The following is a 53,355-nucleotide window of genomic DNA, read 5'->3' on the forward strand; positions in this document are numbered from 1 at the left end:
GCCGTGCTTGTGATGTGTACGCAGGCTCGCGATCGAGGTCATCACGATGGCCGACATCGAGGTTCCCAACGCGAGGTGCACGACGCTTTCCTTCGGCATGCCCTGCGCGATGAACAGCGAGGTCAGCATGGGCACCATGATCCCGCCTCCGCCAACCCCCAGCAGGCCGGCAAAAAAACCGATAAAGGCGCCCAGCGCGAGGTAGCTCAGCCACCACACATCGAAGTTCATCGAGTCCTTCCCGAAAGCTGCGCGGAATCCCCTCCGCGGCGGTCCGGCCCGGCGCCGGCAAGAGCAAAAAAACAAAAAGAGGCGCGGACCGAAATCCGCGCCTCTCGCCATTGGCCCCCGCAGTGTCGCCTCCGCCGGCATCCTGAACCTGGGGTTCAGGGAGGTCGCTTTCCTTCCGCATCAGGCTCACCCGGCGAGGGGCGTGCACACCTGCGGTGTCCATGGTCCGCGACCATGTCTCTCGACATTGGTCCAAGGAATCTACGACTTCGACGACACAGCGGGGATTGACCTTACATACACGCCAACCCGCGCTAACCAACTGTTAGAAAAGCTTTTCCTGCTGCGCGAGCACCCCGCCGAGGCGTGCATTCACGAGACCGATTCTACGCTTCGCGGCCTGCATGTCAAACCCGCCGGAGCGCTGGAACTGCAAAAATTCGTGGGCGATATTCAGCGCGGTCATGACGGCCAGCTTCTCGCCGGAAGAGTTCGTCCGCATGGCGAGGCTGTTGAGTTTTTCGTCCAGAAACGCGACGGCGGCCAGCAGACCTTCCCGCTCTTCCGGACGGCAGGCGACGGAATATGTCTTCCCGAGCAGCGAGATGTCGAGGGTGTCCGTGGTGGGCATGTCAGGATTCCGGCAGCTGCTCGAGCAGTCGTTCGAGTCTTTCCGTCGCGAGACGGACCTTCTCGGCCAGCGTGCGGTTCTCGGCCTCCAGCCGCGCGACGCGCGTATGCAGCTCGCGCCCTTCCGCGCGGCAGGATTCGAGCAGACCGACGATCTGTTCGACCTGATGCTCCAGCTTGTTCAGTTCAGCGTCCATCGGCGGGATGGTAGAGGGCACCTGCGAGGCGGTCAAGGCAGTGGATGGCACTCATGCTGCATCCGACGGCGCCGCCGGATGCATTCCAGAAGATGCAACCGGCTCACATTCATCGTGCAAAACCGCCTGGCATCCGCGAAGGCCGCCGTTGCAGTCCCTTCGGGACCACTCGAGCGGCCACCGGCGTTTCAGCGTTGCACCTGGGAGACGTCACGCACGGCGCCGGTGTCGGCACTGGTCGTGAGCGCCGCATAGGCCTGCAGCGCGGCCGACACGACGCGCCGGCGGTTGGCGGGTTTCCACGCCTGGCTGCCCCTGGCCTCCATCGCCGCACGGCGGCGGGCGAGTTCCTCGTCGCTGACGGCCAGACGGATGCTGCGACTGGGGATGTCGATCTCGATCCTGTCGCCTTCCTCGACCAGCGCGATCGCTCCGCCGCACGCGGCTTCGGGCGAGGCATGGCCGATCGACAGGCCCGACGTGCCGCCCGAGAAACGGCCGTCGGTCAGCAGCGCGCACTCCTTGCCGAGCCCCTTGGACTTCAGGTAGCTCGTCGGGTACAGCATCTCCTGCATGCCGGGTCCGCCCTTCGGGCCTTCGTAGCGGATGATCACGACGTCGCCGGCGACGACCTTGTCGCCCAGGATGCCTTCGACCGCGTCTTCCTGGCTCTCGAACACGCGCGCCGTGCCGGTGAATGTCCAGATCGACTCGTCGACGCCGGCGGTCTTCACGATGCAGCCCTTCTCGGCGATGTTGCCGTACAGCACGGCGAGGCCGCCGTCCTCCGTGAAGGCGTTGGCGCGGTCGCGGATCACGCCCTTGGAGCGGTCCATGTCGAGCTCGTTCCAGCGGCGGTTCTGCGAGAACGCGACCTGGGTGGGCACACCGCCGGGGGCCGCCTTGTAGAACTCGAACACGGCGTTGTCATGCGCCTGCATGACGTCCCAGCGCGACAGCGCTTCGGCCATGGTCTTGCTGTGCACGGTGGGGAGTTCGGCGTGCAGCAGCCCGGCACGATTGAGTTCGCCGAGGATGCCCATGATGCCGCCGGCGCGGTGCACGTCCTCGATATGCACGTCGGGGACGGCCGGCGCGACCTTGCACAGGCAGGGCACCTTGCGCGAGATGCGGTCGATGTCGGCCATCGTGAAATTCACCTGCGCCTCGCGCGCCGCGGCCAGCAGGTGCAGCACGGTGTTGGTCGAGCCGCCCATCGCGACGTCGAGGCTGATCGCGTTCTCGAAGGCCTTGAAGCTCGCGATCGCGCGCGGCAGCACCGAGGCGTCATCCTTCTCGTAATAGCGGCGCGCCATGTCGACGATGGTGCGGCCGGCCCTGCGGAAGAGCTGCTCGCGGTCGGCGTGCGTCGCGAGCACGGTGCCGTTGCCCGGCAGCGACAGGCCCAGCGCCTCGGTGAGGCAGTTCATCGAGTTGGCCGTGAACATCCCCGAACACGAGCCGCAGGTCGGACAGGCGGAACGCTCGACCGCCTCGACCTCCTCGTCCGAGCAGTGGCTGTCGGCGGCCTTGACCATCGCATCGACGAGGTCGAGCGAGATCACCTTGGCTTCCCACTTGACCTTGCCCGCCTCCATCGGCCCGCCCGAGACGAAGATCGCCGGGATGTTGAGGCGCAGTGCGGCCATCAGCATGCCCGGGGTGATCTTGTCGCAGTTCGAGATGCACACCAGCGCGTCGGCCGTGTGGGCGTTCACCATGTATTCGACGCTGTCGGCGATCAGCTCGCGCGAGGGCAGCGAATACAGCATGCCGCCGTGGCCCATCGCGATGCCGTCATCGACGGCGATGGTGTTGAATTCCTTCGCGACGCCGCCCGCGGCCTCGATCTCGCGCGCGACGAGCTGGCCGAGATCCTTGAGGTGCACGTGGCCGGGCACGAACTGGGTGAAGCTGTTGGCGACGGCGATGATCGGCTTCTCGAAGTCGCCGTCCTTCATGCCGGTGGCGCGCCACAGGGCGCGGGCGCCCGCCATGTTGCGACCGGCAGTGGAGGTACGGGAACGGTATTGGGGCATGGGGTCCTCGGCTCAGGGTTCGGGCGCACGCTGCGTCGGCGGTGCGTCACACGGAAGTCCAATCTTGGAATTCTAACCGAAGCCAAACGGTGCTCGGCTATCATTCCCTACCCATGCCCCCTGCGTGCCATCTACGGAAACCATGACAGAGCAAAGCGTTCCCGACCCCGCGAGCGACGGCTTCGACCTCGATCCCGCCGAAATCCGCGTGCTCGGCGTCCTCATCGAGAAGGCCTTCGTGACCCCCGATGCCTATCCGATGTCCCTGAACGGCATCGTCACGGGCTGCAACCAGCTGACCGGACGCGACCCCGTCATGAACCTGGCAGATGCCGACGTACAAGCCGCGGTCGACAGCCTCATGGCGCGCAAGCTGGTGTCGCGGCGCGACCAGGCGAGCGGCCGGGTGGCGAAGTACGAGCACCTGGTGCGCCTGCGCCATTCCCTGCCCCCGGCCGAACAGGCCGTCCTCGCGGTGCTGCTGCTGCGCGGCGCCCAGACGGCGGGCGAAATCCGCCAGCGCTCGGACCGGATGCACCGGTTCGACGATATCGCAGCCGTCGAAGCCGTGCTGGAACACCTCGCCGAGAAGTACCCCCCGATGGCCGGCGCGCTGCCGCGCGCACCGGGCACCAAGGAGACGCGCTACGCGCATCTGCTGGGCGGTGCAGCGGCCTTCGAGGCGATGGGCGAAACCCTGCCGGGGGCGCAAGCAGGCAGCAGCGGACGCGGACGCACCGCCGAACTCGAAGACGAGGTGCGGCGCCTGCGCGAGGACTTCGACCGTCTGCGCGAAGAATTCGACAAGTTCCGAGCCCAATTCGACTGAGCGTCCGGCCACCATGCTGATCCATCCGCAATTCAATCCGGTCGCCCTGTCGATCGGGCCGCTGTCGGTCCGCTGGTACGGGCTGATGTACCTCGTCGCCTTCGTGCTGTTCATGCTGCTGGGGCGCGTGCACGCGCGCCGCCGCCCGGAGATGGGCTGGACGCCGCAACAGATCGACGATCTGCTCATGTACGGCATGCTCGGCGTGGTGATCGGCGGGCGGCTGGGCGAGGTGCTGTTCTTCGAGCCGGCCTACTATCTCGCACACCCGGCAGAGATCCTTGCCGTGTGGAAGGGCGGGATGAGCTTTCACGGCGGCTTCCTTGGCGTGCTGGTGGGGATGTGGCTGTACGGCAGGCGCACCGGCAAGGGATTCTGGGACGTCACCGATTTCATCGCACCGCTCGTGCCGACCGGCCTCGCCGCGGGCCGCATCGGCAACTTCATCAACGGCGAACTGTGGGGCCGGCCCGTGGACGGCGATCTGCCGTGGGCGATGATCTACCCCTGGGTGGACAACCTGCCACGCCATCCGTCGCAGCTCTACCAGGCGGCCGGCGAGGGCCTGCTGCTGTTCGTCGTGCTGTGGCTATATGCAGCGCGGCCGCGGCCGGCGATGGCGGTTTCGGCGTTGTTCCTGATCGGGTACGGGGTGCTGCGCTTTACCGCAGAATTCTTCCGCACCCCCGATCCGGGAATTTTCGGCACCCTCTCGCTGGGGCTGTCGACAGCGCAGTGGCTGTGCGTCCCGATGATCGCCGCCGGGACCTGGCTGTTCGTCACCAGCCACGGCAAGGGGAGAGCGCCTCGGTAAAGGCATCGGCTGCCGGCCGCCAGAATAATCCGATGGCATTATCGTCGCGCCGGCTCCGTGCCAAAGTTTGCATGATGACGTATTCATTTCTGGCACCATGACGCAAAGGAGAGTGCTGATGACACCAGGATTGGTATCGCGCAGTCTTTCTAAAGTCCGCGAGATCGTCGCCAGCGCAGCCGGCCGTAACGGCGAACCGACCGAGAAACAGCTCGAACGGATTCGCCGGCAGTTGCGCGAGTGCGCGGAAAGCCGTGGCGGCGAGGTGTCGACCCGCCTGCGCGCGGGGCGCCTCGCCGACACCTACCTGAAGCTGGACGAGGCCGGGCGCCACGCCTTCCTGCGCATCATCGCGCTCGAATTCGGCCCCGATCCGAAGCGCGTCGCCAAGGCGCACGAGGCCTACCAGGCGGCGGTCGGCACGCCCAGGCAATGGGATGCCGAGGCCCAGCTGCGCGCCGCGATGCGATCGTCGCGCATCCGTATCCTGACCCAGTTCAACGCGATTCCGCAGGGCGTGAAGTTCCTCGTCGACCTGCGCGCGGACCTGCTGCGCTTCCTCGAGCACGACAAGGAACTGAAATCGCTCGACCGCGAACTCGACGCGCGCCTCACGGCCTGGTTCGACGTCGGCTTCCTCGAGCTCGCGCGCGTCACCTGGAATTCGCCGGCCGCCCTGCTGGAGAAGATCGTCCAGTACGAGGCGGTGCACGAGATCCGCTCATGGAAGGATCTCAAGAACCGGCTCGGCTCGGACCGCCGCTGCTACGCTTTCTTCCATCCGCGCATGCCGCAGGAGCCGCTGATCTTCGTCGAGGTCGCCCTGCTCGACGACCTGGCCGACAACGTCCAGAAGCTGCTCGACGAGAACGCCCCGGCGGCGGACACCGAGCGCGCCGACACCGCGATCTTCTATTCGATCAGCGCCACGCAGGATGGCCTGCGCGGGGTCTCGTTCGGCAACTTCCTGCTCAAGCGCGTCGTCGATGACCTGCAGCGCGACTTCCCGCGCGTCAAGACCTTCGCGACGCTATCCCCGATTCCCGGCCTGGTGCGCTGGGCGGGGAAGAACACGAAGGAAGTCCTGGCCGCGTTCAACGAGAACGACTGGAAGCGGCTGGCCGCGGCGGGCATCGAGGGGCCGGATTCCCCCAGGCTCGCGCAGGTGTTGTCGGGCGACCCCGCGTGGGCGGAAGACGCAGCACTGGCGCGGGCGCTGCGCGACCCGCTGCTGAAGGCCACGGCCGCGTACCTGCTGGAGGCCAAGCGCGACAAGCTGCCACTCGATTCCGTCGCACGCTTCCATCTCGGCAACGGCGCACGCGTCGAGCGGCTCAACTGGCTCGCCGACTCGTCGGAGAAGGGGCTCGGCCAGTCCTGGGGGGTGATGGTGAACTACCTGTACGACCCCGACCGCATCGTCGACAACGTCGAAGCCTTCGTCGACTCGGGCAGCATCGACGCCGCAGCGGGCGTCAAGCGCCTCGCGCGACGATAACGGCGCCTTCCGGCACAGATGGTGAAGCTCTCGCTCCGGCTCAGCTCCATCCGCATGCGCCTGCTGCTTGCCAGCACGGTGGTGCAGATCGTCCTGCTGACCCTGCTGCTTGCCAACAGCGTCCGCCTGATGAACCAGGCCACCAACGCGAGCCTCAACACCCTCGTCAGCCAGAACGCCACCATGCTCCATGCGATGGCGGTCGCCTACGGCGACATGGGCGAGCTGCACACGCTGCAGGACGTGCTCGGCGAACTGCTGAGCGAGTCGGACGAAGGCCTGGTCTACGTGCGCATCGTCGCACCCGATGGGCACGTGCTGGTCAGCGCGGGCTTGCCCGACATGCGGGAGCTGCCCGACATCGACGAGGCGCGCGCGCGCGGCGGGACCGCCGGCGGCGTCGTGCACGTGCGCCGCCCGCTGCTGCTCGACCGCAACGAAGTCGGGTTCCTGCAGTTCGGGGTCTCCGTCGCGATGCTCGCAGCGGCGCGCAAGGCGATCACCGAGCAGGGCACGGCGATCGCCCTGGCCGAACTGCTGATGACCTTCGGCCTGCTTTCGGGCATCGGTTACCTGCTGACGCGCAACCTCAGCCGCCTGCTGGCCGGCAGCGAGGCGATCGCGGCGGGCAAGCTCGATCACCGCCTGCCGGAAAGCGGTCATGACGAGCTCGCCCGGCTCGCGCGGCGCTTCAACGTGATGGCGGCGAACCTTCAGGACCGCATCGGCGAACTGCAGGAATCGGCCGAGCGGCTGAAGGCGAGCGAACAGCGCTACGAGCTGGCGATCCACGGCGCCAACGACGGCCTGTGGGACTGGGAGATCGCCGACGGGCAGGTCTACTGCTCGCCGCGTTACTGCGAGGTCGCCGGACTGACGGCCGGCCGCACGTACTACAGCCCCTGGGAGGTCGTCACCGGCATTCATCCGGACGACGCGCCCGGCTACCGGGCGAAGATGATCGAGCACCTGAAGGGCTTCAGCACCCAGTTCAAGTGCGAGTATCGCGCGCGGCAGCAGGACGGCAGCTACCGCTGGGTGATGACGCGCGGCGTCGCGGTGCGCGGCGAGGACGACCGCGCGGTGCGCATGGCCGGTTCGATCAGCGACGTGCATGAGCACAAGCTGGTCCAGATGCGCCTGCAACATGACGCCCTGCACGACGGCCTGACCCAGCTTCCGAACCGCGCGCTGTTCCTCGAACATGTGAGCAGCGCACTCGGCCAGCAGCGCCGCACGGGCGGTCAGGACTTCGCGGTGCTCGCGATCAACCTGCAGCGTTTCCGCCTCGTGAATGACAGCTTCGGGCACGAAGCCGGCGATGCGCTGCTGTGCCACGTGGCACGCACGATCCAGGAGACGCTGCGTTACGGCGACATCGCCGCGCGGGTGGGCGGCGACCAGTTCGCGCTGCTGCTGAACCGCATCGAGAACCCCGCCGAAGCCCTGCGGCTCGCCGGAACCCTGCGCGAGCGGCTGGCCAAGCCGACCAGCATCGCCGGGCAGATCCTGTACCCCAAGTTCCGCATCGGCATGTCGCTGAGCATCGATTACCGCGACAGCGAGAACGGCGACACGATGCTGCGCGACGCCGACAACGCGCTGCAGCGCACCCGCGAGCGCGGCGACGACTCGGTCGCGATCTTCCACGCGTCGATGCACGAGCAGGCGCTGCAGAGCCTGCAGCTCGAAGGCGACCTGCGCGACGCATTGGGCAGCGACGAGCTCATCGTGCATTTCCAGCCCATCGTCGCGCTCGACAACGGGTCGATCACGAGCTTCGAGGCCCTCGTGCGCTGGCGCCACCCCGTCCGCGGGATGCTGCCGCCCAACCTCTTCGTGCCGCTGGCCGAGACGCTGGGCCTCATCCACGAACTCGACATGCTGGTGCTGCGGCGCGCCTGCGAGCGCCTTGCGCAGTGGCGGCGGCTCGCAGCGAGCGATGCCGCGGTGCCCAGGGTCAGCGTCAACCTCTCGGCAACGCAGTTCGCACGCCCCGATCTCGCCGGCGAGATCATCGCCGAGGTGGACCGCCACGCCCTGCCGCGCGAGATGCTGCGCTTCGAGGTCACCGAAAGCGTGCTCGCCCAACCCGAAGGCCCCGCTGCCGAGATCCTGCAGAAGCTGCGCACCGCCGGCATGTCGGTGCTGATCGACGACTTCGGCACCGGCTATTCGGCGCTGAGCTACCTGCACACGATTCCCTGCGATCTCGTGAAGCTCGACGGCTCCTTCGTGCGCTCGCTGGAAAACGACGCACGCCTGCGCACGATCGTCGCGCGCAGCATCGAACTCGCCCACGACCTCGGCATGCGCGTCGTCGCCGAATGCATCGAAACGACCCGCCAGGCGGAGCTGCTGCTCGGCATGGGCTGCGACTACGGGCAGGGCTACCTGTTCGCGCGCCCGCTCGACGTCGATGCCGTCGAGGAGCTGCTGTTTGGCAAACAACTCGCCGGGGAGGCCCGCGCATGAGGACGAAGGGCCTGCTGTACCAAGGCGTCGCGGCGGCTCTTCTCGCTTGCGCCGCCGTCCCGGCACATGCCGACAGCGATGAAGCAGCCGGGCCATCGCGCTTCGAGTTTTCGGGCTTCGGCACTCTCGGCGCGGTCACGACCAACAGGAAGGACGTGTGGTTTACCCGCTACGGGGTGAATTTCCCGGGAGACTCGGACCCCGACTTCAGCCCCGACAGCCTGCTTGGCCTGCAGGCCAGCATGCGCCTCACCGATCGCAACGACATCACCGTGCAGGTCGTGGCACGGGAGGACGGCAGCGAGCATCAGGATCCGCGCGTCACGCTGGCCTTCTTCCGCCAGACCCTCGCCCCCGGGCTGTCGGTGCGCGCCGGGCGGGTGCGCGTCCCCTTCTTCATGCTGTCGGATTCGCTGCACGTGAATTACGCGAATCCGTGGGTGCGCCCGCCGGTCGAAGTGTACGGCCTCAATCCTTTCAACGACCTCGACGGCATCGATCTCATCTATCACAAGCGCCTCGACCGGCTCGACATCGAAATCCACCCCTACTATGGCGGCGGTCGCATCCCCTTCCCCCAAGGCCGGGCACGCCTGAAGGAGACGCGCGGCCTCAATGTCGTGCTGAGCCAGGGCGAATACTCCCTGCACCTGGGCCACGGCGAGGGCACGTTCACGCTGGAACGCGGCGACCGGCAGTTCCTCGACATGGCGCGCATCCTTCGCGCCACCGGCCAGGGCGGGGTGATTGCGGACCTGTCCGGCACGCAGGGCCGCACGCGCTTCGATTCGGTCGGGGTGCAGTGGGACGACGGCGAGTGGCAGCTGATCGGCGAGTATGCGCGGCGCGAGACGAATCGCTATGTCGTCAGCGCGCACGGCTGGTACCTGAGCCTCGGGCACCGTTTCGGTCCCCTCATGCCCTACGCGGTCGTCGCGCGCCAGACACTGGACAAGCAGTTCGCCGAGGCCACACTGCCGGCGGGCCCGCCGGCGCAACTGTGGGACCTGTTCCTGACCTCGCGCAACAACGCGCAACGCAGCGTCACGCTTGGCGCGCGCTGGGATTTCGCCGCGCATGCGGCGCTGAAGACCGAATGGACGCGCGCGCGCCCGGACGAGAATTCGTGGGGCTCCTATTTCCCGCGCGGCAACCCCCTGACGACGCGCATCGGCGGGCGTACGTTCGACACGTTCAGCCTGTCGCTCGACGTGAGCTTCTGAGGGTGCGCCGGTGATTCGCATCGCTCGCGCCAGTTTCCTTGCCCTGGCACTGCTGACCCCGTCCTGCGCCCTGGCGCAGATCGTCATCGTCGCCGGCGCTCAAAGCCCTTTGCCCATGCTGACGGCGGCACAGGTGGAGCAGTTCTACCTCGGGCGCGCCCACACGCTGGCCGACGGCGTCGTCGTGACACTCGCCGACCTTCCGGCCGGGCCGGTCCGCGACGAGTTCTACCAGCTGCTGACGCGCAAGAATCCCAGCCAGATCCGGGCGTACTGGTCGCGCATGGTGTTCACCGGACGCGCCCTGCCGCCGCAGGAGGCCGACAACGTGGCCCAGTTGCGCCTGTGGCTGGCGTCGCAGCCGAACCTCGTCGGCTACATGCCCGCCGCCGAGGCGGATGCGCGCGTGCGGGTCCTGTTGCGGCTGCCCTGAGGGGCCGCGCAACGCTCAGCGTGGCGCGACGACCTCGAGGTCGAGTTCGCCGACCCCAGCGACTACGCCGTGCAGCCGGTCGCCGACGGCCACCGGCCCCACGCCTTCCGGCGTGCCGGTGAAGATCAGGTCGCCCGCCTCCAGGCGGTAATAGCGCGAGAAGAACGCGATGATCTCGGGGATCGACCAGATCATGTCCGAGAGGTCGCCGCGCTGGCGCGTTTCGCCGTTGACCTCGAGGCGGATCTCGCCGGATTCGGGCACCCGCCCCGTGGCGGGCACGATCTGCGAGATCGGTGCCGCGGCGTCGAACGCCTTGCCGATGTCCCACGGCCGGCCCTTGGCCTTGGCTTCGGCCTGCAGGTCGCGCCGCGTCATGTCGAGGCCCACCGCGTAGCCCCAGATGCACGCCCGCGCAGCCGCGGGCGAAAGGTCGCTGCCGCCCGCGCCGAGCGCGACGACCAGTTCGAGTTCGTGATGCACGTCACGGCTTGCCGGCGGATAGGGGAACTGCCCGCAGGTGCCCACCCCGACCGGCAGGACGGCGTCGGCCGGCTTGGTGAAGAAGAAAGGCGCCTCGCGGCTCGGGTCCCCACCCATTTCCCGCGCATGCGCCGCGTAGTTGCGGGCGATGCAGTAGATGCGCCGCACCGGAAACAGGCCGCCTCCGGCGACGGGAACAACGGGACGCGGGGCGGGTGCGATCACGAAAGTTTCGGACATCTGGGCTTCTCCGGAAGCTGCTGCCACAGCACAGGACAAAACAGGGCTCGCCACACGCGAATCGCCATCGAGGCGCGATCAAAGCACAGGGGGTATTGACCCGGCAAGCGGCCAATGCTGTAATGAGAATCGTTCCTAATTGATTTTTATCGATCACATCATGCAGGCACAGGACTATCCACATAACCCCACCACCCGGTCCGCGGACGCAGCGCCGGGCGGGCAACCTGCCCGCCCGGCGGGTGCGGCGGTCATCCCGAGCGAGCGGCTGCTTCTGGGGCAACCCTGCGTGACGATCGATCACGACGGAACGCATTACGTGCTGCGCGCCACGCGGGCCGGAAAGCTGATCCTGACGAAGTAATCCGTACAGACCACCACGACAAACGGAACAACGAGGCTAGACTATGTATGTCTGCATCTGCAACGCAGTGACCGAACGCCACATCGACGAAGCAGTCAGCGAAGGGGTGTCCACCTTGCGCGAATTGCGGACCCGACTCGGCGTCGCGGGGGAGTGCGGTCGCTGCGCGAGTTGCGCACGCGACTGCCTGCGTGCGGCTATGGCAGAGCAGACGACGAACGCGAATGCGGCGATGGCCGTGTTCGCGCCCTCGTATTCCCTTGCCGTGGAGGCCGTATGAAAGGCGATAAGAAAGTTCTCCAATACCTCAACAAACAACTGACGACAGAACTCACCGCAATCAACCAGTACTTCCTGCATGCACGCATGTACAAGAACTGGGGCCTCGGGAAGCTCGGGCACCATGAGTACGAGGAATCGATCGAGGAAATGAAGCATGCCGACAAGCTCATCGAGCGCGTGCTGTTCCTCGAGGGGTTGCCGAACCTGCAGAATCTCAACAAGCTCCTGATCGGCGAGAACGTCCCGGAATGCATCCAGGGCGACCTGAAGCTGGAACAGAGCGGACGCACCGAGCTGATCGAGGCGATCGCCTACTGTGAGTCCTGTAAGGACTATGTTTCGCGCGAGATCTTCGAGGAGATCCTCGAGGACACCGAGGAACATATCGATTATCTGGAAACGCAACTCGAACTGATCGACAAGGTCGGGCTGCAGAACTACCTGCAATCGCAGATGGGCGGCGCGAGCTGACGCACGACCGACCGCCGTTCGCGCCGGCAGGACCGGCGCACACCCACCGCAAGCCAGTTCTCCCGCAGAACGAGCCAGCGTCATCGAATCCAACGGAGAACTGGCATGCATACCCGACGCCCGGATGTACTGAACGACCCGTCACTGCGGCAAGGCCCGGCCTTCGCCGCACACCGCCTCGCCCTCTACGTGGCATTCGCTGCGCTTCTGATCGACCAGTTTATCCGCTGAACACCGCGTAGCGCCTGATGGCCGAGCTTCACTCCCACGCCCTTCCCGCCGCCTCCTTCACGCCGCCGCCACGCAATGCAGCGGGGCGCCCGCCGCTGAGCTTCGCACCACCGCGCGAGTCCTTTCCCGAGCAAACGCCCGGCCTGCGGCGCCCGCGCCCGCCGTGCGGCGAGCGTGCATTGCTGCTCGCGCTGGTGACGGCCGCACACGTCGCGGCACTCGCGGCCTTGGCGCATCTCGCACAACACCCCGCGGCGGTGCCCGAAACGCCGATCTCGGTGGCACTGATCGAACTGCCCGTGCCGCTGCCGACCGTCGCGCCGGCACTGCCCGCGCCGCCCAGGCCCGTCGTCGAGCCGCCGCCCAAGCCGGCGCCGCACCCGCCGGTGCGCGCACCGAGGCCCGCGCCGAAGACTGCCGAATCGCCGACCGCGATCCGCACGGAGACGCCGCCGCCCCCGCAGGCGGCCCCGGAACCCGTACGCGAGGCCGCGCCGACGCCGCCGGCACCTCCCGCCTCCGCCCCCCCGGCGCCGCGCGCCGCGCCCGAAGCGCCGCCGGCCGTCGTCGCGGCGCGTTTCGACGCGGCCTACCTGAACAATCCCGCACCGGCCTATCCGCCCCTGTCGCGCCGCCTGCGCGAGGAAGGCAAGGTGATGCTGCGCGTGCAGGTGACCGCCGAGGGCTTGCCCGCACAGGTCGACCTGGCGGAAAGTTCCGGCTCCGCGCGCCTCGACAGCGCCGCCCGCGAGGCGGTGCAGCGCTGGCGCTTCGTGCCCGCGAAGCAGGGCGGACAGGCGGTCGCCGCCGCCGTCATCGTCCCGATCGTATTCAAACTCGAAGGAAACTGAACATGCCCACCGACACCTTCGGCCTGACTCACCTGTGGGTCCAGTCGGACCTCATCATCAAGCTCGTCGCCTTCACCCTCGTGGTGATGTCGGTCGCCAGCTGGTACCTGATCGCCGTGCGCACGACACGTCAGCTCCGTGCGCGGCGCATCGATGGCGCCGTGGAAGGTTTCTGGCACGCAGCCAGCCTGGAAGAAGGCCTCGCGCGCTTGTCGCAGGACGCGCCCGACTCCCCGTTCGAGGCGCTCGCCCGCCAGGGCGCCGCCGCGGCCGAACACTTGCGCCGCCACACCACCGCCGAGACCCTGGGCGGCAAGCTGGATGCCGACGAGTTCGTGACGCGCGCGCTGCGCAAGTCGATCGCGCTATCCACTGCGCAACTCGAATCGGGCCTGACCGTGCTTGCCTCGATCGGCTCCACCGCCCCCTTCGTCGGCCTGTTCGGCACCGTGTGGGGCATCTACCACGCGCTGATCGGCATCAGCACCTCGGGCGTCGCGACGCTCGACAAGGTCGCCGGCCCGGTCGGCGAGGCGCTGATCATGACGGCTTTCGGCCTCTTCGTCGCGATTCCCGCAGTGCTCGCGTACAACACCTTCACCCGCGCCAACCGCCTCGAGCTCTCCGAACTGGATGCCTTCGCGCACGACCTGCACGCGTGGTTTGCCACCGGCACGCGGCTCGCGAGTGCGCCGGTCGCCGGCCAGCCGGCGAAGGCCGGCAGCGACGCCGCGCGCAAGATCGGCCTCACCGGCGCCGGAGCCGCGTGATGGCGTTCGGGGGCTTCAACCAGGAAGGCGGCTCGGCGCCGATGAGCGAGATCAACATGGTCCCGCTCATCGACGTGATGCTGGTGCTGCTGATCGTGTTCATGATCACCGCGCCGCTGCTGACGCACTCGGTCAAGATCGACCTGCCGACGGCGGCAAGCCAGGCGAACAACGAAAAACCCGACACCGTGACCTTGTCCGTGGACGGCGCCGGGACACTGTTCTGGAACGACCAGAAGATCGCCGAGGACGAGCTGCCGGCCCGCCTCGCCGCTGCTGCGGCACAGCCGGTGCAACCCGAACTGCATCTGCGCGCCGACCGCGAGACGCGCTACCAGAAGCTCGCGGAGATCATGTCGGCGGCACGCACCGCGGGCATCCAGAAGATGGGCTTCATCACCGTTCCCGCGCATTGAACGACCGGGGCCGGACGGCCCCGTCGGCGCAGACCGCCTTTCCCCGCCTGCCCCACCTTCGGCAGCCTGCCTGCCGCCTGCAGCAGCTCGCGCTGCAGGAACCCCCGCGCTGCAATACGATACAAAGCTGAAGTGCGCATTCGCTATCCTTGCGCTGCGTTTCACTGCCCCGGAGCGAAACGCCCGCGCGGCAGGGTGTCCGTTGCCCACCTGCGCCGCCTTCCGACAACTTGCCGAACGACGACATGACTGCATTTTCAGCGTCCAAGCCGCGCCGCCTGCGCCGCGCCGTAATCGCCCTGGCCATCCTCGGCACGCTGGCCGCGGCGGGGGGGCTCGCGTGGAAGACGTTTTTCGCGAAACCCGACGAGCACGCGCGCTACCAGTACGCGACCGTGACGCGCGGAGACATCGAGGACGTCGTGACCGCGACGGGCACGCTGCAGCCGCGCGACTACGTGGACGTCGGCGCGCAGGTGTCCGGCCAGCTGAAGAAGATCCACGTCGAGATCGGTTCCGAAGTGAAGGCCGGCGACCTCCTCGCCGAGATCGACCCCGTTGTGCTGCAGAGCCGCGTCGACGCGACCCGCGCCCAGTTGCGCAACCTGCGCGCTCAGCTGATGGACCGCGAGGCGAGCCGCACGCTCGCCGACGCGCAGTTGAAGCGCCAGCGCAACCTGATGAGCGAAGACGCCACCACGCGCGAGACGCTGCAGAACGCCGAGGCTGCCCTGCAGTCGGCGCAGGCGCAGGTGGAGGCCATCAAGGCGCAGATCGACCAGACCGACTCCAACCTGCGCGCCGACGAGGCCAACCTCAACTACGCGCGCATCTACGCGCCGATGTCGGGCACGGTGGTGTCGATCACCGCGCGCCAGGGCCAGACCCTGATCGCGAGCCAGCAGGCGCCGGTGATCCTGCGCGTCGCGGACCAGACGACGATGACCGTGCAGACGCAGGTGTCGGAGGCGGACGTGAGCCGCCTGCGCCTCGGCATGGACGCGTACTTCACGACCCTGGGCGGCGACAACCGTCGCTGGGAAGGCAAGCTGAGCAAGATCGAGCCAACACCGGTGGTGCAAAACAACGTGGTGCTCTACAACGCGCTGTTCGATGTCGCCAACCCCAACCAGGCGCTGATGACACAGATGACGGCACAGGTGTTCTTCGTCGTCGCTTCGGCCAGGGACACCCTGCTGGTGCCGATGTCGGCGCTCACAGCCGGGCGCAGCGCGCGCGCCGAACGCATGAAGGCCGCGGGCAGCGATGCGCGACCGCCCGCAGGAGCCGGCGCGGGCGCCCCGGCGGTTGATGCCGCCAAGGCGCCGGAAGCGAAAAAGGGAGCGCCGCGCACGGTCACGGTCAAGGTCGCGCCACCTCAGGGCCCGCTGGAGGACCGCCAGATCGAGATCGGCGTGCGCAGCCGCATCCAGGCCCAGGTGCTGTCGGGCCTCGAGGAAGGCGAACGCATCGTCTCCGGCATGGCCGCCGCCGACAAGGGCCCCGGCGGCGCGCCACGCCGCACGCCGCGCATATGAAAGCCGAACCGCTGATCGCCGGGCTGGACCAGGATTCGCCGCTGCGGCAGGTGTCGGGCGAACCGCTGATCGCGCTGTCGGGCATCACCAAGACCTTCCGCACCGGCGAGCTCGCCGTCGAGGTCCTGCACGGCATCGACCTGACGATCCATCCCGGCGAATTCGTCGCCATCGTCGGCAGCTCGGGTTCGGGCAAGTCGACGCTGATGAACATCCTCGGCTGCCTCGATCGACCCACCACCGGCACCTACCGCTTCATGGGGCGCGACGTGGCGGGATTCGACCGCGACGAGCTCGCGCGGCTGCGGCGCGAAACCTTCGGCTTCGTATTCCAGAGCTACAACCTCATCGGCGGCGCGAGCGCGCGCGAGAACGTCGAGGTGCCGGCCGTCTATTCGGGCATGCCGCCGGCGGAGCGCCACGCACGCGCAAACGAGCTCCTCGGATCGCTGGGCCTCGCCGAGCGCACCGGCCACCGCCCCAACCAGCTTTCCGGCGGCCAGCAGCAGCGCGTGTCGATCGCGCGCGCGCTGATGAACGGCGGCCGCGTGATCCTCGCCGACGAGCCCACCGGCGCCCTCGACAGCAAGAGCGGCGCGGAGGTGATGCAGCTTCTGCGCGGGCTCTCGGCGGCGGGGCACACGATCATCCTGATCACGCACGAGCGCGAGGTCGCCGAGCAGGCGCAGCGCATCATCGAGATCCGCGACGGCAATATCGTCTCGGACCCCGGCCCGCGCCCGCCGACCGGCCCCGAGCCGGATTTCGCGCCGCACATCGACCGCACTTCGCATCTCTCGGACCTCGTCGAGGCGACGCGCACGGCCCTGCGGGCGCTGCGCGCCAACGTCTTCCGCGCCGCGCTGACGCTGCTCGGCATCGTCATCGGCGTCGCCGCGGTGATCGCGATGCTGGCGATCGGCGACGGCGCCAAGCAGGACGTGATCGACCGCATCAGCTCGATGGGCACGAACCTGCTCACCGTGCGGCCGGGCGCGCCGAACCAGCGCGGCCGCGACACGACCGCCACGCTGGTGCCGGACGACGTCATGGCGATCGGCGAGCTGCCGAACGTGCTCGCGGCCGTGCCCGAGCAGAGCACCGGCGTGACGGTGCGCTACGGCACCTCCGACTACCGCTCGTCGGCAACCGCCACGGGCGCCGACTACACGATCGCGCGCGACTGGCCGGTTGCACGCGGCACCTTCTTCAGCGCGGACGAAGAGCGCCGCTATGCGACGGTGACGGCGATCGGCCAGACGGTCGCGAAAGCGCTGTTCGGCGACGAGGATCCGGTCGGCAAGTACGTGCTCGTGAATAACCTCGTGTTCCAGGTCGTCGGCGTGATGGGGCCGATGGGCGCGACCCCCTGGGGCACCGACCAGGACGACGTGATCTTCGTGCCATTCACGACCGGCAGCCTGCGCCTCACGGGCCAGCGCTTCCTGCGCAGCGCGATCGTCGCCGTCAAGGACGCCGCGCAGATCGACGACACGCAGGAAGCCGTGCGCACGCTGCTGCAGGCGCGCCACTCGGGCATCGAGGACTTCCAGATCCGCAACATGGCGCAGATCATCGAGAACGTGTCGGAAACGCAGAACACGCTGACCGTGCTGCTCGGCACCGTGGCGGCGATCTCGCTGCTGGTGGGCGGCATCGGCGTGATGAACATCATGCTGGTGTCGGTCACCGAGCGCACGCGCGAGATCGGCATCCGCATGGCGACCGGCGCGCGCATGAAGAACATCCTGCTGCAGTTCCTGATCGAGGCGCTGGTCGTCTCGGCGCTGGGCGGGCTGATCGGGGTTGCCGTCGGCCTCGGCGCCGCGGCGGTCATCGAAGCCTTCGACAAACCCGTCGTGTATTCCCTGTTCCCCGTGCTGCTCGCGTTCGGTTGCGCGTTCGCCACCGGCCTCATATTCGGCTACCTGCCCGCGCGCAAGGCCGCCCGGCTCGACCCGGTCGTCGCGCTTGCGTCGGAGTGACCCCAGCGATGAATTCCCCCCTCCCGCACCGGCTCGCACCGCTTTTCGCCGCCACTCTCCTGCTTGCCCTCTCTGCGTGCGCGGTCACCGAACCGGTGACGCGGGCGGACGTCGCCGTGCCCGGCGGCTGGATCGAACCCGCCGCGACCGGCGCCGTCCCGGCCGACCCGCAGTGGTGGCGCGGCTTCGCCTCGGGCCGGCTGGAATCCCTGATTTCCGCTGCGGTCGCGGACAACCCGGACTTCCGCGCCGCCGTCGAACGCGTCCGCCAGGCGGAGATCGCACTGCATGTGGCCGGCACCTCGCTGCTGCCCTCGGCCAACATCGGCGGCGACACGGCATGGCGGCGCACCGACCCGGGCAAGGGCGCGGGCGCGCTCGATAGCAACTCCTCGGGCGCCAACCTGTCGATCAGCTACGAGGTCGACCTGTGGGGCCGGCTCGCGGCGGGCGTGCGCGGCGCCGAGGCGACTTTCGCCGCCAGCCGCCACGATCACGACGCCGCACGCCTGACGCTCGTTTCCAGCGTCGCCACGACCTATTTCCAGTTGCTCACCGCGCGCGAGCGGCTCGTCATCGCGCACGACAACCTCGCGATCGCGGAACGCGTGTTCGCCATCGTCGAGGCGCGCTACCGCGACGGCGCCGCCTCCGCGCTCGACGTCAGCCGCCAGCGCAGCACGGTGCTCGCGCAGCGCGCCGCGCTGCTTCCGCTCGAAACGCTCGAACGCCAGACGCGCAGCGCACTAGCGCTCCTTGTCGGGCAGACGCCGCAGCACTTCAGCCTCGACGTCGAACCCTTCGCGATCCTGGCGGTGCCGCCGGTCGCCCCCGGCCTGCCGGCAGAGCTGCTCGTGCGCCGCCCGGACCTCGCCGCCGGCGAAGCGCAACTCGCTGCGGCTGACGCCGATGTCGCGGCCGCCCGCGCGGCGCTGCTGCCGCGTATCCAGCTGTCGGGCTCGGCGGGGCTCGCGAGCACGGCGCTGCTGTCGCTCGCCAATCCCGCCAGCACCCTGGGCCTCGGCGCCAACCTCACGCACACGCTGTTCGACGGCGGACGCCTGCGCGACGGCGTCGAAACTGCGCGCTCGCGCCGGCGCGCGCTGGTCGAGAACTACCGCTCCGCCGTGCACGTTGCGCTGAAGGAAGTCGAGGACGCGCTCGGCAATGCCGACCGCGACCGCCGCCTCGAGGACAGCCAGCAGGAGATCCGCAGCGAGGCCGCACGCAGCCTGCGCCTGGCGGAACTGCGCTACCGCGAGGGCTCCGACCAATTGCTCACGGTCCTCGACGCCCAGCGCACGCTGTTCCAGGCGCAGGACCAGCTCGCCCAGTTGCGACTCGCGCGGCTCAACGACGCGGTAACGCTGTACAAGGCGCTCGGCGGGGGCTGGACGAACCCCGCCGCGCCCGGCTGACGCCGCGCTTCTCCTCCCGCTTCTTCCCCGCTGCTGCCTCCGGCGGAACGCTGCGACGCCTGCCCCGCCGCGATCCGCCCTGTTTCCGCGCCGGCACGACGCAGGCATGGGCTTGCTTTGTCGCCATATGCTAACATCACTTGCGAGTGATTCGCATTATCTTTAATATATGTACCTGAACAGTCAGTCCGGACGGACGGCGGTCCGCCGGCCTCGTACATACCTAACCAGACAAGGAACATTCTTCATGTCCCGTTTCCCCCTCCGCGCGTTTTCGGTTGCCGCCCTCGCCTCCCTGTCATTCGCCGCCAACGCCCTCGAATATCCGATCGGCAACCCGCAGCAGCGCAACGGCATGGAGATCTCCGCGGTCTACCTGCAGCCGATCGAGATGGAGCCGGAAGGCATGATGAAGAAGGCGTCCGAGACCGACATCCACATCGAGGCCGACGTCCGCGCGCTGGCGAACAACCCGAACGGCTTCGAGGAAGGCAGCTGGATTCCCTACCTGACCGTGAAGTTCGAGATCACCAAGGCAGGCAGCGACTGGAAGCTCAGCGGCGACTTCATGCCGATGGTGGCGAACGACGGCCCCCACTACGGCGACAACGTGAAGCTCGCCGGCCCGGGCAAGTACAAGGTGAAGTACACGATCCTGCCGCCGGGCGCGGACCACGCCAGCCACTTCGGCCGCCACACGGACCGCCAGACCGGCGTGCGCCCGTGGTTCAAGCCCTTCGAGATCGAGAACGAATTCACGTTCGCCGGCATCGGCAAGAAGGGCGGCTACTGATGCGGGCCGCATGCTTTGCGCGCACGGCGATCGCGGTCGCCGTGGCGGGCCTTTCGTGCGCGAGCCAGGCTGCGCCGACGGCACAGGACAAGCTGCTGGCCGAACTGAAGCGGCTCGCCGAGCGCGTCGAAAAGCTCGAAAAACGCAACACCGAGCTCGAAGCCCGGCTCGCGACGGGCACTGCCACGCCGGCGCCCGAATTGGCGCAGCGCGTACAGGCGCTGGAGCAGGCGAACCACGACCTGAGCGCTAGCCTCGAAAGCAACCGCATCAGCGAACGCGAACCCGAAATCGCCATCCGCCTCAAATCGATCGAGGGGCGCACGAACAGCATGGGGGCGCCCACCAAGCTGGCAAGCGCGCTCGAGGGGATCAAGATCGAAGGCAGCGCTGCAACGGTGGCCCAGCGCATCAACGGCGGCGCGCGCACCGACGGCAAGGCCGAGTCGCAGCTGTCGTGGCGCGGCGATCTCGGCATCACGGTGCCGGCCGGCAAGATCGGCCGCGGCAAGGGCGAGTTCTTCACCCAGCTGCGCATGGGCCAGGGCGAACGCTCGAGCTTCACGGACCTGAAGCCGACCTTCACGGGAGCCTTCAACAGTCTCGCGTTCAAGGGCGACGAAGATTCCGCCAAGACCTTCGCGATCGTCGCCCAGGCCTGGTACCAGCTCACGACGCCGCTCGGCGACACCCTGAGATCGCTGCACAGCCTGCAATTCACGGTCGGCAAGATGGATCCCTTCGTGTTCTTCGACCAGAACGCGATCGCCGACAACGAGGCGGGGAAGTTCCTCAACAATGTCTTCGTGCATAACCCGATGCTCGACTCGGGCCATGCGGTGGGCGCCGATGAGTTCGGCTTCACGCCCGGCGTGCGCCTCGCCTACCGCAACGAGATGAGCAAGCCGGACTGGTGGCAGATCTCGCTCGCCGCTTTCGGCGCCGGCAATGGCGCGGCCTTCGGCCGCAGCTTCGACAAGCCCTTCGTGATCGGCCAGCTCGAGTACGGTCGCAAGAACTACGGCTTCGACGGCACCTATCGCCTGTATGCCTGGCGCAACCCGCAGTACGAGGGCTTCGACGGTTCGCGCGACGCGACCACCGGCTGGGGCGCAAGCGTCGACCAGCGCGTGCATGAGGACGTGACGCTGTTCGCCCGCTACGGCCAGTCGAGCTCGGGCAAGGCGGCCTTCGACCGCGCCGTCACGGTCGGGGCCGAACTGACCGGCAACGCCTGGGGCCGCGGCGCCGACGGCATCGGCCTCGCCTGGGCCTGGCTGCGCGCGAGCGACGATTTCCGCAAGACCACCGTGGACGTGTCGGACAAGGATGGCAACTTCCTCTTCGGCTACACGCCAAGCGGCGCCGAGCAGGTGGCCGAGCTGTACTACCGCTGGCACCTGAACCACCAGCTGTCGCTGACGCCCGACCTGCAGTACGTGCGCCGCGCGGCCGCGAACCGCGACGCGAAGGACATGACCGCGTTCGGGGTCCGCGCCTTGTATGCGTTCTGAGCGCCAATGCTCCTCCCGCCCTGCCCGGCCTCGCGCCGGGTGGGGTTTTTGCGTTTTTTCGGTGAGATTCCGCCAGCCATGATTCCTGCCAGCCCGATGATTCCCGCCACCGCCCTTGCGGCGGCATTTGCCTTCGGCGCCCTTGCCGCACCCGCCGTGGCGCGCGCCGACGAGATGCCCACCTTTGAGGTCGTCGCCGAAAACGGCCGCTTCATGCCCGAGACGATCGAAGTCCCCGCCAACACCCGCTTCCGCCTGCAGCTGACGAACCGCAACGCCGGACCGGAGGAATTCGAGACCTCCGCCCCGTTCAAGGAACTGGTCGTCGGGCCGGGCGTCACGCGCAGCACGATCTTTCCGCCGCTGAAACCGGGCACCTACCCCTTCTTCGGCGAATTTCATCACGACACGGCGAAGGGCCGCTTCGTCGCGAAGTAAGGCATTTCCGGAGACACGCATCATGGGCAACGCATTCTTCATCGTGTGGCGCGAGAGCGTCGAGGCGATCCTGATCATCAGCATCCTGCTGGCGTGGATCCGCACGCGCGGCGACACGCGGATCGGCGTTCATCACCTGTGGGTGGGGGTCGCCGGCGGGCTCGCGCTGGCCGGTTTCCTCGCGCTGGCGATGCTGGGCATGCATGGCTGGCTCGCGGCCGGTGCGCTGGAGATGTTCCAGACGGCGATCATGTTCGTCGCGGCCGGCCTCATCACCCACATGGTGCTGTGGATGCGCACCCACGGCCGCCACCTGAAGCGCGAACTCGAATCGGGCCTCTCGAATGCGGCGCAGTCCGCCGGCGGCGCCTCGGTCGCCATGCTCGCGGCGATCGCGGTGGGGCGCGAAGGGGCGGAAACAGTGCTCTTCCTGTACGGCCTGGCGATGGAGCAGTCGGGCGACACGCTCGCGCGCCTTTTCGCCGGGGCGGGCATCGGCTTCGTGCTGGCGCTCGCGACCGCGTGGGTGATCCTGTCGGGCGCGCGCTGGCTGCCCAGCCGCCTGTTCTTCCGCACGAGCGAGATCGTGCTCCTGCTGCTCGCCGCGGCGCTGCTGGTGTCGGGCGTCGAACGCCTGATCGACATGGAGTGGCTGCCGCCGCTCATGGAGCCGGTGTGGGACAGCTCCGCGCTGCTCGACGACGGCAGCACCGCGGGCGGCATCGCCGCGGCCTTCGCCGGCTATCGCGCCCAGCCCTCGCTGATGGTGCTGATCGCGTGGCTCGGCTACTGGGGCGTGGTCACGCTGCTCGGACGCCTGCAACGGAGGTCGGCGGCATGAACACCTGCACCTCGATCGCCGCACCGGCCTCCCCGCGCCTTGCGCGCGTCGGGGAGCTGATGCGCCGCCACCGCGGCTGGATCCTCGGCGCGCAGTGGGCGATCCTCGCCGCCTACCTGTTCCTCGTCGTCACGCCCGCGTTCCTGCCGCTGCCCGAATCCGGCGCGCACCTGTGGAACAACCTGACGCTGTTCGCGCAGTTCGCCTTCTGGGGCATCTGGTGGCCCTTCGTGCTGGTGTCGATGATGCTGATGGGGCGCATATGGTGCGGCGTGATGTGCCCGGAAGGCTTCGTCTCCGAGCAGGTGTCGCGCTTCGGCCTCGGGCGCCCGGTGCCGCGCTGGATCAAGTGGGGCGGCTGGCCCTTTGTCGCCTTCCTCGGCACGACCATCTACGGCCAGCTCGTGAGCGTGTACGAGTACCCCAAGGCGGCGCTGCTGGTGCTCGGCGGTTCGACCGTCGCCGCGATTGCGGTGGGCCTCGTCTACGGCCGCAACAAGCGCGTGTGGTGCCGCCACCTGTGCCCGGTGAATGGCGTCTTCGGCCTGCTCGCGCGGCTCGCGCCGGTGCATTTCCGCACCGACCGCGAGGCGTGGGAGTCGTACGGCGCGAAGAAGACGATCCCGATCAACTGCGCGCCGCTGGTCGACATCCGCCGCATGGAAAGCGCCGCCGGCTGCCACATGTGCGGGCGCTGCGCCGGCCATCGCGACGCGGTGAACCTTGCCGCGCGCGTGCCCGGCAGCGAAGTCGCGCAGCTCGATGCGCAGGACGCGGACCGCTGGGAAGTGCGCCTGCTGGTCTTCGGCATCATCGGCACGGCGATCGGCGCCTTCCAGTGGTCGGCCTCGCCGTGGTTCGTGCGCGCCAAACTCGCCGCCGCGGAGTGGCTCGTCGAACGCGACGCTTTCGCGCTGCTCGGGGACGACATCCCCTGGTGGCTGCTGACGCATTACCCGGAAGCGAACGACGTGTTCACGTGGCTCGACGGCCTGATGATCCTCGCCTACATCGGCACGACCGCGCTGCTGCTCGGCGGCTGGATCACGCTGTGGCTGCGCGTTGCCGCGGGCCTGCTGGGCGAGGCGGCGCAACACCGGCGCCTTGCCTACGCGCTGATCCCGCTCGGCGGCGCCGGCGTCTTCCTCGGGCTCTCCGGCCTCACGGTGACGCTGCTCAGTGCCGAGGGTGTGATCCTCGCGATGCTCCCCGAGGCGCGCGGCACCCTGCTGACCGCAGCAGCGCTCGCGAGCCTCGTCCTGGCGTCCCTGCACCTTCGCCGCACGCCAGCCCGGCTCGCGCGCCGGCTGGCCGCGTTCTTCGCCTTCGCGACGGCCGCAGCGGCGGCAGTCGTGCCGTGGGTGCTGATGTTCTACGTCTGGTAGGGCCTTACGCGCGGGTCGATCTCGCTGCACAAATCATCTAACCTGATGGACACGGGGTACCCGGCACGAGACCGGGGCCTCCCCAACAGGAGATTGCAGATGACCCGCTTCACCCTCAACGGTCAGAAGGTCGATACCGCCATGCCCGACGACACCCCGCTGCTGTGGGTGCTGCGCGACGGGCTGGAGTTCACGGGCACCAAGTTCGGCTGCGGCATGGGGCTGTGCGGCGCGTGCACGGTGCATGTCGACGGCGTCGCAGTGCGGTCCTGCTCGACGCCGGTGTCAACGGTCGCCGGCAAGCACGTCACGACCATCGAACAGATCGGCAAGGATCGCGTCGGCGCGGCGGTGCAAGCAGCGTGGCAGAAGCTCGATGTCGTGCAATGCGGCTACTGCCAGTCCGGCCAGATCATGTCCGCGACCGCGCTGCTGGCGAAGACGCCACGGCCGAGCGATGCCGACATCGACGCCGCGATGGCGGGCAATGTGTGCCGCTGTGCGACCTACGTGCGCATCCGCGCCGCGATCCACGAAGCCGCGAAGGCCCTCGCGGGGAGGGGCGCAGCATGAACGCCCGCATCGAGAACGTCTCGCGCCGCGACTTCCTCAAGGCGAGCGCCGGCCTCACGCTGGGGCTGATGCTGCCGGGCGTCGATTCACTCGCCGCCGCAACGGGTTCCAAGGGCGCCGCAGCCGATGCCGCACCGGCCTTCGCCCCCAACGCCTTCGTGCGCATCGGCACCGACAACCGGGTGACGGTGGTCGCAAAGCACCTGGAGATGGGCCAGGGCACTTACACCGGCCTCGCGACCCTGGTCGCCGAGGAGCTCGATGCCGACTGGGCGCAGGTCGTCGTCGAAGGCGCCCCCGCCGATGCCAAGCGCTACAACAACCTGCTGTGGGGGCCGTCGCAGGGCACGGGCGGCAGCACCGCGATCGCCAACTCCTTCGATCAGCTGCGCCAGGCGGGCGCGAGCGCACGCGCGATGCTGGTGCAGGCCGCAGCCCAACGCTGGAAGGTCCCCGCGGGCGAGATCCGCGTCAAGGCGGGCATCGTCAGCCACGCGAGCAGCCGCAAGGCGAGCTTCGGCGAACTGGCGGAGGCGGCGGCGACGCAGGCGGTGCCGCAGGAAGTGCGCCTGAAGGATCCAAAGGACTTCGTGCTGATCGGGCGCCACGTGCCGCGCAAGGACAGCGTCGCGAAGACCACCGGCCGCGCGCAGTTCACGCAGGACGTGAAGCTCCCCGGCATGCTCGTCGCCGTGGTCGCGCACCCGCCGCGCTTCGGCGCCACCGTGCGTACCGTCGATGAACAGGCCGCACGCGCGATACCGGGCGTGGTGCGCGTGGTAAGCATCCCGCGCGGCGTCGCGGTGCTGGCGCACGACTACTGGACCGCGAAGAAGGGCCGCGACGCGCTGAAGATCGACTGGGACGACAGCGCCGCCTATCGCGGCAGCTCCGATCAGATCCTCGCCGACTACCGCAAGCTCGCCGCAACGCCCGGACTGGTCGCACGCCGTGACGGCAATGCCGACAAGGCCCTGGGCGGCAGCGCCAAGGTGCTGGAGGCCGAGTTCGATTTTCCGTATCTCGCGCACGCCCCGATGGAGCCGCTCAACTGCGTGATGCGCGTCGATGCGCAGGGTTGCGAAGTGTGGAACGGCGAACAGTTCCATACCGGCGACCAGGTCGCGCTGGCCACCTTCTTCGGGCTGAAGCCGGAGCAGGTAAAGGTCCACATGCTGTTCGCCGGCGGCAGTTTCGGCCGGCGCGCGAACCCCAACTCCGACTACCTGCTGGAGACGGCGCAGATCGTGAAGGCGGTCGGCGGCGAAACTCCGGTGAAGCTCGTATGGTCGCGCGAGGACGACATGCGCGCCGGCTACTACCGGCCGGTGTATGTGCATCGCCTGCGCGCCGCGCTCGACGCGCAGGGCAAGCCGCTCGCGTGGTCGCAGCGCATCGTCGGCCAGTCGATCCTCGCCGGCACGCCCTTCGAGGGCGTTGCGATCAAGGACGGCATCGACGGATCGTCCGTCGAGGGTGCCGCGAACCTGCCCTACGCGATCCCCAACCTGCAGGTCGAACTGCACACGACCAACAAGGACGTGAAGGTGCCGGTACAGTGGTGGCGCTCGGTCGGTTCCACCCACACCGCCTTCGCGACCGAGGTCTTCCTCGACGAACTGGCCACGGCCGCGGGCGCCGACCCGGTGGCCTACCGGCTCGCCCTTCTTGCTGCCCACCCGCGCCACGCGGGCGTGCTCAAGCTCGCCACGGACAAGGCCGGCTGGAGCAAGCCGCTGGCCGCGGCGAAATCGGGCAAGCGCGCACGCGGCGTCGCGGTGCACGAATCCTTCAACACCTACGTCGCGCAGGTCGTCGAAGTCACGGTCGCGCCGGACGGCAGCTTCAAGGTCGATCGCGTCGTGTGCGCCGTCGACTGCGGCATCGCCGTCAATCCGGACGTGATCCGCGCCCAGATGGAAGGCGGCATCGGCTTCGGGCTCGGCGCCGCACTCAGCGGTGCGATCACGCTCAAGGACGGCGTCGTCGAGCAGTCGAACTTTCACGACTACACGGTGCTGCGCATCGACCAGATGCCCAGGGTCGAGGTGCATATCGTGCCGTCGTCCGAAAAGCCGACCGGGGTCGGCGAACCCGGCGTGCCGCCGATCGCGCCGGCGTTGGTGAACGCGCTCTTCGCCGCGACCGGCAAGCGCATCCGGACGTTGCCGATCGGTGAGCAACTGAAGGCCTGACGGAAAGGGCAGTCTGCCGTCGACCGCCCTCTTCCACCCCGAGATCGGAACACCGTCAGCGACGGGCTGCAAGTTGCATAAACGCAACGCGTAGCAATTGCGATTGATTCGCATTCCTGCAACGAAATACAATTCGCGAAACCAAGACCAGCCAGCCATTCCGCCGCTCCCGCGCCGGATCGCCAGCCAGCAACGTCCCCGACTGGAGTTCCGATGCGCCCCACCACCCTCGCCGTGGCGATCGCCGCTGCGCTGCCCGCCCTCGCCACCGCCCAGGCCACCCTGCCGGCCGTCACCGTCACCGCGTCCGAGGGCGCCGCCGCGGCACCCTACAACCCGCTGGTCTCGTCCTCGGCGACCAAGGGCACCGCGCCGCTGCGCGATATCCCGCAGACCGTGAACGTCGTCGGCCCCGAGCTGATCGCCGACCAGGGCGCACGCTCGCTCGCCGAGGCGCTGCAGAGCGTCCCCGGCGTCACGCTCAACATGGGCGACGGCCAGCGCGACCAGTTCGTGATCCGCGGCTTCACCGCCATCGGCGACAACTTCCTCGACGGCGTGCGCGACGACGCGCTGTATTTCCGCGACCTGTCGAACGTCGAGCGCATCGAGGTCCTGAAAGGCCCCGCCGCCGTGCTGTACGGCCGCGGCTCGTCGGGCGGCATCATCAACCGCGTCAGCAAGCTGCCGACGACGCAGACTCTGCGCGAAGTCACCGTGCAGTTCGACACCGAAGGCGAGAAGCGCATCAGCTTCGACGCCGCCGGCGCGCTCGGCACGGGTGGCCACAGCTTCCGCGTGACCGGCGCCTTCGAGGACTCGACCGGTTTCCGCGACGAATCCTTCCTCAAGCGCGAAGCCTTCGCGCCGTCCGTCGACCTGAAACTCGGGCAGGACACCAGCCTGCTGCTGCAGCTCGCACACAACCGCGACCGCCGCCCGACCGACTTCGGCATCCCCGACAACAACGGCCGCCCGCTCAACGTCGACCACAAGACCTACTACGGCTCGGGCGACGCCGAACGCGACGACATGAACTCGGCGACGATGAACACCGCGACCGCGACCCTGTCGCACCGCCTCAACGCCGACTGGTCGCTGCGCAACGTGCTGCGTTACTACGACTTCAAGCTCGACCGCAACAACACGCTGTACCGCACCGGCACCGCCTACACGCAGCGCAACGGCCGGCTCTTCATGCAGCGCACCCATGGCCAGGTCGTGCGCGACGAGGAAGGCTGGTTCGACCAGCTCGAACTCACGCAGCTGGCGACCCTTGCCGGCATGCAGCACACGCTGCTCTACGGCGTCGAAGTCGGCAGCCAGGACAAGGGCCTCGACATCACCAACTGGGTCGGCATCGACCGCGTGCCGCTCCTCAACCCCGGCGGCGCGGTCCCGCCGTTCAGGACGACGGTGCCAAATTCGCTCACCATCGACAACCGCACCACGCTCGAGAACGCGTCCCTCTACGTGCAGGACCAGATCGCACTGGGCGAGCACTGGAAAGCGTTGATCGGCGTCCGCTACGACGACTACCGGCAGAAGACCACCGAACCGGGCAAGCCGGACTTCGAACGCACCGACCGCGAATGGAGCCCGCGTGCGGGCATCGTGTGGCAGCCGGACGCGATGCAGTCCTACTACGCCTCGGTGTCGCGCTCCTTCCAGCCTTCCGGTGAACAGTTCCAGCTCTCCGCCAGCAACGTCGACGCCGATCCCGAGATCACGACCAACCACGAGATCGGCGCGAAGTGGGACTTCCTCGGCGGCGCGCTGTCGGCCGGCGCCTCGATCTTCCGCCTCGTGCGCACCGACATGAAGATCACCGATCCGGTGACGCGCCAGACCATCAACGCTGGCGAGCAGCGTACCGACGGCCTCGAACTGTCGCTCGTCGGCCGTCCCGCCGTCGGTTGGCAGGTCTCCGCCGGCTACGCCTGGCTCGACAGCGAGACCGTGAAGTCGACGGCGACGGGCGGCGCGAACTTCGGCACCCGGCGCATCAACGTCTCGTTCGAAGGCAAGGAAGCGGCACTGACGCCGCGCCACAGCGGCTCGCTGTGGGTGACGCGCGAGCTCGGCCAGGGCTGGAGCGTCGGCGGCGGCGCGCATGCGCAAATCCACCAGTTCGCCTCGCCCGACAACCTCGTGCGCCTGCCCGGCTTCGTCGTGTTCGACGCAGCGCTGCTCTATCGCAGCAAAGCATACGATCTCACGTTCAACCTCAAGAACGTGTTCGACCGCGAGTACTGGGCGAGCGCACATGGCAGCTCCAACGGCCTGAACCAGCCGGGCGCGCCGCGCACGCTGCAGGCGACCGCGAGCTTCCGCTTCTGATCGGCACTCCGCAGGACAGCCTTCCGGGTCGAGCATGATCACCCTTCACCCCCGTCCCGCGCCCCAGCGCGGGAATTCGCAGAAATGGCTGCGCCGCATCCACGCGTGGTTCGGCGTCGGCCTTTCGGCGATGCTGCTGCTCTTCGCGACGACGGGCTTCCTGCTCAACCACCGCGCCGTCCTGAAGATCCCCGCGCTCGACCGCAAGGAGGTAACGCAGCTGGTGCCGCTCGAGGCACCGCCGCCCGACCCGCAGGCGCTCGCCGCCGCCCTCGCACCCGCGCTGGGCCTCGACGCGGCGGCACTCAAGCCGAAAGTCGAACCTGCGCGCGCGGTGCCGTGGGGCGAACGCGAGCTGGTCCAGCCCGAACGCTGGACGCTGCGCACCGACACGCCGTCCGAGTCGGTGCAGATCGACTACTGGAAGGGCAGCCGCCAGGCCGAGGTCAAGCGCACCCTGCCCAACCTGTGGCTCTACCTCGCGCGCCTGCACATGTCGGTCGGCGCCACCCCGGCCTGGGTGCTGCTCGCCGACACGCTAGCGCTGGGCCTCGCCTTCCTCGGGCTCTCGGGCTTCTGGCTGTGGGGCCGCCTGCACGGCTCGGCGCGCCGCCTCGCGCTGCTCGCGGGCGGCGGCCTCGCGCTGGCGGGCGCGCTGGCGTGGATCGGGGGCTGAGGCAGCCGCCCTATACAAGCACATGTTAATATGACGACTTCACGATAAGCGGGCAGCCCCAGCGGCGCTTGCATGCGCCCGCCAGCTCCCGGAGTTCGTCATGTCCGTCGCCGTTTCCGTCCTGCGCCGCCACGTTTTCCTCACCGCGGCGGCGGCAATCCTGCTACCGCTCGGCCCCGCCTTCGCCCAGCAAGGCGCCGTACCCGAGATCAGCCCTGCCGAGGCGCGGGCGCAGCTCGAGGCGGGCCGGATCACGCTGATCGACGTGCGCACACCCGAGGAAGGGCGCGAGACCGGCGTCGCCTCGGGGGCCGTGCCGATCAACCTGTACAACCCGGATGGGCCGGCCGGGTTCGTGAAGGAAGTGGTGGCCCGCGTCGGCGCCGAGCGCGACGCCCCGGTCGCCTTCATCTGCCGCAGCGGCAGGCGAAGTGCTCACGCACAACGCCTGCTCGCCGCACAGGGGTATACGAACGTGTACAGCGTCCGGGAAGGCATGAGCGGCAGCAGCGCCGGCCCGGGCTGGATCCGGATCGGCCTGCCGGTCGAAGCTTGCAGGACCTGCTGAGCCCGTCCGCGGCAACGACCGGCCGGCGCCCGGACCTCGCCTACCAGCCCAACCCCTTGCGCAGCACGAGCAGCACGCCCATGCCGGCGATGAAGGGCAGCCAGGGATTGCGCGAGCGCAGCGCCGCGAGCGCGACGACGATCCCGGCTGCGAGCTTGGGATTCGCGGGGTCGAACGCGCCTGCATCGAGGAGCAGGTCCGGCATGATCAGCGCGGACAGCGCCGCGGCCGGCGCGTAGCGCAGCGCCCGCTGCAGTGCCGGCGGCAGGCGCGCGCCTTCGCCGCCGATCACGAAGCTGCCGCGCGTGAGGATGGTCGTCGAGCCGATCGCCAGCAGCGTCAGCCACAGCCAGATGCCGTCTACCATGCCCGTCTCCGCTTCTCCGTCCAGTGTTCGGCCAGGAAGCCGGCCGCGATGCCCAGCGCGACTCCGGCGATGACGCCGAGCCGGAGCGGCAACCCGCGCAGCAGGACGGCCCCCAGGCCGCCGACGAGCGCCGCGACGAGCATCGCGCGCTGCCGCACCATCGGCACCAGCATCACCATCAGCGCGATCGTCGTCATGAACTCGAGCGACCAGTCCTTCGGGAACACCTCCGCTCCGAGCACGCCGGCGAGTCCGCCGAGCTGCCACACGCTCCAGCACAGCGCCGCCGGCGCAATGTAGAACCCCCAGCGCCAGTGCGGATCGTCGCTACGCTGCAGCCGGTCCGCGCACAGCACGAACAGGACATCGACGAGCAGATAGCCCGACAGCACGCGCTGCGACCATGAGGCACCGTGGAACGCCGGCGCCAGCGCCGCGCTGAAGATCACGAAGCGCAGGTTGAGCACCAGCGCGGTGACGAAGATCAGCCACAGCGGCGCGCCGGCGGCGATCAGCGGCAGCGTGCCAAGCTGGGCCGTGCCCGCATAGACGATCAGGTTCATGCCCAGCGACTCGACCGCCGACAGGCCCGTCGAGCGCATCGCCACCCCCGTGACGATCGCCCACGGCAGGAGGCCGACCGACATCGGCAGCATCAGGCGGAAACCCTCGCGGGCGCCGCGCTTGAAGGATTCGTTCATGAGGACGCTTTGACCTGAAGCGGAAAAAGCGCCCTAGCATACCAGCACGATCACCGTGCCGGCATGCGGTTCTCCCCTCAGCGCCTCATCCGGCGCCCCGGCTCTCCGGGGCGCCCTCGTCGCGGGTGCTCAATGGCTGGCGAAGACCTTGGTCTTGCCGTCCGCGGTGAAGCTCACGACGTCGTAGCGATCGGCCGGGAACGGACCTTCCATTCCCGGCGATCCCTGCGGCATGCCGGGCGCCGAGATGCCGGCGACCTTGGGCTTCTCCGCCAGCAGGCGCTTCACGTCGGCGGCCGGCACGTGGCCCTCGATGACATAACCGCCGACCTTGGCCGTGTGGCACGAACCCAGCGCCTGCGGCACACCTGCCGCGCGCTTCACCGCGCCCATGTCGGGGTCCCTGATCTCCTTCACGACGAAACCCGCCGAGCGCATGTGTTCGGCCCACTTGCCGCAGCAGCCGCAGTTGGGATCCTTGTGCATGACGACCTCCTCGCCGGCCGCAAGCGCGGGCGCGGCGAAAGCGGCAGCGAGCGCCAGCGTGGCGATCATCGCGAAGGGACGACGGGAGGGGGAGTGCGGCTTCATGGTTTTCCTCGGACTTCAGACGGTTGTGGACGTTTGGCCGGCGGCCGGCGGTTGAGGTTCCGCGCGCCCCGGGCCGGGGGTTGCCGCTCGCGCGTCGGCGGATGCGAGCGGCAGGTAGAGCGTGAAAGTGGTGAGGCCGCCGGCCGACTCGACGCCGACGCGGCCGCCGTGCGCTTCGGCGATGGAGCGCGTGATCGCGAGCCCGAGGCCGGCGCCGTCACCCTGGCGGGTGCGCGCCGGGCTGACGCGGTGGAAGCGGTCGAAGATGCGCGCGAGATGCTCGGGCGGGATCGTCTCTCCCGGGTTGCTCACCGCGAGGCGCGCCTCGCCCGCGGCCGTGTCGATCGCTATGCGCACGACGCCGCCCGCGGCGGAGTGGCGCAGCGCGTTCGACAGCAGGTTGGACACCGCGCGCCGCAGCATGAGCCGGTCGCCCCGCACCGCTGCGTCGCCGCCCACTTCGAGCCGCAGGCCCTTCTCTTCCGCCAACGCCTCGTAGAACTCCGCGAGCGCACGCGCCTCGCCGGCGAGCGACAGCGTCTCGGCCGGGCGCGGCAGCAGGCCGTTGTCCGCCTGTGCGAGGAAGAGCATGTCGGCGATCATGCGCGCGAGCCGCTCGTATTCCTCCAGGTTCGACAGCAGGATCTCGCGGTACTCGTCGGCATTGCGCGCGCGCCCGAGCGCGACCTCGGTCTGCGTCATCAGGTTGCTCACCGGCGTACGCAGTTCGTGCGCGATGTCCGACGAGAACTCGCTCAGCCGGCGAAAACCGTCCTCCAGACGCGCCATCATCGCGTTGAGCTCGCCCGCCAGCGATTCGAGCTCGACCGGCAGGCTGCGCGTATCGATGCGCGCCGTGAGGCGCTGCGCCGACACGCCGCGCGCGACCTCCGCCATCTTGCGCAGCGGCGCGAGTCCGCCACGCGCGGCAAACGCGCCGAGCAGCCCGGTCGCGACGATCGCGAGCGCCACCGCGAGCCACAGCGAGCGCTCGAAGTCGCGCATGAAGGCGCGGTGATGATCGATGTCCATCGACACGACGACCCGCGCCGGCGGTGCTCCCGCGATGCCCGTCGCGGCGTTCGCCACCACGCCGCGGTAGATGCGCCCGCCCTGCTCCCAGGTGCGCGCCGGCGGAAAATCGCCGGAACCGGCAGGCGCCTCCTCCACGATCGGCGCCGGGTAACCGGCCCCCGACGACGCGAAGAGGATCTCGCCCCGTCCCGCGTCGCGCACCACCGCGATCGACAGGCTGTGATGGCCGACGAGCGCCGTGTCGAGCTGCTGCGCGACGTTCGCGAAGTCCTCCTCGTCGCGCACCTGCGCGAGCACCGCACGTGCGAGCTCCAGCTTGCCGTGCAGTTCGACGACATCGCCCTCCTCGAAATGGCGCTCGACCGACGCCAGGATATAGGCGCCGAGCCCCAGCAGCACCGCCGCAAAGAGCGCGGCAAAGAGCAGCGTGAGCCGCAGCGTGAGCGACAGTCTCGGCATCAGGGCGCCTCGAGCACGTAACCCATGCCGCGCACGGTGCGGATCAGCTTGGGCTCGAAGGGCTCATCGACCTTGGCGCGCAGGCGCCGCACCGCGACCTCGATCACGTTGGTGTCGCTGTCGAAGTTCATGTCCCAGACCTGGGAGGCGATCAGCGAGCGCGGCAGCACCTCGCCCTGACGGCGCAGCAGCAGTTCCAGCAGCCCGAACTCCTTGGCGGTCAGGTCGATGCGCAGGCCCGCCCGCGTCACGCGCCGGCGCAGCAGGTCGAGTTCCAGGTCGGCCGCATGCAGCAGCTCCGGCTCCTTGGTCTTGCCCCGCCTGAGCAGCGTGCGCACGCGCGCCAGCAGTTCGGAGAAGGCGAAGGGCTTCACGAGGTAGTCGTCCGCGCCCAGCTCCAGCCCGCGCACGCGGTCCTCGACCTGATCGCGCGCGGTCAGGAACAGCACCGGCATCTCGCGTCCCGCACGGCGCACCGTCTGCAGCACGCTCCAGCCGTCGAGGCCCGGCAGCATCACGTCGAGGATGACGAGATCGTAGTCGCCGGTCAGCGCGAGGTGCAGGCCGTCCATCCCGTCGCGCGCGAGGTCGACGACGAAGCCCGCCTCGGCCAGCCCCTGGCGGAGATAGTCGCCCGTCTTGATCTCGTCCTCGACGATCAGGATCTTCACTTCCGGCTCCTTCCGTTCCTGCACTTGCGGCGCATTGTGCCTCCCCGCCCCGGCCCCGCGCTCATGATTACAAAGATGTAATCTTCGCGTCAGCCTCGCGTCGCCGAAGCCTCCCCATCATCTCGACAAACACACCATCCCGGACCCGTGATGCCGACACCCCGCTTTCTCGCCCCCTTGACCGGACTGCTGCTCGCCGCGGCGACCGCCACGCTGCCGCTCACTGCCGGCGCCCATGGAACCGCCACGCACGCGGCGAAGACCGACGAATCCGCCGTGCGCGAGCAGCAGGACTGGGGTATCGCCGGCCTGCGCCGCGACGCTGCACGCACGATCACGATCCGCATGGACGACCGCATGCGCTTCACGCCGGACCGCATCGAGGTGCGCGAAGGCGAAACGGTGCGCGTGGTCGCGCACAACGACGGCGCGACGCTGCACGAACTGGTGCTGGGCACGCGCAAGACCCTGGTCGAGCACGCCGAACTGATGAAGAAGTTTCCCGACATGGAGCACGACGCCCCCTGGATGGCGCACGTGCCGCCCGGCGGCACGGCCGAGATCGTGTGGACCTTCAACCGCCCCGGCCCGTTCGAGTTCGCCTGCCTGATCGCCGGCCATTTCGATGCCGGCATGGTCGGCACGGTCGACGTCAAGCCCGTCGCCCGCGCCCAACGCGCGAAGAACCACGCCAAAGCCGGCTGACGCTCCCGCCCCACGAACCACGCACGAGAACGACATCATGACCCTCAAGCCCTTCCTGATCGCTGCCGCCCTCCTCGCCGCGCCGACGGTTTTCGCACAGAACACGCACGATGCACACGGTAGCCACGGCATGCCCATGATGGCCGACGCCTCGACGAAACCGGCCGCGCCGACGGAAGGCACGGTGCGCAAGGTCGACAAGGCCGCCGGCAAGATCACCATCGCTCACGGCCCGCTCGAAAACCTGGGCATGCCCGGCATGACGATGGCCTTCCGTGCGGGCGACCCGGCGATGCTGGACCAGGTCAAGGCCGGCGACAAGATCCGCTTCGTCGCCGAGCGCGCCGACGGCGCGTTCAGCGTCAAGCGGCTGGAAGTGCTGAAGTGAGCCCCGGCCTCGCGGACACCGGCGTTCGCGAGGCCGCCCGCTGTCCCCGGCTTCCACGCGAACCGATGCCGGCAAAAACAACACCCCTTTAGCGGAGTCCAGATGATGACTTCGTCCTTGACGAGGACCGGACCGCGGCACCTGTGCGCCACCGTCCTCACTGCGGCGCTCACCTTTTCAGGCGCCACCGCCCGCGCACAGGACGCCCCCGGGCCGCTGCCCCGGAGTTTCCCCATCGCAACCCCTGCGGCGACCTCCGCGCCCGCCCTCGGCGCCGACATCGCCGGCCTGCTCGAACACGCCCGCGCCAGCAACCCCGGCCTCGCCGCCCAGCGCGCCGAAACCGCGGCCGCACGCGAACGCACGGACTCCGCCGGCGCCCTGCCCGACCCGAACGTCCAGGTCGAGCTGATGGACTTCACCAACCAGAGGCGCGGCGGCGGCACCACGCTCGTCCCGGGACGCGTCGGCGAGACCCGCTACCGCATCATTCAGCAGCTCCCCGGCTGGGGCAAGCGCGACCTGCAGACGCGCACCGCGGCCGCCAAGGCCGAGCAGGCCGCCGCCGGGCTGGATGCGGCCTGGCTCGACCTCGCCTCGGCGGTCAAGAACGCGTGGCTGCGCTACTACGCCGCCGACCGCGAAGCCGCGCTCGCACGCGAATCCCTCGCGCTCCTCGGCGGACTCGAGGACGCGACCCTCGCGCGCTACCGCCAGGGCCTCGTCCCGCAGCAGGCGGTGCTGCGCGCCCAGCGCGAGATCACCAGCCAGCGCATCGCGCAGGTCGGCATCGAACAGCGCCGGCGCGGCGCCGCGGCCGCCCTCAACGGCATCCTCGCGCGCTCGCCCGACGCCCCGCTCGCCGCGCCGGCCGAGCCCGCCGCGCTGCCCTCGGCGCTCGACCTCCCGGCGCTGATCGCCCGCGCCCGCGCCGCGAATCCCGGGATCGCGGCCGACGAACGCGGCATCGAAGCCGCACGGCTCGAACGTGAGCGCACCTTCGCCGACCGCTACCCCGACTACTCGGTCGGCCTGACGAACAACCGCCAGCGCGGCGAGAACCAGACCTGGGACGTGATGTTCGAGGTCATGATCCCGCTGCAGCAATCGGCACGGCGCGCGCGCGAGCGCGAGGCGACGCAGATGCTCGCCGCCGCCGACGCCCGCCGCGAGGCGACCGCCTCGCGCCTCGACGGCGAGCTCGGCAGCGCCTGGGCGACCTTCACCAGCGCGCAGGAAAGCCGGCGCCTGATCCGCGGCACGCTGCTGCCGCAGGCGCAAGCCGCGCGCGACGCCACCCGCGCCGCCTTCGAGACCGGCCGCGTCGACTTCGACGCCGTGCTCGAAGCCGAGCGCCAGCTCGTCGACGCCCGCACGAGCCTGCTGCAGGCCGAGATCGAAGCCCGCACGGCCCTGTTCGAAATCGAGAAACTGGTCGGAGACGCCCCGTGACCACCGCCACACGCCTCACCCTCACCACGCTCGCGGTCGCCGTCGCGCTTGCCGCCGGCTACTTCGCCGGCACCCGCAACGCGGACCACGCCGCCCCCGCCGCCTCCGGCGCCCCCGCCGAAGCGAGCCCCGCCGCCGCCCCGGGCGGCAAGAAGATCCTCTACTACCGCAACCCGATGGGCCTGCCCGACACCTCGCCGGTGCCGAAGAAAGACTCGATGGGCATGGACTACCTCCCGGTGTACGACGGCGAGGACGCCGGCCCGGACGATACCGGCGCCGTCACGGTGAGCCCCGCGCGCCTGCAGACGCTGGGCGTGCGCACCGCCGCCGCCGAGCTGCGCACGCTCGACGAGCCGGTGCGCGCGGTCGGGCGCGTCGCCATCAACGAACGCAGCATCGTCGACGTGGCGCCGCGCTTCGAAGGCTGGATCGAGCGCCTGCATGTGAACGCCAGCGGCGACCCGGTGCGCCGCGGCCAGGCGCTATTCACCGTGTATAGCCCGGAACTCGTCTCCGCCGGCTCCGAACTTCGCATCGCCGAACGCCTGCAGCAGGACGCAAGCAGCGACCCGTCCGCCGCGGAATCCGCCAAGCGCCTCGCCGACGCCACCCGCGCGCGCGTGTCGAACTGGCAGATGAAGCTGCCCGAAGGCGCGAAATCCGGCAGCGGTCGGCTCACCTTCACCGCGCCCGCCAACGGCGTCGTGATGGAGAAAAAGGCCGTCGAAGGCATGCGCTTCATGCCCGGCGACGCACTCTACCGCATCGCCGACCTCTCCACCGTGTGGATCCTCGCGGACGTCTACGAACGCGACCTCGCGCGCGTGAAACCCGGGCAGCATGCGGTCGTCACGCTCGACGCCTTTCCCGGCCGCAGCTTCGACGCCAAGGTCGCCTACCTCTACCCGACCCTCGACGCCGCGACGCGCACGACGCCGATCCGCCTCGAACTGGCGAACCCCGACGGCCTGCTGCGCCCCGGCCTCTTCGCCCACGCCGACGTGAACACCGGCGCAGCCGCACCGACGCTGACCGTGCCGACCTCGGCGCTGATCGACAGCGGCGAGCGCCAGGTCGTGCTCGTCGCGCAGGACGAAGGCCGTTTCCTGCCCAAGGCCGTCAAGGTCGGCCGGCGCGGCAGCGAGCACATCGAGATCCTCGACGGCGTCACCGCGGGTGAGCGCGTCGTCGTCTCGGCAAACTTCCTGATCGACGCCGAAAGCAACCTGCGCGCAGCGCTCGCGAGCTTTACCGCCGGCAAGGACGCTCCCGCCGGCGCCGCGGCGAACTACGCCGCCGAAGGCACGCTCGACGCCATCGACCTCTCCGCCGGCTCGGTCAGCATCACGCACGGCGCCATCCCCGCGCTGAAGTGGCCGCCTATGACGATGGAGTTCGCCCTCGCGTCGCCCGAGGTCGGCAAGCACATCGCCCCCGGCAGCGCGATCCGCTTCCAGTTCGAACAGCGCGCGCCGGGCGAATTCGCGGTCACGCGCATCGAAGCCGCCGCGCCCACCGGCCACACCGGGCACTGAGGGGGGCACGGGCATGTTGAATCGCCTCATCGACTGGTCCGCGCGCAACGTCTTCCTCGTGCTGCTCGCGACGCTGTTCGTCAGCGCCGCGGGCGCCTATGCGCTGAAGCACACCCCGGTCGACGCGCTGCCCGACCTCTCCGACGTGCAGGTGATCGTCTACGCCGACTACCCCGGCCAGGCGCCGCAGGTCGTCGAGGACCAGGTCACCTACCCGCTCACGACCGCGCTGCTGGCCGTGCCCAAGGCCAAGGTCGTGCGCGGCTTCTCGATGTTCGGCGCGTCCTACGTGTACGTGATCTTCGAGGACGGCACCGACATCTACTGGGCGCGCTCGCGCGTGCTCGAATACCTCTCGTCGGCAGCGGGGCGGATGCCCGCCGGCGTCGCGCCGCAGATCGGCCCGGACGCGACCGGCGTCGGCTGGGTGTACCAATATGCGCTGACCGGCAAGGACCGCTCGCTCGCCGACCTGCGCAGCCTGCAGGACTGGTACGTGCGCTACCAGCTCACCAAGGCCCACGGCGTCGCCGAAGTCGCGAGCCTGGGCGGTTTCGTGCGCGAATACCAGGTCACGGTCGACCCGCACCGGCTCGCGAGCTACGGCATCCCGCTCGACCGCGTCGCGCAGGTCATCCGCGCGTCGAACCGCGACGTCGGCGGGCGCGTCGTCGAACTGGCCGAGACCGAATACATGGTGCGCGGCCGCGGCTACCTGCGCAACGCCGAAGACATCGCCCGGCTCGTGCTGAAGAGTGAAGGCGGCACCCCGGTGCTCGTGCGCGACGTCGCGCGCGTCGAGATGGTCCCCGCCGAGCGCCGCGGCATCGCCGAGCTCAACGGCGAAGGCGAAGTCGCCTCCGGCATCGTCATGGCGCGCTTCGGCCAGAACGCGCTCGACGTCATCGCCAACGTCAAGGCCAAGATGGCCGAGATCGCCTCCGGCCTGCCCGAAGCTACCTCCATCGTCCCCGTCTACGACCGCTCCGCGCTGATCGAACGCGCGATCGAGACGCTCAAGGGCACGCTGCTCGAGGAAAGCCTGATCGTCGCCGCGGTTTGCGTCATCTTCCTGATGCACGTGCGCAGCGCCCTGGTCGCGATCATCACGCTGCCGATCGGCATCCTCGTCGCCTTCATCGCGATGCGCGCGCTCGGGCTCGGCTCCAACATCATGAGCCTGGGCGGCATCGCGATCGCCATCGGCGCGATGGTCGACGCCGCCATCGTGATGATCGAGAACGTCCACAAGCGCCTCGAACACCTCCCCGGCGACGCCCCGCAGTCCGCACGCGCCGAGACGATGATCCGCGCGTGCAAGGAAGTCGGCCCGGCGCTGTTCTTCTCGCTCCTGATCATCACCGTCTCCTTCCTGCCCGTATTCACGCTCGAAGGCCAGGAAGGCCGCATGTTCTCGCCGCTCGCCTTCACCAAGACCTTCGCGATGGCAGGCGCGGCACTCTTGTCGGTGACGCTGGTGCCGGTGCTGATGATGCTCTTCATCCGCGGCCGCATCATGCCCGAGGCGAAGAACCCGGTGAACCGCGTGCTGATCTGGCTCTACCGCCCGATCATCGCGTGGGTCATGCGCCACCGCTGGCTCACGCTGATCGCCGCCGCCGTCTCGATGGCGATCACCCTCTACCCGGCAAGCCGCATCGGCTCCGAGTTCATGCCCACGCTCAACGAAGGCACGCTGCTCTACATGCCGGCATCCCTCCCCGGCATGTCGGTGACCAAGGCCGGCGAACTCCTGCAGACCACCGACCGCATCATCAAGACCTTCCCCGAGGTCGAATCGGTCTACGGCAAGGCCGGCCGCGCCAACAGCGCCACCGACCCCGCGCCGCTCGAGATGTTCGAGACCGTCGTCAACCTCAAGCCCGAGTCCGAATGGCGCCCCGGCATGACCACCCACAAGCTCATCGCCGAGATGGACGCCGCGCTCAAGTTCCCCGGCGTCGCCAACTCCTGGACCATGCCGATCAAGGCGCGCCTCGACATGCTCTCGACCGGCATCCGCACGCCCATCGGCGTCAAGGTCTTCGGCAAGGACCTCGCCACCATCGAGCGCCTCGCGCGCGAAGTCGAAGCGGTCGTGCGCGACGTCCCCGGCACCACCAGCGCCTACGCCGAGCGCGTCACCGGCGGCTTCTACCTCGACATCACCCCCGACCGCAGCCAGCTCGCGCGCTACGGCATCACCGTCGACGACTTCCAGATGGTCGTCGCCACCGCGCTCGGTGGCGACCCGGTGACGACCACCGTCGAAGGCCTCGAGCGCTACACCGTCGCCGTGCGCTACCCGCGCGACCTGCGCGACGACCCGCGCCGCATCGCCGCAGAAGTCTTCGTGCCGCTGCCCGGCGGCGGCGGCAACCTGCCGCTCGGCCAGCTCGCCAAGGTCACGCTCGCCAAGGGCGCCCCCGCGATCCGCACCGAAAACGCGCTGCTGACGGCCTATGTATATGTAGACATCCGCGACCGCGACATCGGCTCCTACGTCGCCGACGCCCGCCGCGCCGTCGCCGCGAAGGTCGACTTCCCGCCCGGCTACTACGCCACCTGGAGCGGCCAGTTCGAGTTCATGGAACGCGCCAAGGAAAAGCTCGCCGTCGTCGTCCCCCTCACGCTCGCGATCATCTTCGTGCTGCTCTACCTCAACTTCCGCCGCCTCACCGAAACGCTGATCGTCATGCTCTCGGTCCCCTTCGCGCTCGTCGGCGGCATCTGGCTGATGTGGTGGCTCGGCTACAACATGAGCGTCGCCGTCGGCGTCGGCTTCATCGCGCTCGCCGGCGTCGCCGCCGAAACCGGCGTCGTCATGCTGATCTACCTCGACCACGCCTGGGAAGCCATCCGCGCCCGGCGCCTCGCCGAAGGCCGCCAGCCCGACGCCGCCGACCTCTACCACGCCATCATGGAAGGCGCCGTCGAACGCGTGCGCCCCAAGATGATGACGGTAGTCGCCATCATCGCCGGCCTGCTCCCCATCATGTGGGGCAGCGGCACCGGCAGCGAAGTCATGAGCCGCATTGCCGCGCCGATGGTCGGGGGCATGCTGTCATCGACGGTGCTGACGCTGGGCGTGATTCCGGCGATCTATGCGCTGGTGAAGGAATGGCGGCTGAAGCGGGGGTTGGAAATCGGGGGCTGACTCCATTTCCCCGCCTATTATTCACTTGAGTCAATCATTTTGAATCACTATGATTTCATCGGATATGAACCATCGGCTTTGATTACCAACATCTCAGGAGATGTGTCATGGCACAGACAGAAACCAAAGTTCTAACCGCCCATGTGCCGCGCCCTCTTGCCGAGAAGGTCGACCTGATGGCCGCGCGCCTTGAACGCTCACGCGGCTGGATCATGAAGCAGGCGCTGGCTGCGTGGATTGATCAGGAAGAAGAACGCAGCCGCCTGACCCGCGAGGCCCTGGCGGACGTTGATGGCGCGTGCGTCATCGACCACCAGGCCGTGCAGGCATGGGCCGACAGCCTGGAAACCGACACCCCGTTACCGTTGCCGCGCTGATGGAACTGAAATGGACGAACAAGGCGCTGTCGGATCTGGCGCGGCTGTACGAGTTTCTCGCGCCGGTTAATCGAACCGCCGCGGCGCGTACCATCCAGTCGCTCACGTCTGCACCGGCCAGCCTCGTGGCGAACCCGCGCATCGGCGAACGGCTCGACGAATTCGCACCGCGCGAAGTCCGCCGCATCCTTGTCGGGCACTACGAAATGCGCTACGAGATCCGGGAAGCCACGCTTTACGTGCTGCGGCTCTGGCATACGCGCGAAGACCGGTAGGTAGCAAGCAGGGCGCAGGAAAACACAGGCAAAAGCGGCAGGACCGCTCGCGCCTCTGATCAGCGCTTGTCCGCGGCCCGATGAACCGCATACCGGCCCCGCTTTCCGATCGCGATGACAAGGATGATCAAGTCGCTACAAGATAAAGCTTCGCAGCATCGGTTGTCGCCTCGTCCACGAGGTGCACGACACGCATACCTTACCTTCAATGCACATCCAAACCAATATAAGAACAAGCATTCAGGATGGAGGTTTTCATGCTCAAAATCCCCCCCACCAACATCAGGCACACCGCGCAAGCCCGCAAACGTTTCACTCCCGGAAGCACTGCTAGCCGAGGCCCTGCGCATCAACGTTTCCCACGCGGCCGAAGCGGGCCCCCATTTCAACACGAACCCGGCCAGCGGGTCCGCACCTTGTCCTGAAAGCCGGTCCAGATCTGCAGCGCACGCTGCGCCGACGCGATGGCAAGTTGCAGGCGCGCAAAACGCTCGTCAACGGTTGACGGATAGTCATGGGCGAACTCGTTCCGCACACGCCTAAGATCGGACCACTCCTCAGCCGAGGGAAGCCAACCCAACTGCTCCAGCCTCGCAAAACGATCGAACGCCGCCATCGACGCAACCTCCTCACCCAGCGCACGCAGCACCGCCGGCATCAGTCGCGCGCCCATGTCATCCTGCAGCCGCAAATAGCGATAGGCGAACTGATCGAGGAGGCGGCGATCGTCCTTTCCGAGCGATGCAAGATCGGCAGCGCACAACGCACGCAAGGCCAGATCATCCAGCGCATCGCGCAAGCCCGTCTCATGCAGTCGACAATTGTCGAGAGTCTGCTGAAGAGCCAACAACTCGGGGGACAGAGTCATAACCGGACTCCGGTTTGATGCGCAATCCGGACAATCGGACGTGTATCGCCCGGCGCCTCGATAACGACATCAACCTTGCGCTCGCCAAGGCGCCGCTCGAGGCGCGAAAGAAAGCGGATCTTGCACAGTAACTGTTGCTGCGCGTCCAGCCTCACCGGCGACAACAGCAGATCGATATCCCCGCCTCTCTTGCTGTCGTCCACACGCGAACCGAACAACCATACGTCCACCTCGTCGCCGAAGACCTCGGCGGCCGTCTGCCGGATCACCGTCGCTTGCTCCGTGCTGAGTCTCATGGGGTTCGCCCTGTGGAAACCTGTCCCGCTTCATTCTATATGGCGTCGGGTCTCCTGCCTCGACGGGAGTCGGAGTCCGCCCCCATTTTTCTCATTCGGCACCAGCGCAAGGGCCGCGGCGAATTGTTCCGGACAGGCGCGGCGGGCGCGGGCGATCGAAATAGGGGTCTGACCCCATTTCCTGCGCCATTTTCTGCGTTTAGCCTGTTCGGCTCAGGGCCACATCAGAAACGCAGCAGGCGTCACAATATCGACACCGTGAAACGGGTGCAGCGCAAGCAAGTCGCCGTCGCCGGTGATGATCGCGCGCGCGCCGCCACTCAGAGCGACGTCGAGAAACTTGTCGTCCTTCGGGTCCCGGCAGGCCTGAATCCGCCGCGCGACCGGAATCCTGCGCGCAACCCCTCCCAGCAGGGCGACGAAACGCTGCCTGTCTTCGCGGGACACATAGGCGTCGAACTTGGGACGGCTCAATACCGCGGCGAGTTCACCCAGGGTGTCGTCCGATACCAGCAGGATGCCCCGCGCAAGGGCATGATCCACCGCCTGCGCAGCCACACCGCGCGGCGCGAGCAGACGGCCGATCAGGACATTCGTGTCGACGACCCACAACTCTCCCTCAATCATCGGCCAGCAGCTCGGCGAGCTTCTCCTCGCTTAACCCCGCCGCCTGCGCCGAAGCCCCCACTGCATCGCAGAATCGCTGAAACTCGGCAACATTAAGTCGGACCAGCCGCTCGTATTCCCGCATCGACATCACCACCGCGACATCCCGCTTCTGCCGGCGGATGACAACCGGCTCGCTCGCAGCCATCTCGATCACGCCTGCCAATCCCTGCTTCGCCTCACTCGCCGTCACCGTCCGCATCACAGCCTCCTGAACGTACAATTTGTATTTATTGTACAATTTTTGGCACGCCTTTGGCGCACCAATTTCGTCTGTCGTCGACGATGCTGACGCTGGGTTGATTTCGGCGATCTATGTGCTAGTGAAGCAGCGGGAGCTGCGGCGCGGGCTGGAAGCGGGCGCCCTACCTCACTCAGCCCTCAGTTGACACCTGCGTGTGATCCCTTCCCGCTCGCTGCTAAACTGTTCCGATTCCGTGGATTTATTCGGGAGCAAGCTGCACCAGCTTATCGAAACGCATCGCGAAGAATTGCGAGCTCTCGCACGCCGGTACGGACTCCGGTCCATCAAAGTCTTCGGGTCGATGGCGCGAGATGATGCGGACGACGACAGCGATGTGGATCTGCTCGTCGAACCCGGCCCCGAAACCTCGGGTTTCGCGTTGGGAGCACTATTGATGGACGCTCAGGATTTGCTCCATCGCCGCGTCGACGTCGTCACTCAGGGCGCACTGCACCCGGCCATGCGCGCGCGGGTGCTGCAAGAGGCGCGCTCGCCGTGAAGAGCGGAAAATGAAATCCGGCGCCGAGGCGGACAGGGTCTACCTGACCCATATGCTCGAATGCATTTCGCGCATTACGGAGTATGTCGGGCGACGAAGCCTTGTTTCGTTCGTCGCGCCTCGTGCAGGACGCCGTGGTCCGAAATCTCCAGACGCTCGCGGAGTCGAGCCAACGCATGCGGCCGCGGCGAGCAAATTCACAGCACGCGATAGATATCTCGCCGGTGCCCGATCTTGACCACTTCGACCACCACCGCTCCATCATCGATGGAATAGACGATACGGTAGCTTCCCTGCCGCACGCGGTATAACTCGTGGCCCGAAAGCTTTTCACTGTCCGGCGGGCGGGGGTTCTCGCGAAGGAGTTCGGCGCGCGCCAGGATGCGGCTGACGTCCTCACGCGGAATTCCCCGCAAGTCCTTCGCTACCGAGCGCTTGAAGCGAAGCTCAAAGCGTTCCATCCGCCTTCAACTGCGCCAGAAACGTCTCATAAGAAAGCGTTGGTTCGCCGACGCGTTGCGCAACTGCGGAAAGGTCTTCCTCATCCTCGCGCAGCGATTCGCGCACCGCATCGGCAACGATGTCCGAGATCGAACGATGCGTGGCAGCCGCCTTCAGGCGCAGTGCCCTGTGCAATGCAGCATCCATGTATATCGTAGCGCGTGCTTGTTCCGAAGCCATATCCACCACTCCTGACAGATTTTCGCATCTTAACGCCAAAACGTTTTAGCTACAAACAAACGGCAGCACCCGGAGCACGCATCCCCGACGAGCGCACGACATTGTCAATGTCTTGACGTTCAGCCGCCGGCACGTGTCGCAGCCCGACGAGGCGATATCGGGGTCTGCCCCCATTTTCCCCTGCCATCCGTCAAACCTTGATGACCGTATCGCTGTAGAGCGCCACGAGCGGATCGTGAGTCATCAACCGCATCGGCTCCACCAGGGCCTGCGCCACCAGGATGCGGTCAAAGGGGTCCTGGTGATGCGCGGGCAAGTCCTCGACCGCAACCGCGTGCTCTGCGTCGATGGCAAGGATGCCGTACCCGGATTCCTGGAAATACCGCAGCGCGTCCCGCCCCGACACCAGCATATCGCCGCGACCCAGCGCATGTTTGATTGCAATCTCCCATACGCTTGCGGCACTCACCCATATCGTCGTCCTGGGCGACACGATCATGTCACGCGCCTTCTGCGGCAGTTTCGGACTGTCCGTGATCGCCCACAGGGCGACGTGCGTATCGAGCAGCAGGTTCAAGGCTGCACTCCGCCCACGAACAATCGCGCCACCTCATCGTTGTGAGTGTCGATACTGTCCGGCACCTCGAACACGCCTTTCGCCACGCCGATGCGTTTGCCTGCCGGCGCCGCATCGATCGGCACCAGCCGGGCAGCGGGGCGCCCATTGCGGGCGATCACGATTTCGCGCTCCCGCCCTTGCTCGATAGCGTCCACCAGGCGGGATAGCGTGGACTTGGCTTGCAGCATGTTCACGGCTTGCATGGAATCCTCCGTTACGGCGACATCTAGTCTAGTCTGGCTAACATCGAAATGCAATGCGATCAGGGGAACCGTTCAAGCGTTTGCGTGACATTGTCAAACCTTGACAGCGGCGTTCGCGCCCCCTGTCGCGGCTTGACGCAAATTGTGACAATTTTCACGGAAGCGGCCAGCGGAGACGTCAGGCCCGCGAGGCCGGCGACGGTGATATCCCTTTGTGTTTGCGGGTGTTTCGCGATCTTCGCGCCCGGCATGCGCGCTTTTCCAGAAAGCTGGCACAGCGGTTGCATTGGGGATACCAAGCGGATTTTCCGTGGTTTCCTTCAAGGAGCGCATCATGAAAAAGGTTCAACAAGGCTTTACCCTGATCGAACTGATGATCGTTGTGGCGATTATCGGTATTTTGGCGGCGGTGGCGCTGCCGGCATACCAGAACTATCTGAAAAAGGCGAAATTTTCTGAAGTCGTAATTGGTACATCCGGCATTAAGACCGCGGTCGAGATGTGCGCGCAGAATCTAGCTACAGTGGTCGGCTGCACGGGCGGAACTAACGAGATCGTTAACGTCGCTGCTGCCGGAAATATTTCCTCTATTACCACGACCGATGGCGTTATTACCGCGACTGCCGTGGGAGCAGCGGGTGCTCCTGTAAATGGACTTTTGGGAGAAACGTACATTCTCACTCCGACCCTCGCAGCGGGTAAGGTCACTTGGGCGAAAACCGGTACTTGTGTAGCCGCCAACATCTGCTGATTTGACTAGCGTTAGGGAGGAAGAGCGAATCGCCTCCCGCCGCATGAAAGAAGGGATCGCCTCGGCGGTCCCTTCTGCCTTTCCGACGAAACAAGGGAACACCCACCTTCCGGACAGAGAAAGCCAAGCGCCCCTCCAAACAAAGGGACACCCACTTTGTTTTGCCCTCCGTTATATGCTCTCGACATACACGGAGGAGCATCTCTCTTGACTTGCCCGCGCAGAAACAAAGGGACACCCACTTTGTGCCTATCGCTTCACACGACTATGTTAGACTTAGTCATGTAACTTAGTTTAAGCGAGCATGAGATGAGCGTTGTCGTAAACGTCCACGAAGCCAAGACACACTTTTCCCGCCTGCTTGAACAGGCGCACGCTGGGCAGGAGATCATTCTCGCCAAAGCGGGAAAGCCGTACGCACGCCTGATGCCCCTGGCCCCGGCTACGACGGTGCGGCGACCGGGGCGCCTGGCCGGGCGAATCGGCGACGCGTTCTTCGAACCATTGCCGGACGCCGAGCTTGACGCCTGGGACGGGCGATGAGGGTCCTTCTCGACACGCACGCGCTGCTGTGGTGGTTCACCGATGACCCACGGTTGTCGCACGTCGCGCGCAGTACGATTGCGGACGAAGCCAACGCGATAGTCGTCAGCGCCGCAAGCGCCTGGGAAATTGCCACGAAGCATCGACTCGGGAAGCTGGACGAGGCAGCCGATGCGGTACACCGCTTTGACGAGCTGGTGGCGGCGGACGGCTTCGAGCATCTGCCGATCACGCATTTCCACAGCCTGAAAGCCGGCAGTTACATGGCCGAACATCGCGATCCGTTCGATCGCATGCTTGCGGCGCAAAGCGAACTTGAATCCCTGCCACTCGTGACATGCGACCCGGCACTCGCGTTGTTCGGCATTCGACGGATCTGGTAGCCCCTACTCCATCCCCCACTTCTGCAGCCGGTAACGCAACTGCCTGAGCGTCATCCCCAGGCGCCGCGCGGCTTCCGAGCGGTTCCAGCGTGTGTCGTCGAGCATGCGCAGCAAGAAAACAAAGGAGAAAACAAAGGAGAAAACAAAGGGACACCCACTTTGATGGGAAGTGGTCTGTCTTGGTGCGGAAAAAAACAAAGGGACACCCACTTTGATGGGGAAGTGGTCTGTCTTGGTGCGGAAGGGGTGAGGTTCCCTGTCTGGAGCTTGAATGTTCCTAGAGGTATTGGCAAACTATGCCAACCCTCTTATTGGAGCCCCCATGCCAACCCGGAATGTCGTCCTGACCGAGCCCCAAGCCCAGTTTGTCGAACAGTTGGTTTCGTCCGGTCGCTACCAGAACGCCAGCGAAGTGCTGCGGGAAGGGCTGCGCATGATCCAGCAGCGTGAGCAGGAGCAGGCTACACGACTGCAAGCCTTGCGCGAGGCGGTCGCCATCGGCGTGGCCGATATCGAGGCCGGGCGTTATACGACCGTCACCGAGGCCGACTCGCTGCGAGCGCATATCGTGGCGATTTGTAAGAAAGCCACCTCTTCGCACTGATGGCGGGATGGACGGTCCGTCTTGCGCGTCAGGCCGAGCAGGATATTGCGGCCATTTTGGCTTGGACGGCGGAGCACTTCAGCCCCCAGCAGGCAGAAATCTACGGTGAAACCCTGTCTCTGGCGTTAGAAGCATTGCTCAATGGTCCCGATGTACTCGGGGCCCAACAGCGCGAAGACATTCTGCCGGGCATCCGTGTGCTGCATGTGACACGTCAGGGCCGACGCGGCCGGCACCTCATCGTATTCCGCATTCCCGAGGATCATTACATCGATGTGCTGCGCGTGTTGCACGACAGCATGGACTGGGTTCGCCATGTCAAATAGCTAGCGCATCACCACACTCCCTGTCTGAGCGTCCGTTGCTCCAGCCACTTCTGCCAGGCACAATCTGACCGGTTTAACTGACCAGTCAATGCAACCAGGATGATGAGCCGGCAATTGAATCGCCCCGCTTGCACGCATCAAAACGCATGCACTATGATGAAACCCCTCCGCCGGAAATTTCATCATGCCTTCCCTTCAGATCCGCAACGTGCCTGACGACATCTATCAGGCGATCGCATTCCGGGCGGAACGGGCTCACCGCAGCCTAGCGCAGCAAGCGGTGATCGAGCTACGCAGCGTGATCGGCGAAAATCGTCAGACGCGGCGCGCCCAGATCCTCGCGCGCATCCGGCAGACTCTTGCTGAAACAGGCGTTGCGAACACGCTTACCGCACCGGAAACCATGATCCGCGACGACCGTGAGCGCTAGACGTATGCGTGTCGTCCTGGACGCATCCGCAGCCGTCAACCTGGTCATGCGCACGGAGCGGGCAGCCGCGATCATCGAGCATCTGGAGCGCAGCTCTCTGGTGCTGGCGCCAAGCCTGTTCCACAGCGAGGTCGGCAATACCCTGTGGAAGTATGTGCGCGCCGGAGCCCTGGACCGGCACGCCGCGACGGAACGCTACGAAGAGGCTGCCGGTCTGGTCGACAGCTTTCTTCCCGACGAGGAGCTCGTGACCGAGGCCCTGTCTGCAGCCGTTCGCCATGGTCATCCACTCTACGATCTGCTCTACGTCATCCTGGCACGACGACACGACTGCAAGCTGATCACCGAAGACAGGAAACTTGCGGCGCTCGCCAGCGAGATCGATAAAGACCTGCTCCCCTGAACAGGGAGAAACGAAACCGAAACAAAGCGAAGTAACGAAACAAAGGGTCACCCACTTTGTTTTGCCGCCAGCGAAACGGGGTAAACCGTGAGGTTTGTCCCGTTTTCATTTCTATCCGACTAGTAGCTTATAAGCTATAATAGCATTCGTGATCGAACTTCTCCGCTATCTGAAACGGAGGCAAACATGAGCAAACTCAAAGGCGCGGTGTCGCACCACGACGCGGAAGTCGCCGAACTGCGCGCCGATCGCGAACTGGCGGTGGAATACCTGAAAGCGGCGATGGAATCGCTCGATGATCCCGATGATCGGGCCGCTGGCCTGCTGGCACTGCGAACCGTCGCCGAAGCCTATGGCGGCCTCGGCGCGGTGGCGGCGGAAGCCGGCATCAGCCGGGAATCCCTCTATCGCACCCTATCGCCCAAGGGCAATCCGACGCTCAAGACCTTGCTCGCGGTCCTCAAGACGGTTGGTTTGCGCCTGTCTGTCGAACCGGAAAAGCACGCGCATGCTTGATGGGAAATAGGGAACCAGAATTTTCCTCCCTCCCCTCCGGGGAAAACAAAGGCAAGGGAAAACAAAGGGACACCCACTTTGTTTTGCCCTCCGTGATATGCTTTCAACATACACGGAGGAGTATCTCTCTTGACTCGCCCGCGCACCACTCTCATCTGCCTTGCCGATACGCCCTGGTATCACATCGTCTCACGCTGCGTGCGGCGCGCGTTCCTGTGCGGCAAGGACCATTACACCGGTCGATGCTTCGAGCATCGCCGCGGCTGGATCGTTGATCGAATCAGGCAGCTGTCCGCAGTCTTCGCCATCGATGTCGCCGCGTATGCGGTCATGAGCAATCATTTCCATCTCGTCGTCCGCGTCGACGCTGAACGCGCGACCAACTGGTCCCGCGACGAGGTGCTGCGGCGCTGGACGCAGCTCTTCGACGGTCCGCCTGCAGTGCGAGACTTTCTGGCAGCCCGCAGCGGCACACCGGCCGCAACCACCTTGCATGTCATCGACCAACTCGTCGAAAAATACCGGTCGAGGCTGAAGGATCTGTCGTGGTTCATGCGGGTGCTCAATGAATCCATCGCGCGACAGGCCAACGCCGAAGACAACGTCACGGGGCGGTTCTGGGAAGGACGCTTCAAGAGTCAAGCGCTGCTGGACGAGCAAGCCATCCTGTCGGCGATGGCCTATGTCGACCTGAATCCCATTCGCGCACAAATGGCCGATACGCCGGAACGTTCGGCGTTCACGTCCGTCGCGGAACGCATCGCTGAACTTACGCGCGCCCCCTCCGCCGGCTTCCCGACAACCGTCCGGCCGTCTGCCTCCCCCTCCTCGCCCGAATCCGCTGCCGACGCTTCCGATTCAGTGGATGTGCCACACAGCGAGACAAGACCGGCCTCGCTCCCGAAACGGCCCTTGATGCCATTCGATGCCACGGCCCGACTGTCCGCGGCGATCCCATTTGCGTTTGACGATTACCTGGAAGTTATCGAGACCGCAGGCCGTTGCATTCGTCCGGACAAGCGCGGCGCGATCCCGAGGCACACGCCCAGGCTGCTGGAGCGACTCGGCATCGCGCCGGATCAGTTCATCACCTGCGCGACGAGCTTGATGCGGCAGTTCGGCAGTGCAGTGGGCGCACCGGGAAACCTCACGCAGTTATGTGCAGCGCGCCAAGTCAAGTACCTCAGGGGAATGGCTGCAGCAAAAGGAATGTTTGAACGCAAGGCAGCGTAACCGCATCAAGAGGCAGGACTTTAACCCCCGCCGGGGTTCAGCGTCCGTTGACCCGGACACTTCCGCCGCCCATAATCTAGCCAGTTAAACAGACCAGATAGGCGGCCTATGATGAACCGGCAATGGCGGCTGCAGGATGCCAAGACCCACTTGAGCCAAGTGGTCGAGGGCGCATTGCACGGTACTCCGCAGCACATCACGCGCCGCGGCAAGGCGGCCGTGGTCGTACTTTCCGAAGGTGAATATGCGCGATTGATACGCAATGCGCAAACCAGCGCACCGGGGTTTGTTGCGCATCTGCTGGCGATACCCCAGGAGGCGGATACATTCGAGCACGGCGATGTGGCGCTCAGGGATGTCGATTTCGAATGATTTTGCTCGATACCGTTATCTTGTCGGAACTGCGCAAGCGCACGCCCTCCGCCGCAGTCGTGAATTGGCTGAAAGCGCACAAGGATGACGAATTGTTCATCAGCGTCGTAAGTATCGGCGAGATCGAACGAGGGATCGAAAAGCGACGCCGTGCGGATCCGGCATTTGCTGAAACGCTCACAACCTGGCTCGAAGACCTCCTGCGCTATTACACCGATCGCGTATTACCGATCACTCCCGGGATTGCCCGCCGATGGGGTGCGCTGTCCGCGAGAATCGGCAACGAAAGCGCGGACTTGCTGATTGCGGCGACGGCCCTGTATCACGGACTCACAGTCGCCACCCGCAACGTTCGCCATTTCACGCCGACCGGCGTAGCGACGATGAATCCGTTTGACGATTGACGCCGGGTCAGGTCTTGCCTTTACTTCCCGCGCCGAGCCTACCGGCGAATCGCCGACACCATAAAAATTTGTTACCCCACGTGCAATGAAGCTTTGATTTTTCGGATGATATTGCACTAGGAAATCATCGGAATCCCTCTCGGCAGGCCCGTTTGCGGGCCGGACGATCAATCGTCGGCCGGAGGCCTCTTAATCCCGCCGAGCTCGGCAAATGCAAAGGAGAAGCACCATGATGTTTCGTCTCAAGCGGCATGCACTTTCGGCGCTCATGATCGTGGCCCTAGGCGGCTCAACGACTGTCGCGCTGGCACAGTCTGCCTCGAACGACCTCAATCAGGCGGCGGTCACTTTCGACCGGACCGCCAGTGCGGCACCGACGCGCGCTGCCGAGAGCATGGCGAAGGATTTTTCCCCGCTCGTGGGCAGCCAGACCGACGCGTTGGCCCTGATCCAGGGCCTGCACACCGGCACCGCGGTCGTTCTGCAGCCGGGGAGCACCGCAACGCCCGAGAGCAGGCCCGTTACCGTAACGCCGACGGCACCGATGGGCTACGGTAACGTGTTCATCACGTTGGCGCTCGCGCAGGCAAGTCTCACCCAGGCCGGCATCACCAAGCCGACCTCCGCGGAGCTTGCGGCCGCCCTCACGGGCGGAACGATCGTGGTCAACGGGCAGGCAACCAATTTTCAGGGAATCCTGACCATGCGCGCTGCCGGCATGGGCTGGGGGAAGATCGCGCAGGAAAACGGCTTCAAGCTGGGCCGCGTCATCAGCGCGATAAAGTCGGGTAACGAGCGCGTGGCGCAGTCGATCAGGAGCGACGCACGTGCCGAACACCGCGCGAGCCAGGCGGAGA

Annotated in this window: 64 protein-coding genes and 1 pseudogene (2 of these 65 only partly in view); 46 read left to right on the forward strand and 19 right to left on the reverse strand. The window is 67.1% G+C overall.

The genetic code is table 11. The features are described 5' to 3' along the window. The 4 genes from CDA09_RS18905 to ilvD all read right to left on the reverse strand — a co-directional run. On the reverse strand, positions 1-231 hold the 5' end (the start) of the coding sequence (locus CDA09_RS18905; protein ID WP_121430061.1) for a sulfite exporter TauE/SafE family protein. The gene continues 576 nt to the left of window position 1, outside the view; 231 of the gene's 807 nt are visible here — the first part of the coding sequence; it begins with the start codon at positions 229-231; its stop codon lies beyond the left edge, outside the window. A 325-nt stretch (positions 232-556) separates the two neighbouring features. Further along, positions 557-862: a cell division protein ZapA gene (locus CDA09_RS18910; RefSeq protein ID WP_121430062.1), complete on the reverse strand. Its 306-nt coding sequence runs from the start codon at positions 860-862 to the stop codon at positions 557-559. Between the two features lies 1 nt (position 863). After that, entirely contained in the window at positions 864-1,058 is a 195-nt protein-coding gene (locus CDA09_RS18915; protein WP_121430063.1) for a hypothetical protein, read from the reverse strand. Between the two features lie 188 nt (positions 1,059-1,246). Further along, a complete protein-coding gene (gene ilvD / locus CDA09_RS18920) occupies positions 1,247-3,097 on the reverse strand; it encodes a dihydroxy-acid dehydratase (RefSeq protein ID WP_121430064.1) in 1,851 nt (616 codons plus the stop codon). 142 nt (positions 3,098-3,239) lie between these two features. Between ilvD and CDA09_RS18925 the strand changes: the two genes are divergently transcribed. From CDA09_RS18925 to CDA09_RS18950, 6 genes are all read left to right on the forward strand, one after another. Beyond that, positions 3,240-3,926, forward strand: coding sequence for a YceH family protein (locus tag CDA09_RS18925; protein WP_121430065.1), 687 nt, complete (start codon positions 3,240-3,242; stop codon positions 3,924-3,926). A 13-nt stretch (positions 3,927-3,939) separates the two neighbouring features. Beyond that, positions 3,940-4,740 (forward strand): prolipoprotein diacylglyceryl transferase, encoded by an 801-nt coding sequence (lgt, locus tag CDA09_RS18930; protein WP_121430066.1) that lies wholly within the window; start codon positions 3,940-3,942, stop codon positions 4,738-4,740. Between the two features lie 118 nt (positions 4,741-4,858). Then, positions 4,859-6,238, forward strand: a complete 1,380-nt coding sequence (locus CDA09_RS18935) for a malonyl-CoA decarboxylase (protein WP_174718462.1) — start codon at positions 4,859-4,861, stop codon at positions 6,236-6,238. A gap of 18 nt (positions 6,239-6,256) precedes the next feature. Then, complete coding sequence (locus CDA09_RS18940; protein WP_121430067.1) at positions 6,257-8,713, forward strand: EAL domain-containing protein; 2,457 nt, start codon at positions 6,257-6,259, stop codon at positions 8,711-8,713. After that, positions 8,710-9,936, forward strand: a complete 1,227-nt coding sequence (locus CDA09_RS18945; RefSeq protein WP_121430068.1) for a hypothetical protein — start codon at positions 8,710-8,712, stop codon at positions 9,934-9,936. Before CDA09_RS18940 ends, CDA09_RS18945 begins: the two co-directional genes overlap by 4 nt. A gap of 10 nt (positions 9,937-9,946) precedes the next feature. After that, positions 9,947-10,369: a hypothetical protein gene (locus tag CDA09_RS18950; RefSeq protein ID WP_121430069.1), complete on the forward strand. Its 423-nt coding sequence runs from the start codon at positions 9,947-9,949 to the stop codon at positions 10,367-10,369. A gap of 15 nt (positions 10,370-10,384) precedes the next feature. On the opposite strand, the gene CDA09_RS18955 is transcribed toward CDA09_RS18950, so the two are convergent. Further along, on the reverse strand, positions 10,385-11,092 hold the full coding sequence (locus CDA09_RS18955) for a fumarylacetoacetate hydrolase family protein (RefSeq protein ID WP_121430070.1): 708 nt from the start codon (positions 11,090-11,092) through the stop codon (positions 10,385-10,387). A 160-nt stretch (positions 11,093-11,252) separates the two neighbouring features. Between CDA09_RS18955 and CDA09_RS18960 the strand changes: the two genes are divergently transcribed. The 20 genes from CDA09_RS18960 (at position 11,253) to CDA09_RS19050 (ending at position 30,741) form a co-directional block, all read left to right on the forward strand. After that, positions 11,253-11,456 carry a hemin uptake protein HemP gene (locus CDA09_RS18960; RefSeq protein ID WP_121430940.1) on the forward strand — a complete coding sequence of 68 codons (204 nt, stop codon included), beginning with the start codon at positions 11,253-11,255 and terminating at the stop codon, positions 11,454-11,456. Between the two features lie 43 nt (positions 11,457-11,499). After that, positions 11,500-11,736, forward strand: a complete 237-nt coding sequence (locus tag CDA09_RS18965) for a (2Fe-2S)-binding protein (protein ID WP_121430071.1) — start codon at positions 11,500-11,502, stop codon at positions 11,734-11,736. Then, positions 11,733-12,209, forward strand: coding sequence for a bacterioferritin (bfr, locus tag CDA09_RS18970; RefSeq protein WP_121430072.1), 477 nt, complete (start codon positions 11,733-11,735; stop codon positions 12,207-12,209). The genes CDA09_RS18965 and bfr overlap by 4 nt, the downstream gene beginning before the upstream one ends. A 105-nt stretch (positions 12,210-12,314) precedes the next feature. Beyond that, a complete protein-coding gene (locus CDA09_RS23715; protein WP_286164244.1) occupies positions 12,315-12,440 on the forward strand; it encodes a hypothetical protein in 126 nt (41 codons plus the stop codon). Positions 12,441-12,457: 17 nt separating this feature from the next. After that, entirely contained in the window at positions 12,458-13,291 is an 834-nt protein-coding gene (locus CDA09_RS18975) for an energy transducer TonB (RefSeq protein WP_121430073.1), read from the forward strand. A 2-nt stretch (positions 13,292-13,293) separates the two neighbouring features. Continuing rightward, a complete protein-coding gene (locus CDA09_RS18980) occupies positions 13,294-14,061 on the forward strand; it encodes a MotA/TolQ/ExbB proton channel family protein (RefSeq protein ID WP_121430074.1) in 768 nt (255 codons plus the stop codon). Continuing rightward, positions 14,061-14,477 (forward strand): ExbD/TolR family protein, encoded by a 417-nt coding sequence (locus CDA09_RS18985; protein WP_121430075.1) that lies wholly within the window; start codon positions 14,061-14,063, stop codon positions 14,475-14,477. The genes CDA09_RS18980 and CDA09_RS18985 overlap by 1 nt, the downstream gene beginning before the upstream one ends. A 245-nt stretch (positions 14,478-14,722) precedes the next feature. After that, complete coding sequence (locus tag CDA09_RS18990) at positions 14,723-16,015, forward strand: efflux RND transporter periplasmic adaptor subunit (RefSeq protein WP_121430076.1); 1,293 nt, start codon at positions 14,723-14,725, stop codon at positions 16,013-16,015. After that, on the forward strand, positions 16,012-18,000 hold the full coding sequence (locus CDA09_RS18995; RefSeq protein WP_286164245.1) for a MacB family efflux pump subunit: 1,989 nt from the start codon (positions 16,012-16,014) through the stop codon (positions 17,998-18,000). Before CDA09_RS18990 ends, CDA09_RS18995 begins: the two co-directional genes overlap by 4 nt. 8 nt (positions 18,001-18,008) lie before the next feature. Continuing rightward, positions 18,009-19,418 (forward strand): efflux transporter outer membrane subunit, encoded by a 1,410-nt coding sequence (locus CDA09_RS19000; protein ID WP_121430077.1) that lies wholly within the window; start codon positions 18,009-18,011, stop codon positions 19,416-19,418. Positions 19,419-19,665: 247 nt separating this feature from the next. Continuing rightward, positions 19,666-20,211: an iron transporter gene (locus CDA09_RS19005; protein WP_121430078.1), complete on the forward strand. Its 546-nt coding sequence runs from the start codon at positions 19,666-19,668 to the stop codon at positions 20,209-20,211. After that, positions 20,211-21,725, forward strand: a complete 1,515-nt coding sequence (locus tag CDA09_RS19010) for a carbohydrate porin (RefSeq protein WP_121430079.1) — start codon at positions 20,211-20,213, stop codon at positions 21,723-21,725. The genes CDA09_RS19005 and CDA09_RS19010 overlap by 1 nt, the downstream gene beginning before the upstream one ends. 78 nt (positions 21,726-21,803) lie before the next feature. After that, entirely contained in the window at positions 21,804-22,163 is a 360-nt protein-coding gene (locus CDA09_RS19015; protein ID WP_121430080.1) for a cupredoxin domain-containing protein, read from the forward strand. 22 nt (positions 22,164-22,185) lie between these two features. Continuing rightward, positions 22,186-23,004, forward strand: a complete 819-nt coding sequence (locus tag CDA09_RS19020) for an FTR1 family iron permease (protein WP_121430081.1) — start codon at positions 22,186-22,188, stop codon at positions 23,002-23,004. Then, positions 23,001-24,389, forward strand: a complete 1,389-nt coding sequence (locus CDA09_RS19025) for a 4Fe-4S binding protein (protein ID WP_121430082.1) — start codon at positions 23,001-23,003, stop codon at positions 24,387-24,389. Before CDA09_RS19020 ends, CDA09_RS19025 begins: the two co-directional genes overlap by 4 nt. Before the next feature lie 99 nt (positions 24,390-24,488). After that, positions 24,489-24,962: a (2Fe-2S)-binding protein gene (locus tag CDA09_RS19030; protein ID WP_121430083.1), complete on the forward strand. Its 474-nt coding sequence runs from the start codon at positions 24,489-24,491 to the stop codon at positions 24,960-24,962. Next, positions 24,959-27,157, forward strand: a complete 2,199-nt coding sequence (locus CDA09_RS19035; RefSeq protein WP_121430084.1) for a xanthine dehydrogenase family protein molybdopterin-binding subunit — start codon at positions 24,959-24,961, stop codon at positions 27,155-27,157. Before CDA09_RS19030 ends, CDA09_RS19035 begins: the two co-directional genes overlap by 4 nt. Before the next feature lie 213 nt (positions 27,158-27,370). Continuing rightward, positions 27,371-29,497, forward strand: a complete 2,127-nt coding sequence (locus CDA09_RS19040) for a TonB-dependent receptor (RefSeq protein WP_121430085.1) — start codon at positions 27,371-27,373, stop codon at positions 29,495-29,497. Positions 29,498-29,531: 34 nt separating this feature from the next. Then, positions 29,532-30,173, forward strand: a complete 642-nt coding sequence (locus tag CDA09_RS19045; RefSeq protein ID WP_121430086.1) for a PepSY-associated TM helix domain-containing protein — start codon at positions 29,532-29,534, stop codon at positions 30,171-30,173. Between the two features lie 100 nt (positions 30,174-30,273). Further along, positions 30,274-30,741 (forward strand): rhodanese-like domain-containing protein, encoded by a 468-nt coding sequence (locus CDA09_RS19050; protein WP_121430087.1) that lies wholly within the window; start codon positions 30,274-30,276, stop codon positions 30,739-30,741. A gap of 40 nt (positions 30,742-30,781) precedes the next feature. On the opposite strand, the gene CDA09_RS19055 is transcribed toward CDA09_RS19050, so the two are convergent. The 5 genes from CDA09_RS19055 to CDA09_RS19075 all read right to left on the reverse strand — a co-directional run bounded on the left by CDA09_RS19055 (position 30,782) and on the right by CDA09_RS19075 (position 34,565). Then, positions 30,782-31,108 carry an AzlD domain-containing protein gene (locus CDA09_RS19055; RefSeq protein WP_121430088.1) on the reverse strand — a complete coding sequence of 109 codons (327 nt, stop codon included), beginning with the start codon at positions 31,106-31,108 and terminating at the stop codon, positions 30,782-30,784. After that, positions 31,102-31,809: an AzlC family ABC transporter permease gene (locus tag CDA09_RS19060; RefSeq protein ID WP_121430089.1), complete on the reverse strand. Its 708-nt coding sequence runs from the start codon at positions 31,807-31,809 to the stop codon at positions 31,102-31,104. The genes CDA09_RS19055 and CDA09_RS19060 overlap by 7 nt, the downstream gene beginning before the upstream one ends. A 129-nt stretch (positions 31,810-31,938) precedes the next feature. Then, the gene (locus tag CDA09_RS19065; RefSeq protein ID WP_121430090.1) at positions 31,939-32,400 is read right to left on the reverse strand and encodes a DUF411 domain-containing protein; all 462 of its coding nucleotides are present in this window, start codon (positions 32,398-32,400) and stop codon (positions 31,939-31,941) included. Between the two features lie 15 nt (positions 32,401-32,415). Beyond that, on the reverse strand, positions 32,416-33,894 hold the full coding sequence (locus CDA09_RS19070) for a heavy metal sensor histidine kinase (protein ID WP_121430091.1): 1,479 nt from the start codon (positions 33,892-33,894) through the stop codon (positions 32,416-32,418). Continuing rightward, complete coding sequence (locus CDA09_RS19075) at positions 33,894-34,565, reverse strand: heavy metal response regulator transcription factor (protein WP_121430092.1); 672 nt, start codon at positions 34,563-34,565, stop codon at positions 33,894-33,896. Before CDA09_RS19075 ends, CDA09_RS19070 begins: the two co-directional genes overlap by 1 nt. A 150-nt stretch (positions 34,566-34,715) precedes the next feature. On the opposite strand from CDA09_RS19075, the gene CDA09_RS19080 reads away from it, so the two are divergent. From CDA09_RS19080 to CDA09_RS19110, 7 genes are all read left to right on the forward strand, one after another. After that, the gene (locus tag CDA09_RS19080; RefSeq protein WP_121430093.1) at positions 34,716-35,270 is read left to right on the forward strand and encodes a cupredoxin domain-containing protein; all 555 of its coding nucleotides are present in this window, start codon (positions 34,716-34,718) and stop codon (positions 35,268-35,270) included. Positions 35,271-35,307: 37 nt separating this feature from the next. Beyond that, complete coding sequence (locus tag CDA09_RS19085; RefSeq protein ID WP_121430094.1) at positions 35,308-35,658, forward strand: copper-binding protein; 351 nt, start codon at positions 35,308-35,310, stop codon at positions 35,656-35,658. 105 nt (positions 35,659-35,763) lie between these two features. After that, complete coding sequence (locus tag CDA09_RS19090) at positions 35,764-37,110, forward strand: TolC family protein (protein WP_121430942.1); 1,347 nt, start codon at positions 35,764-35,766, stop codon at positions 37,108-37,110. Then, entirely contained in the window at positions 37,107-38,648 is a 1,542-nt protein-coding gene (locus tag CDA09_RS19095) for an efflux RND transporter periplasmic adaptor subunit (protein WP_121430095.1), read from the forward strand. The genes CDA09_RS19090 and CDA09_RS19095 overlap by 4 nt, the downstream gene beginning before the upstream one ends. Positions 38,649-38,661: 13 nt before the next feature. Beyond that, a complete protein-coding gene (locus tag CDA09_RS19100; RefSeq protein ID WP_121430096.1) occupies positions 38,662-41,805 on the forward strand; it encodes an efflux RND transporter permease subunit in 3,144 nt (1,047 codons plus the stop codon). Positions 41,806-41,912: 107 nt separating this feature from the next. Beyond that, positions 41,913-42,182 carry a CopG family ribbon-helix-helix protein gene (locus tag CDA09_RS19105; RefSeq protein WP_121430097.1) on the forward strand — a complete coding sequence of 90 codons (270 nt, stop codon included), beginning with the start codon at positions 41,913-41,915 and terminating at the stop codon, positions 42,180-42,182. Further along, a complete protein-coding gene (locus CDA09_RS19110; protein ID WP_121430098.1) occupies positions 42,182-42,457 on the forward strand; it encodes a type II toxin-antitoxin system RelE/ParE family toxin in 276 nt (91 codons plus the stop codon). Before CDA09_RS19105 ends, CDA09_RS19110 begins: the two co-directional genes overlap by 1 nt. Positions 42,458-42,842: 385 nt before the next feature. Here CDA09_RS19110 and CDA09_RS19115 read toward each other — a convergent pair whose 3' ends face one another. The 4 genes from CDA09_RS19115 to CDA09_RS19130 form a co-directional block, all read right to left on the reverse strand. Continuing rightward, on the reverse strand, positions 42,843-43,325 hold the full coding sequence (locus CDA09_RS19115) for a hypothetical protein (RefSeq protein ID WP_121430099.1): 483 nt from the start codon (positions 43,323-43,325) through the stop codon (positions 42,843-42,845). Further along, the gene (locus tag CDA09_RS19120) at positions 43,322-43,621 is read right to left on the reverse strand and encodes a nucleotidyltransferase domain-containing protein (RefSeq protein WP_164844442.1); all 300 of its coding nucleotides are present in this window, start codon (positions 43,619-43,621) and stop codon (positions 43,322-43,324) included. The genes CDA09_RS19115 and CDA09_RS19120 overlap by 4 nt, the downstream gene beginning before the upstream one ends. Before the next feature lie 213 nt (positions 43,622-43,834). After that, the gene (locus tag CDA09_RS19125) at positions 43,835-44,248 is read right to left on the reverse strand and encodes a putative toxin-antitoxin system toxin component, PIN family (RefSeq protein ID WP_121430100.1); all 414 of its coding nucleotides are present in this window, start codon (positions 44,246-44,248) and stop codon (positions 43,835-43,837) included. Further along, positions 44,241-44,489, reverse strand: coding sequence for a type II toxin-antitoxin system Phd/YefM family antitoxin (locus tag CDA09_RS19130; RefSeq protein ID WP_121430101.1), 249 nt, complete (start codon positions 44,487-44,489; stop codon positions 44,241-44,243). Before CDA09_RS19130 ends, CDA09_RS19125 begins: the two co-directional genes overlap by 8 nt. A 235-nt stretch (positions 44,490-44,724) precedes the next feature. On the opposite strand from CDA09_RS19130, the gene CDA09_RS19135 reads away from it, so the two are divergent. Beyond that, positions 44,725-45,030: a nucleotidyltransferase family protein gene (locus tag CDA09_RS19135; protein WP_286164247.1), complete on the forward strand. Its 306-nt coding sequence runs from the start codon at positions 44,725-44,727 to the stop codon at positions 45,028-45,030. Between the two features lie 197 nt (positions 45,031-45,227). On the opposite strand, the gene CDA09_RS19145 is transcribed toward CDA09_RS19135, so the two are convergent. The 4 genes from CDA09_RS19145 to CDA09_RS19160 all read right to left on the reverse strand — a co-directional run bounded on the left by CDA09_RS19145 (position 45,228) and on the right by CDA09_RS19160 (position 46,533). Continuing rightward, positions 45,228-45,491, reverse strand: coding sequence for a type II toxin-antitoxin system RelE family toxin (locus tag CDA09_RS19145; protein WP_121430102.1), 264 nt, complete (start codon positions 45,489-45,491; stop codon positions 45,228-45,230). Continuing rightward, entirely contained in the window at positions 45,478-45,711 is a 234-nt protein-coding gene (locus tag CDA09_RS19150) for an RH3 domain-containing protein (protein WP_121430103.1), read from the reverse strand. Before CDA09_RS19150 ends, CDA09_RS19145 begins: the two co-directional genes overlap by 14 nt. A gap of 190 nt (positions 45,712-45,901) precedes the next feature. Continuing rightward, a complete protein-coding gene (locus tag CDA09_RS19155) occupies positions 45,902-46,288 on the reverse strand; it encodes a type II toxin-antitoxin system VapC family toxin (protein WP_121430104.1) in 387 nt (128 codons plus the stop codon). Beyond that, positions 46,285-46,533: a type II toxin-antitoxin system Phd/YefM family antitoxin gene (locus CDA09_RS19160; RefSeq protein WP_121430105.1), complete on the reverse strand. Its 249-nt coding sequence runs from the start codon at positions 46,531-46,533 to the stop codon at positions 46,285-46,287. Before CDA09_RS19160 ends, CDA09_RS19155 begins: the two co-directional genes overlap by 4 nt. Positions 46,534-46,867: 334 nt before the next feature. Here CDA09_RS19160 and tapA point away from each other — a divergent pair, with 334 nt between their 5' ends. The 3 genes from tapA to CDA09_RS19180 all read left to right on the forward strand — a co-directional run bounded on the left by tapA (position 46,868) and on the right by CDA09_RS19180 (position 48,210). Next, complete coding sequence (gene tapA / locus CDA09_RS19170) at positions 46,868-47,284, forward strand: type IVa pilus major pilin TapA (protein WP_121430945.1); 417 nt, start codon at positions 46,868-46,870, stop codon at positions 47,282-47,284. Positions 47,285-47,593: 309 nt separating this feature from the next. Then, on the forward strand, positions 47,594-47,827 hold the full coding sequence (locus CDA09_RS19175; RefSeq protein ID WP_121430107.1) for a type II toxin-antitoxin system Phd/YefM family antitoxin: 234 nt from the start codon (positions 47,594-47,596) through the stop codon (positions 47,825-47,827). Beyond that, on the forward strand, positions 47,824-48,210 hold the full coding sequence (locus CDA09_RS19180) for a type II toxin-antitoxin system VapC family toxin (RefSeq protein WP_121430108.1): 387 nt from the start codon (positions 47,824-47,826) through the stop codon (positions 48,208-48,210). The genes CDA09_RS19175 and CDA09_RS19180 overlap by 4 nt, the downstream gene beginning before the upstream one ends. A gap of 3 nt (positions 48,211-48,213) precedes the next feature. On the opposite strand, the pseudogene CDA09_RS19185 reads toward CDA09_RS19180, so the two are convergent. Beyond that, positions 48,214-48,312: pseudogene (locus tag CDA09_RS19185) on the reverse strand (helix-turn-helix domain-containing protein); the annotation flags it as partial. Between the two features lie 220 nt (positions 48,313-48,532). Between CDA09_RS19185 and CDA09_RS19190 the strand changes: the two are divergent. The 9 genes from CDA09_RS19190 to CDA09_RS19230 all read left to right on the forward strand — a co-directional run. Continuing rightward, on the forward strand, positions 48,533-48,814 hold the full coding sequence (locus CDA09_RS19190; protein WP_121430947.1) for a type II toxin-antitoxin system ParD family antitoxin: 282 nt from the start codon (positions 48,533-48,535) through the stop codon (positions 48,812-48,814). Next, the gene (locus CDA09_RS19195) at positions 48,814-49,140 is read left to right on the forward strand and encodes a type II toxin-antitoxin system RelE/ParE family toxin (protein ID WP_121430109.1); all 327 of its coding nucleotides are present in this window, start codon (positions 48,814-48,816) and stop codon (positions 49,138-49,140) included. Before CDA09_RS19190 ends, CDA09_RS19195 begins: the two co-directional genes overlap by 1 nt. A gap of 184 nt (positions 49,141-49,324) precedes the next feature. Beyond that, positions 49,325-49,570 carry a FitA-like ribbon-helix-helix domain-containing protein gene (locus tag CDA09_RS19200; RefSeq protein WP_121430110.1) on the forward strand — a complete coding sequence of 82 codons (246 nt, stop codon included), beginning with the start codon at positions 49,325-49,327 and terminating at the stop codon, positions 49,568-49,570. Between the two features lie 4 nt (positions 49,571-49,574). Beyond that, positions 49,575-49,973: a type II toxin-antitoxin system VapC family toxin gene (locus CDA09_RS19205; protein ID WP_121430111.1), complete on the forward strand. Its 399-nt coding sequence runs from the start codon at positions 49,575-49,577 to the stop codon at positions 49,971-49,973. Positions 49,974-50,159: 186 nt separating this feature from the next. Further along, positions 50,160-50,489: an addiction module antidote protein gene (locus CDA09_RS19210; RefSeq protein WP_121430112.1), complete on the forward strand. Its 330-nt coding sequence runs from the start codon at positions 50,160-50,162 to the stop codon at positions 50,487-50,489. Positions 50,490-50,618: 129 nt separating this feature from the next. After that, positions 50,619-51,722, forward strand: a complete 1,104-nt coding sequence (locus tag CDA09_RS19215; protein WP_121430113.1) for a transposase — start codon at positions 50,619-50,621, stop codon at positions 51,720-51,722. A 108-nt stretch (positions 51,723-51,830) separates the two neighbouring features. Next, positions 51,831-52,094, forward strand: a complete 264-nt coding sequence (locus tag CDA09_RS19220) for a type II toxin-antitoxin system Phd/YefM family antitoxin (protein WP_217351263.1) — start codon at positions 51,831-51,833, stop codon at positions 52,092-52,094. Further along, entirely contained in the window at positions 52,091-52,498 is a 408-nt protein-coding gene (locus CDA09_RS19225) for a type II toxin-antitoxin system VapC family toxin (protein ID WP_121430114.1), read from the forward strand. Before CDA09_RS19220 ends, CDA09_RS19225 begins: the two co-directional genes overlap by 4 nt. Positions 52,499-52,727: 229 nt before the next feature. Next, positions 52,728-53,355 carry the 5' portion of a hypothetical protein gene (locus CDA09_RS19230; protein ID WP_121430115.1) on the forward strand. 203 nt of this gene lie beyond the right edge of the window, so the window shows 628 of its 831 coding nt (coding positions 1-628); it begins with the start codon at positions 52,728-52,730; its stop codon lies off the right edge, out of view.

The sequence above is a fragment of the Azoarcus sp. DN11 genome (assembly GCF_003628555.1).
GTDB lineage: Bacteria > Pseudomonadota > Gammaproteobacteria > Burkholderiales > Rhodocyclaceae > Aromatoleum.

What these genes read in the sequence shown, in the direction of transcription:
- CDA09_RS18910 (WP_121430062.1), bottom strand. Translation starts at nt 862, where the DNA reads ATGCCCACCACGGACACCCTCGACATCTCGCTGCTCGGGAAGACATAT.
- CDA09_RS18915 (WP_121430063.1), bottom strand. Translation starts at nt 1,058, where the DNA reads ATGGACGCTGAACTGAACAAGCTGGAGCATCAGGTCGAACAGATCGTC.
- ilvD (WP_121430064.1), bottom strand. Translation starts at nt 3,097, where the DNA reads ATGCCCCAATACCGTTCCCGTACCTCCACTGCCGGTCGCAACATGGCG.
- CDA09_RS18925 (WP_121430065.1), top strand. Translation starts at nt 3,240, where the DNA reads ATGACAGAGCAAAGCGTTCCCGACCCCGCGAGCGACGGCTTCGACCTC.
- lgt (WP_121430066.1), top strand. Translation starts at nt 3,940, where the DNA reads ATGCTGATCCATCCGCAATTCAATCCGGTCGCCCTGTCGATCGGGCCG.
- CDA09_RS18935 (WP_174718462.1), top strand. Translation starts at nt 4,859, where the DNA reads ATGACACCAGGATTGGTATCGCGCAGTCTTTCTAAAGTCCGCGAGATC.
- CDA09_RS18940 (WP_121430067.1), top strand. Translation starts at nt 6,257, where the DNA reads ATGGTGAAGCTCTCGCTCCGGCTCAGCTCCATCCGCATGCGCCTGCTG.
- CDA09_RS18945 (WP_121430068.1), top strand. Translation starts at nt 8,710, where the DNA reads ATGAGGACGAAGGGCCTGCTGTACCAAGGCGTCGCGGCGGCTCTTCTC.
- CDA09_RS18955 (WP_121430070.1), bottom strand. Translation starts at nt 11,092, where the DNA reads ATGTCCGAAACTTTCGTGATCGCACCCGCCCCGCGTCCCGTTGTTCCC.
- CDA09_RS18960 (WP_121430940.1), top strand. Translation starts at nt 11,253, where the DNA reads ATGCAGGCACAGGACTATCCACATAACCCCACCACCCGGTCCGCGGAC.
- CDA09_RS18965 (WP_121430071.1), top strand. Translation starts at nt 11,500, where the DNA reads ATGTATGTCTGCATCTGCAACGCAGTGACCGAACGCCACATCGACGAA.
- bfr (WP_121430072.1), top strand. Translation starts at nt 11,733, where the DNA reads ATGAAAGGCGATAAGAAAGTTCTCCAATACCTCAACAAACAACTGACG.
- CDA09_RS23715 (WP_286164244.1), top strand. Translation starts at nt 12,315, where the DNA reads ATGCATACCCGACGCCCGGATGTACTGAACGACCCGTCACTGCGGCAA.
- CDA09_RS18975 (WP_121430073.1), top strand. Translation starts at nt 12,458, where the DNA reads ATGGCCGAGCTTCACTCCCACGCCCTTCCCGCCGCCTCCTTCACGCCG.
- CDA09_RS18980 (WP_121430074.1), top strand. Translation starts at nt 13,294, where the DNA reads ATGCCCACCGACACCTTCGGCCTGACTCACCTGTGGGTCCAGTCGGAC.
- CDA09_RS18985 (WP_121430075.1), top strand. Translation starts at nt 14,061, where the DNA reads ATGGCGTTCGGGGGCTTCAACCAGGAAGGCGGCTCGGCGCCGATGAGC.
- CDA09_RS18990 (WP_121430076.1), top strand. Translation starts at nt 14,723, where the DNA reads ATGACTGCATTTTCAGCGTCCAAGCCGCGCCGCCTGCGCCGCGCCGTA.
- CDA09_RS18995 (WP_286164245.1), top strand. Translation starts at nt 16,012, where the DNA reads ATGAAAGCCGAACCGCTGATCGCCGGGCTGGACCAGGATTCGCCGCTG.
- CDA09_RS19000 (WP_121430077.1), top strand. Translation starts at nt 18,009, where the DNA reads ATGAATTCCCCCCTCCCGCACCGGCTCGCACCGCTTTTCGCCGCCACT.
- CDA09_RS19005 (WP_121430078.1), top strand. Translation starts at nt 19,666, where the DNA reads ATGTCCCGTTTCCCCCTCCGCGCGTTTTCGGTTGCCGCCCTCGCCTCC.
- CDA09_RS19010 (WP_121430079.1), top strand. Translation starts at nt 20,211, where the DNA reads ATGCGGGCCGCATGCTTTGCGCGCACGGCGATCGCGGTCGCCGTGGCG.
- CDA09_RS19015 (WP_121430080.1), top strand. Translation starts at nt 21,804, where the DNA reads ATGATTCCTGCCAGCCCGATGATTCCCGCCACCGCCCTTGCGGCGGCA.
- CDA09_RS19020 (WP_121430081.1), top strand. Translation starts at nt 22,186, where the DNA reads ATGGGCAACGCATTCTTCATCGTGTGGCGCGAGAGCGTCGAGGCGATC.
- CDA09_RS19025 (WP_121430082.1), top strand. Translation starts at nt 23,001, where the DNA reads ATGAACACCTGCACCTCGATCGCCGCACCGGCCTCCCCGCGCCTTGCG.
- CDA09_RS19030 (WP_121430083.1), top strand. Translation starts at nt 24,489, where the DNA reads ATGACCCGCTTCACCCTCAACGGTCAGAAGGTCGATACCGCCATGCCC.
- CDA09_RS19035 (WP_121430084.1), top strand. Translation starts at nt 24,959, where the DNA reads ATGAACGCCCGCATCGAGAACGTCTCGCGCCGCGACTTCCTCAAGGCG.
- CDA09_RS19040 (WP_121430085.1), top strand. Translation starts at nt 27,371, where the DNA reads ATGCGCCCCACCACCCTCGCCGTGGCGATCGCCGCTGCGCTGCCCGCC.
- CDA09_RS19045 (WP_121430086.1), top strand. Translation starts at nt 29,532, where the DNA reads ATGATCACCCTTCACCCCCGTCCCGCGCCCCAGCGCGGGAATTCGCAG.
- CDA09_RS19050 (WP_121430087.1), top strand. Translation starts at nt 30,274, where the DNA reads ATGTCCGTCGCCGTTTCCGTCCTGCGCCGCCACGTTTTCCTCACCGCG.
- CDA09_RS19055 (WP_121430088.1), bottom strand. Translation starts at nt 31,108, where the DNA reads ATGGTAGACGGCATCTGGCTGTGGCTGACGCTGCTGGCGATCGGCTCG.
- CDA09_RS19060 (WP_121430089.1), bottom strand. Translation starts at nt 31,809, where the DNA reads ATGAACGAATCCTTCAAGCGCGGCGCCCGCGAGGGTTTCCGCCTGATG.
- CDA09_RS19065 (WP_121430090.1), bottom strand. Translation starts at nt 32,400, where the DNA reads ATGAAGCCGCACTCCCCCTCCCGTCGTCCCTTCGCGATGATCGCCACG.
- CDA09_RS19070 (WP_121430091.1), bottom strand. Translation starts at nt 33,894, where the DNA reads ATGCCGAGACTGTCGCTCACGCTGCGGCTCACGCTGCTCTTTGCCGCG.
- CDA09_RS19080 (WP_121430093.1), top strand. Translation starts at nt 34,716, where the DNA reads ATGCCGACACCCCGCTTTCTCGCCCCCTTGACCGGACTGCTGCTCGCC.
- CDA09_RS19085 (WP_121430094.1), top strand. Translation starts at nt 35,308, where the DNA reads ATGACCCTCAAGCCCTTCCTGATCGCTGCCGCCCTCCTCGCCGCGCCG.
- CDA09_RS19090 (WP_121430942.1), top strand. Translation starts at nt 35,764, where the DNA reads ATGACTTCGTCCTTGACGAGGACCGGACCGCGGCACCTGTGCGCCACC.
- CDA09_RS19100 (WP_121430096.1), top strand. Translation starts at nt 38,662, where the DNA reads ATGTTGAATCGCCTCATCGACTGGTCCGCGCGCAACGTCTTCCTCGTG.
- CDA09_RS19105 (WP_121430097.1), top strand. Translation starts at nt 41,913, where the DNA reads ATGGCACAGACAGAAACCAAAGTTCTAACCGCCCATGTGCCGCGCCCT.
- CDA09_RS19110 (WP_121430098.1), top strand. Translation starts at nt 42,182, where the DNA reads ATGGAACTGAAATGGACGAACAAGGCGCTGTCGGATCTGGCGCGGCTG.
- CDA09_RS19115 (WP_121430099.1), bottom strand. Translation starts at nt 43,325, where the DNA reads ATGACTCTGTCCCCCGAGTTGTTGGCTCTTCAGCAGACTCTCGACAAT.
- CDA09_RS19120 (WP_164844442.1), bottom strand. Translation starts at nt 43,621, where the DNA reads ATGAGACTCAGCACGGAGCAAGCGACGGTGATCCGGCAGACGGCCGCC.
- CDA09_RS19125 (WP_121430100.1), bottom strand. Translation starts at nt 44,248, where the DNA reads ATGATTGAGGGAGAGTTGTGGGTCGTCGACACGAATGTCCTGATCGGC.
- CDA09_RS19130 (WP_121430101.1), bottom strand. Translation starts at nt 44,489, where the DNA reads ATGCGGACGGTGACGGCGAGTGAGGCGAAGCAGGGATTGGCAGGCGTG.
- CDA09_RS19145 (WP_121430102.1), bottom strand. Translation starts at nt 45,491, where the DNA reads ATGGAACGCTTTGAGCTTCGCTTCAAGCGCTCGGTAGCGAAGGACTTG.
- CDA09_RS19150 (WP_121430103.1), bottom strand. Translation starts at nt 45,711, where the DNA reads ATGGCTTCGGAACAAGCACGCGCTACGATATACATGGATGCTGCATTG.
- CDA09_RS19160 (WP_121430105.1), bottom strand. Translation starts at nt 46,533, where the DNA reads ATGCAAGCCGTGAACATGCTGCAAGCCAAGTCCACGCTATCCCGCCTG.
- tapA (WP_121430945.1), top strand. Translation starts at nt 46,868, where the DNA reads ATGAAAAAGGTTCAACAAGGCTTTACCCTGATCGAACTGATGATCGTT.
- CDA09_RS19175 (WP_121430107.1), top strand. Translation starts at nt 47,594, where the DNA reads ATGAGCGTTGTCGTAAACGTCCACGAAGCCAAGACACACTTTTCCCGC.
- CDA09_RS19180 (WP_121430108.1), top strand. Translation starts at nt 47,824, where the DNA reads ATGAGGGTCCTTCTCGACACGCACGCGCTGCTGTGGTGGTTCACCGAT.
- CDA09_RS19190 (WP_121430947.1), top strand. Translation starts at nt 48,533, where the DNA reads ATGCCAACCCGGAATGTCGTCCTGACCGAGCCCCAAGCCCAGTTTGTC.
- CDA09_RS19195 (WP_121430109.1), top strand. Translation starts at nt 48,814, where the DNA reads ATGGCGGGATGGACGGTCCGTCTTGCGCGTCAGGCCGAGCAGGATATT.
- CDA09_RS19200 (WP_121430110.1), top strand. Translation starts at nt 49,325, where the DNA reads ATGCCTTCCCTTCAGATCCGCAACGTGCCTGACGACATCTATCAGGCG.
- CDA09_RS19205 (WP_121430111.1), top strand. Translation starts at nt 49,575, where the DNA reads ATGCGTGTCGTCCTGGACGCATCCGCAGCCGTCAACCTGGTCATGCGC.
- CDA09_RS19210 (WP_121430112.1), top strand. Translation starts at nt 50,160, where the DNA reads ATGAGCAAACTCAAAGGCGCGGTGTCGCACCACGACGCGGAAGTCGCC.
- CDA09_RS19220 (WP_217351263.1), top strand. Translation starts at nt 51,831, where the DNA reads ATGATGAACCGGCAATGGCGGCTGCAGGATGCCAAGACCCACTTGAGC.
- CDA09_RS19225 (WP_121430114.1), top strand. Translation starts at nt 52,091, where the DNA reads ATGATTTTGCTCGATACCGTTATCTTGTCGGAACTGCGCAAGCGCACG.